The sequence below is a fragment of the Phenylobacterium sp. genome (assembly GCF_036677185.1).
In the GTDB taxonomy this organism is placed as follows: domain Bacteria; phylum Pseudomonadota; class Alphaproteobacteria; order Caulobacterales; family Caulobacteraceae; genus Phenylobacterium.
In genome coordinates, this window is record NZ_JAKFEN010000020.1 from 170,218 (window position 1) to 225,010 (window position 54,793).

56 protein-coding genes and 2 tRNA genes (2 of these 58 running past the window's edge) are annotated in these 54,793 nt (G+C 69.6%); 25 read left to right on the top strand and 33 right to left on the bottom strand.

Translation table 11 applies throughout. The annotated features are described in order from the left end of the window. On the top strand, positions 1 to 732 hold the final stretch of the coding sequence (locus V6M51_RS11335; RefSeq protein ID WP_332767229.1) for a nitrate reductase. It extends 1,941 nt beyond the left edge of the window; the window shows 732 of its 2,673 coding nt (coding positions 1,942-2,673); the start codon falls outside the window, past its left edge; it ends in the stop codon at positions 730 to 732. After that, positions 722 to 1,495 (top strand): uroporphyrinogen-III C-methyltransferase, encoded by a 774-nt coding sequence (gene cobA / locus V6M51_RS11340; protein ID WP_332767231.1) that lies wholly within the window; start codon positions 722 to 724, stop codon positions 1,493 to 1,495. Before V6M51_RS11335 ends, cobA begins: the two co-directional genes overlap by 11 nt. Here cobA and mobA read toward each other — a convergent pair. Both mobA and V6M51_RS11350 read right to left on the bottom strand, forming a co-directional pair. Then, positions 1,456 to 2,058, bottom strand: a complete 603-nt coding sequence (gene mobA, locus V6M51_RS11345; RefSeq protein ID WP_332767233.1) for a molybdenum cofactor guanylyltransferase — start codon at positions 2,056 to 2,058, stop codon at positions 1,456 to 1,458. The genes cobA and mobA overlap by 40 nt on opposite strands. Positions 2,059 to 2,217: 159 nt before the next feature. Then, positions 2,218 to 4,146: a winged helix-turn-helix domain-containing protein gene (locus V6M51_RS11350; protein WP_332767235.1), complete on the bottom strand. Its 1,929-nt coding sequence runs from the start codon at positions 4,144 to 4,146 to the stop codon at positions 2,218 to 2,220. A gap of 339 nt (positions 4,147 to 4,485) precedes the next feature. On the opposite strand from V6M51_RS11350, the gene V6M51_RS11355 reads away from it, so the two are divergent. Genes V6M51_RS11355 through V6M51_RS11370 form a run of 4 tightly spaced genes read left to right on the top strand, consistent with a single transcriptional unit; the run spans position 4,486 to position 9,004 of the window. Beyond that, complete coding sequence (locus V6M51_RS11355) at positions 4,486 to 4,665, top strand: hypothetical protein (protein ID WP_332767237.1); 180 nt, start codon at positions 4,486 to 4,488, stop codon at positions 4,663 to 4,665. Between the two features lie 30 nt (positions 4,666 to 4,695). Beyond that, on the top strand, positions 4,696 to 5,496 hold the full coding sequence (locus tag V6M51_RS11360) for an outer membrane lipoprotein-sorting protein (RefSeq protein ID WP_332767239.1): 801 nt from the start codon (positions 4,696 to 4,698) through the stop codon (positions 5,494 to 5,496). After that, complete coding sequence (locus V6M51_RS11365) at positions 5,493 to 6,689, top strand: DUF1302 family protein (RefSeq protein ID WP_332767241.1); 1,197 nt, start codon at positions 5,493 to 5,495, stop codon at positions 6,687 to 6,689. The genes V6M51_RS11360 and V6M51_RS11365 overlap by 4 nt, the downstream gene beginning before the upstream one ends. A gap of 17 nt (positions 6,690 to 6,706) precedes the next feature. Further along, positions 6,707 to 9,004, top strand: a complete 2,298-nt coding sequence (locus V6M51_RS11370; RefSeq protein WP_332767243.1) for an efflux RND transporter permease subunit — start codon at positions 6,707 to 6,709, stop codon at positions 9,002 to 9,004. A gap of 284 nt (positions 9,005 to 9,288) precedes the next feature. Here the strand turns inward: V6M51_RS11370 and V6M51_RS11375 are convergent. Beyond that, a tRNA-Pro gene (locus V6M51_RS11375) sits at positions 9,289 to 9,365 on the bottom strand. A gap of 143 nt (positions 9,366 to 9,508) precedes the next feature. Here V6M51_RS11375 and V6M51_RS11380 point away from each other — a divergent pair. Beyond that, positions 9,509 to 9,582, top strand: a tRNA-Gln gene (locus V6M51_RS11380). 33 nt (positions 9,583 to 9,615) lie between these two features. Here V6M51_RS11380 and V6M51_RS11385 read toward each other — a convergent pair. The 3 genes from V6M51_RS11385 to V6M51_RS11395 all read right to left on the bottom strand — a co-directional run bounded on the left by V6M51_RS11385 (position 9,616) and on the right by V6M51_RS11395 (position 12,454). Then, positions 9,616 to 9,753 carry a hypothetical protein gene (locus V6M51_RS11385; RefSeq protein ID WP_332767245.1) on the bottom strand — a complete coding sequence of 46 codons (138 nt, stop codon included), beginning with the start codon at positions 9,751 to 9,753 and terminating at the stop codon, positions 9,616 to 9,618. A gap of 74 nt (positions 9,754 to 9,827) precedes the next feature. Then, complete coding sequence (locus V6M51_RS11390) at positions 9,828 to 10,373, bottom strand: GNAT family N-acetyltransferase (protein ID WP_332767247.1); 546 nt, start codon at positions 10,371 to 10,373, stop codon at positions 9,828 to 9,830. Then, complete coding sequence (locus V6M51_RS11395; RefSeq protein ID WP_332767249.1) at positions 10,370 to 12,454, bottom strand: S9 family peptidase; 2,085 nt, start codon at positions 12,452 to 12,454, stop codon at positions 10,370 to 10,372. The genes V6M51_RS11390 and V6M51_RS11395 overlap by 4 nt, the downstream gene beginning before the upstream one ends. 325 nt (positions 12,455 to 12,779) lie before the next feature. On the opposite strand from V6M51_RS11395, the gene V6M51_RS11400 reads away from it, so the two are divergent. Continuing rightward, the gene (locus V6M51_RS11400) at positions 12,780 to 13,601 is read left to right on the top strand and encodes a trypsin-like serine peptidase (RefSeq protein ID WP_332767250.1); all 822 of its coding nucleotides are present in this window, start codon (positions 12,780 to 12,782) and stop codon (positions 13,599 to 13,601) included. Here the strand turns inward: V6M51_RS11400 and V6M51_RS11405 are convergent. From V6M51_RS11405 to V6M51_RS11420, 4 genes are read right to left on the bottom strand one after another with little or no spacing between them, the layout of a single operon-like run. Then, positions 13,598 to 14,188, bottom strand: a complete 591-nt coding sequence (locus V6M51_RS11405; protein WP_332767251.1) for a TMEM175 family protein — start codon at positions 14,186 to 14,188, stop codon at positions 13,598 to 13,600. The two genes, V6M51_RS11400 and V6M51_RS11405, sit on opposite strands and share 4 nt — an antisense overlap. A gap of 58 nt (positions 14,189 to 14,246) precedes the next feature. After that, positions 14,247 to 14,726: a hypothetical protein gene (locus tag V6M51_RS11410; protein WP_332767252.1), complete on the bottom strand. Its 480-nt coding sequence runs from the start codon at positions 14,724 to 14,726 to the stop codon at positions 14,247 to 14,249. A 58-nt stretch (positions 14,727 to 14,784) separates the two neighbouring features. Further along, on the bottom strand, positions 14,785 to 15,204 hold the full coding sequence (locus tag V6M51_RS11415; RefSeq protein ID WP_332767253.1) for a VOC family protein: 420 nt from the start codon (positions 15,202 to 15,204) through the stop codon (positions 14,785 to 14,787). A 7-nt stretch (positions 15,205 to 15,211) separates the two neighbouring features. Then, positions 15,212 to 15,661: a MaoC family dehydratase gene (locus tag V6M51_RS11420; protein WP_332767254.1), complete on the bottom strand. Its 450-nt coding sequence runs from the start codon at positions 15,659 to 15,661 to the stop codon at positions 15,212 to 15,214. Positions 15,662 to 15,762: 101 nt separating this feature from the next. On the opposite strand from V6M51_RS11420, the gene V6M51_RS11425 reads away from it, so the two are divergent. After that, positions 15,763 to 17,322, top strand: coding sequence for an aminoacyl--tRNA ligase-related protein (locus tag V6M51_RS11425; protein ID WP_332767256.1), 1,560 nt, complete (start codon positions 15,763 to 15,765; stop codon positions 17,320 to 17,322). Here the strand turns inward: V6M51_RS11425 and V6M51_RS11430 are convergent. From V6M51_RS11430 to V6M51_RS11475, 10 genes are all read right to left on the bottom strand, one after another. Further along, entirely contained in the window at positions 17,319 to 17,999 is a 681-nt protein-coding gene (locus tag V6M51_RS11430; RefSeq protein WP_332767258.1) for a class I SAM-dependent methyltransferase, read from the bottom strand. The genes V6M51_RS11425 and V6M51_RS11430 overlap by 4 nt on opposite strands. 200 nt (positions 18,000 to 18,199) lie before the next feature. Then, positions 18,200 to 18,817, bottom strand: coding sequence for a glutathione S-transferase family protein (locus V6M51_RS11435; RefSeq protein ID WP_332767260.1), 618 nt, complete (start codon positions 18,815 to 18,817; stop codon positions 18,200 to 18,202). Next, positions 18,814 to 19,227, bottom strand: a complete 414-nt coding sequence (locus V6M51_RS11440; protein WP_332767262.1) for a hypothetical protein — start codon at positions 19,225 to 19,227, stop codon at positions 18,814 to 18,816. Before V6M51_RS11440 ends, V6M51_RS11435 begins: the two co-directional genes overlap by 4 nt. After that, a complete protein-coding gene (locus V6M51_RS11445) occupies positions 19,224 to 19,940 on the bottom strand; it encodes a DNA alkylation repair protein (RefSeq protein WP_332767263.1) in 717 nt (238 codons plus the stop codon). Before V6M51_RS11445 ends, V6M51_RS11440 begins: the two co-directional genes overlap by 4 nt. Before the next feature lie 3 nt (positions 19,941 to 19,943). Further along, a complete protein-coding gene (locus V6M51_RS11450) occupies positions 19,944 to 20,432 on the bottom strand; it encodes an SRPBCC family protein (RefSeq protein WP_332767264.1) in 489 nt (162 codons plus the stop codon). Positions 20,433 to 20,500: 68 nt separating this feature from the next. Beyond that, entirely contained in the window at positions 20,501 to 20,866 is a 366-nt protein-coding gene (locus tag V6M51_RS11455; RefSeq protein ID WP_332767266.1) for an ArsR/SmtB family transcription factor, read from the bottom strand. Positions 20,867 to 20,937: 71 nt separating this feature from the next. Further along, positions 20,938 to 21,867, bottom strand: a complete 930-nt coding sequence (locus V6M51_RS11460; RefSeq protein ID WP_332767268.1) for a DUF5996 family protein — start codon at positions 21,865 to 21,867, stop codon at positions 20,938 to 20,940. A 24-nt stretch (positions 21,868 to 21,891) separates the two neighbouring features. After that, positions 21,892 to 22,449: an NADPH-dependent FMN reductase gene (locus V6M51_RS11465; protein ID WP_332767270.1), complete on the bottom strand. Its 558-nt coding sequence runs from the start codon at positions 22,447 to 22,449 to the stop codon at positions 21,892 to 21,894. Between the two features lie 43 nt (positions 22,450 to 22,492). Next, entirely contained in the window at positions 22,493 to 23,806 is a 1,314-nt protein-coding gene (locus V6M51_RS11470; protein WP_332767271.1) for an NAD(P)/FAD-dependent oxidoreductase, read from the bottom strand. Between the two features lie 62 nt (positions 23,807 to 23,868). Then, positions 23,869 to 25,407, bottom strand: coding sequence for an acyl-CoA synthetase (locus tag V6M51_RS11475; protein WP_332767272.1), 1,539 nt, complete (start codon positions 25,405 to 25,407; stop codon positions 23,869 to 23,871). 144 nt (positions 25,408 to 25,551) lie between these two features. Between V6M51_RS11475 and V6M51_RS11480 the strand changes: the two genes are divergently transcribed. The 4 genes from V6M51_RS11480 to mopJ all read left to right on the top strand — a co-directional run bounded on the left by V6M51_RS11480 (position 25,552) and on the right by mopJ (position 29,078). After that, positions 25,552 to 26,436: a crotonase/enoyl-CoA hydratase family protein gene (locus V6M51_RS11480; RefSeq protein WP_332767273.1), complete on the top strand. Its 885-nt coding sequence runs from the start codon at positions 25,552 to 25,554 to the stop codon at positions 26,434 to 26,436. A gap of 59 nt (positions 26,437 to 26,495) precedes the next feature. Then, a complete protein-coding gene (locus V6M51_RS11485) occupies positions 26,496 to 27,719 on the top strand; it encodes a DUF2336 domain-containing protein (RefSeq protein ID WP_332767275.1) in 1,224 nt (407 codons plus the stop codon). Between the two features lie 220 nt (positions 27,720 to 27,939). Next, positions 27,940 to 28,365, top strand: coding sequence for a MucR family transcriptional regulator (locus V6M51_RS11490; RefSeq protein ID WP_332767277.1), 426 nt, complete (start codon positions 27,940 to 27,942; stop codon positions 28,363 to 28,365). Positions 28,366 to 28,589: 224 nt separating this feature from the next. Further along, positions 28,590 to 29,078, top strand: coding sequence for a motility/cell cycle regulatory protein MopJ (gene mopJ, locus V6M51_RS11495; RefSeq protein WP_305677401.1), 489 nt, complete (start codon positions 28,590 to 28,592; stop codon positions 29,076 to 29,078). Positions 29,079 to 29,130: 52 nt separating this feature from the next. Here the strand turns inward: mopJ and V6M51_RS11500 are convergent, their stop codons facing one another. Beyond that, complete coding sequence (locus V6M51_RS11500; RefSeq protein ID WP_332767279.1) at positions 29,131 to 29,559, bottom strand: SufE family protein; 429 nt, start codon at positions 29,557 to 29,559, stop codon at positions 29,131 to 29,133. Positions 29,560 to 29,604: 45 nt separating this feature from the next. Next, positions 29,605 to 30,396, bottom strand: coding sequence for a sensor histidine kinase (locus V6M51_RS11505; RefSeq protein ID WP_332767281.1), 792 nt, complete (start codon positions 30,394 to 30,396; stop codon positions 29,605 to 29,607). A gap of 200 nt (positions 30,397 to 30,596) precedes the next feature. Between V6M51_RS11505 and V6M51_RS11510 the strand changes: the two genes are divergently transcribed. Then, positions 30,597 to 32,261, top strand: coding sequence for an MFS domain-containing histidine kinase (locus tag V6M51_RS11510; protein WP_332767282.1), 1,665 nt, complete (start codon positions 30,597 to 30,599; stop codon positions 32,259 to 32,261). On the opposite strand, the gene V6M51_RS11515 is transcribed toward V6M51_RS11510, so the two are convergent. Continuing rightward, complete coding sequence (locus V6M51_RS11515) at positions 32,258 to 33,130, bottom strand: hypothetical protein (protein WP_332767284.1); 873 nt, start codon at positions 33,128 to 33,130, stop codon at positions 32,258 to 32,260. The genes V6M51_RS11510 and V6M51_RS11515 overlap by 4 nt on opposite strands. A 128-nt stretch (positions 33,131 to 33,258) precedes the next feature. On the opposite strand from V6M51_RS11515, the gene V6M51_RS11520 reads away from it, so the two are divergent. From V6M51_RS11520 to V6M51_RS11535, 4 genes are all read left to right on the top strand, one after another. Further along, positions 33,259 to 33,591, top strand: a complete 333-nt coding sequence (locus tag V6M51_RS11520) for a DUF1491 family protein (protein WP_332767285.1) — start codon at positions 33,259 to 33,261, stop codon at positions 33,589 to 33,591. Positions 33,592 to 33,688: 97 nt separating this feature from the next. Next, a complete protein-coding gene (locus V6M51_RS11525) occupies positions 33,689 to 34,057 on the top strand; it encodes a hypothetical protein (RefSeq protein WP_332767287.1) in 369 nt (122 codons plus the stop codon). 44 nt (positions 34,058 to 34,101) lie between these two features. After that, positions 34,102 to 35,700, top strand: a complete 1,599-nt coding sequence (locus V6M51_RS11530) for a peptide chain release factor 3 (RefSeq protein ID WP_332767289.1) — start codon at positions 34,102 to 34,104, stop codon at positions 35,698 to 35,700. A 390-nt stretch (positions 35,701 to 36,090) separates the two neighbouring features. Then, entirely contained in the window at positions 36,091 to 37,464 is a 1,374-nt protein-coding gene (locus tag V6M51_RS11535) for a hypothetical protein (RefSeq protein ID WP_332767291.1), read from the top strand. Here V6M51_RS11535 and V6M51_RS11540 read toward each other — a convergent pair. The 7 genes from V6M51_RS11540 to V6M51_RS11570 all read right to left on the bottom strand — a co-directional run bounded on the left by V6M51_RS11540 (position 37,461) and on the right by V6M51_RS11570 (position 44,424). After that, complete coding sequence (locus tag V6M51_RS11540) at positions 37,461 to 38,558, bottom strand: DUF2336 domain-containing protein (protein WP_332767293.1); 1,098 nt, start codon at positions 38,556 to 38,558, stop codon at positions 37,461 to 37,463. The genes V6M51_RS11535 and V6M51_RS11540 overlap by 4 nt on opposite strands. 13 nt (positions 38,559 to 38,571) lie before the next feature. Further along, on the bottom strand, positions 38,572 to 39,264 hold the full coding sequence (locus V6M51_RS11545) for a hypothetical protein (RefSeq protein ID WP_332767295.1): 693 nt from the start codon (positions 39,262 to 39,264) through the stop codon (positions 38,572 to 38,574). 51 nt (positions 39,265 to 39,315) lie between these two features. Further along, positions 39,316 to 40,074, bottom strand: a complete 759-nt coding sequence (locus tag V6M51_RS11550) for an ABC transporter permease (protein ID WP_332767297.1) — start codon at positions 40,072 to 40,074, stop codon at positions 39,316 to 39,318. Further along, entirely contained in the window at positions 40,071 to 40,820 is a 750-nt protein-coding gene (locus V6M51_RS11555; protein WP_332767299.1) for an ABC transporter ATP-binding protein, read from the bottom strand. The genes V6M51_RS11550 and V6M51_RS11555 overlap by 4 nt, the downstream gene beginning before the upstream one ends. Positions 40,821 to 40,865: 45 nt before the next feature. Then, complete coding sequence (locus tag V6M51_RS11560; RefSeq protein WP_332767300.1) at positions 40,866 to 41,183, bottom strand: endonuclease domain-containing protein; 318 nt, start codon at positions 41,181 to 41,183, stop codon at positions 40,866 to 40,868. A 56-nt stretch (positions 41,184 to 41,239) separates the two neighbouring features. Further along, a complete protein-coding gene (locus tag V6M51_RS11565; protein ID WP_332767301.1) occupies positions 41,240 to 42,244 on the bottom strand; it encodes an ABC transporter substrate-binding protein in 1,005 nt (334 codons plus the stop codon). Positions 42,245 to 42,327: 83 nt separating this feature from the next. After that, positions 42,328 to 44,424: an ATP-binding protein gene (locus V6M51_RS11570; RefSeq protein WP_332767303.1), complete on the bottom strand. Its 2,097-nt coding sequence runs from the start codon at positions 44,422 to 44,424 to the stop codon at positions 42,328 to 42,330. A 608-nt stretch (positions 44,425 to 45,032) separates the two neighbouring features. Between V6M51_RS11570 and V6M51_RS11575 the strand changes: the two genes are divergently transcribed. After that, complete coding sequence (locus tag V6M51_RS11575) at positions 45,033 to 46,007, top strand: SPOR domain-containing protein (RefSeq protein ID WP_332767305.1); 975 nt, start codon at positions 45,033 to 45,035, stop codon at positions 46,005 to 46,007. A gap of 107 nt (positions 46,008 to 46,114) precedes the next feature. Here the strand turns inward: V6M51_RS11575 and V6M51_RS11580 are convergent, their stop codons facing one another. Beyond that, positions 46,115 to 47,914: an ABC-F family ATP-binding cassette domain-containing protein gene (locus V6M51_RS11580; protein WP_332767307.1), complete on the bottom strand. Its 1,800-nt coding sequence runs from the start codon at positions 47,912 to 47,914 to the stop codon at positions 46,115 to 46,117. Between the two features lie 43 nt (positions 47,915 to 47,957). Beyond that, positions 47,958 to 50,132 carry a multimodular transpeptidase-transglycosylase PbpC gene (gene pbpC / locus V6M51_RS11585; protein ID WP_332767309.1) on the bottom strand — a complete coding sequence of 725 codons (2,175 nt, stop codon included), beginning with the start codon at positions 50,130 to 50,132 and terminating at the stop codon, positions 47,958 to 47,960. Between the two features lie 47 nt (positions 50,133 to 50,179). Here pbpC and V6M51_RS11590 point away from each other — a divergent pair, with 47 nt between their 5' ends. Beyond that, positions 50,180 to 50,644: a YcgN family cysteine cluster protein gene (locus V6M51_RS11590; protein WP_332767311.1), complete on the top strand. Its 465-nt coding sequence runs from the start codon at positions 50,180 to 50,182 to the stop codon at positions 50,642 to 50,644. Here V6M51_RS11590 and V6M51_RS11595 read toward each other — a convergent pair. Then, entirely contained in the window at positions 50,641 to 51,069 is a 429-nt protein-coding gene (locus V6M51_RS11595) for a DUF805 domain-containing protein (RefSeq protein ID WP_332767312.1), read from the bottom strand. The genes V6M51_RS11590 and V6M51_RS11595 overlap by 4 nt on opposite strands. A 142-nt stretch (positions 51,070 to 51,211) precedes the next feature. Here V6M51_RS11595 and V6M51_RS11600 point away from each other — a divergent pair, with 142 nt between their 5' ends. From V6M51_RS11600 to V6M51_RS11620, 5 genes are all read left to right on the top strand, one after another. After that, positions 51,212 to 52,132: a J domain-containing protein gene (locus V6M51_RS11600; protein ID WP_332767314.1), complete on the top strand. Its 921-nt coding sequence runs from the start codon at positions 51,212 to 51,214 to the stop codon at positions 52,130 to 52,132. 87 nt (positions 52,133 to 52,219) lie between these two features. Beyond that, positions 52,220 to 52,555, top strand: coding sequence for a PepSY domain-containing protein (locus V6M51_RS11605; RefSeq protein ID WP_332767316.1), 336 nt, complete (start codon positions 52,220 to 52,222; stop codon positions 52,553 to 52,555). Between the two features lie 9 nt (positions 52,556 to 52,564). After that, positions 52,565 to 53,251 carry a response regulator transcription factor gene (locus V6M51_RS11610; RefSeq protein WP_305677424.1) on the top strand — a complete coding sequence of 229 codons (687 nt, stop codon included), beginning with the start codon at positions 52,565 to 52,567 and terminating at the stop codon, positions 53,249 to 53,251. After that, positions 53,248 to 54,636 (top strand): sensor histidine kinase, encoded by a 1,389-nt coding sequence (locus V6M51_RS11615; protein WP_332767318.1) that lies wholly within the window; start codon positions 53,248 to 53,250, stop codon positions 54,634 to 54,636. Before V6M51_RS11610 ends, V6M51_RS11615 begins: the two co-directional genes overlap by 4 nt. Before the next feature lie 87 nt (positions 54,637 to 54,723). Next, positions 54,724 to 54,793, top strand: partial view of a hypothetical protein gene (locus V6M51_RS11620; protein ID WP_332767320.1) — the start only. Its footprint extends 1,328 nt past the window's final position; only the first 70 of its 1,398 coding nucleotides appear in the window; the start codon lies at positions 54,724 to 54,726; the stop codon falls past the right edge of the window.

A 54,793-nucleotide genomic window follows, 5' to 3' on the forward strand; every position in this document is an offset into this window, starting at 1 on the left:
CTCAGTGATCGCCAGCGCCCCGGCGGCATCTTCCTGCCCATGCACTGGACCAACGCCTTCGCCCCGTCCGGCCGCTGCAATCCGCTGGTGGAGCCCTTCGTCGATCCCACCTCCGGTCAGCCGGAATTCAAGCACACGCCGGCCCGGGTCAGCGCCTATGGCGAGGCGTGGCGCGGCTTCCTGGTGACCCGGGAACCGCAATCGCCGCCGGCCGGCCTCGACCTGGTCTGGCGGCGCACGCCCTATGACGGCTGCCACGTCCACGAGTTCGCGGGCCTCGGCGGCCTCGAGGAGCGCGAAGCCGCCGCCGCCGTCCTGATGCCGGAGGGGGAGGGCGAGGCGCTGGCCATGGACGATCCGGCCCGCGGCACCGTGCGCCGGGCGGTGCTGCGCGACGGGCGGCCGGAACGGGTGCTGGTGGTCACCGAGATGGGCGGCTTGCCGGTGCGGGGGTGGATCGCCGACCGATTCCTGGACGAGGCGCTGTCGATGGCCGACCGGGCCGCCCTGCTGGCCGGCCGCGCGCCCGGTTCCCGCGACGAGGGCGCTATCGTCTGCGCCTGTTTCAAGGTCGGGACCCACAAGCTCACGGCCGCCGTCGCCCAGGGTGCCGAGACCATCGAGGCCTTGGGCGCGGCCACCGGGGCAGGGACCAACTGCGGGTCCTGCCGGCCCGAGCTCGCCCGCCTGCTGCGCAACACGTCCAAGGAGGAGGCCCGTCATGCCGCTTGAAATGGGCAAGGTCCGCCTGGTGGGCGCCGGCCCCGGCGCCGTCGACCTGATGACCGTCCGCGCCCTGCGCGCGGTGGAGTGCGCCCAGGCGCTGCTCTACGACGCCCTCATCCCCGACGAGATCCTGGCCCTGGCCCCGGCCGGCTGCGTGCGCATCCAGACCGGCAAGCGGGCCGGCAAGGCCAGCATGAGGCAGGAGACCATCAATCGCCTGATGCTGCGCCTGGCCCGTCGTGGGCTGGAGGTGGTGCGGCTGAAGGGCGGCGACCCCTCGGTGTTCGGCCGCTCGGGGGAGGAGCGCGCCTTCCTGGAAGCCCACGGCGTGGAGGTCGAGATCGTCCCGGGCGTCACCGCCGCCAGCGCCGCGGCCGCCCAGTTCGCCTTTCCGCTCAGCCATCGCGGCGAGGCGCGACGCGTCACCTTCGCCACCGCCCGCGTGCAGGACGGCAGCATCGTCGAGAGCGGCTGGAGCGGCCTGGCCGACACGGAGACCACCCTCATCCTCTACATGGCCCGCGACGCCGCGCGCGCCGTGGCGCAGCGCCTGATCGCCGAGGGCCGCGCGGCCGGCACGCCGGCCCTGGCCGTCGAGAACGCCGGACGACCCGAGGCGCGGATCATCTCGACGTCCCTGAGGATGTTGGGGGAAGAGGTTGAAAACGCCGCATTTTCGGGCCCCGTCTTGCTGGTGATCGGCGAGGTCGCCGGCCAGGCCCGCGCCGCCTATGCGCCCAGCCTCCGCGCGGCCTCGTCGAGATCCTGAGGCGTGTTGATGTTGAGGAAGGCCGCGGCGTCGGCATAGTCGACCAGGCCGCAGTCGTGATCTTCCAGGAAGCCATGGACCGGCGGATGGCGGCCGTCCGCCAGGGCGGCCTCGAGGTCGCCGATCAGCTCGACGCCCCAGGCGGCGCAGAGCGACTGCATGCCGTCCGGCGTCCGCGCCGCGGCGCAGGACCGGCCCTCGGCCGCCGCGACGAGGCGCGAAACGAGGTCGTCCGGCAGCAGGGGCGTGTCGCAGGGCAGGGTGATCAGCAGGCTCGCGCCCTGGGCCCGCGCCCATCTCAATCCGGCTAGGACGCCGCTCAGCGGACCCGTCGCCAGGCCGGGCGGATCACCCAGCACCGCCAGTCCGAGCCGCTCGGCCTCCGCCGCTCCGTCGCCGCCGGCCCGGACATTGACCGCCACGGCCCCGCAGTCGGCCGCCAGCCGCCCGCAGGCCCGCGCGAGCAGTGACCTGCCCGCCAGCATCGCCACCGCCTTCTCGCCGCCGAACCGCTGGGACAGCCCACCGGCGATCACCAGGCCAATCACCCGCTCCCTTTGCATGGCGACAAGGTCTCAAAGATCGCCCGCGGTGGAAAGCGGCTTCGGCGGCGCTGGCGATCGGAGCTGTAAGGAGGTGATCCGAGCCGCCGCCCTGTAGGTGGGGGTTCATTGATCGGTTCAGCGATCGGTTCAGCCGACTTCATCTGAACCTCAAAGTCCCTAGGCCGTCTTGCACGCGAAGGGCAAAGGCGTGACCGGCCTGCGCGCCACTCCCTCGTGGATCAGCAGCGCATTGAGGTTCGGATAGCGGCTCGGGTCAAAGTCCGGATAGATCAGGAACTGCATCAGCGTCGGCAGCCTCCCCTCCGTGTCCATGGGCAGCAGGATCCGATAGCCGCCCTCGGCGTCGCCCAACAGCATGGCGGCCTGCCAGCGGGTGGTTTCGCGGCCCACGGCGTCGACGCCCCGGCGCAGGATCCGGGCGTCTTCCACGCGACCCTCGGCGCAGGCCTGCCGGATCTCGGCCAGCATCTTGGTGTCGGCCGGCATGGCCGAGGCCTTCACCTGTTCCAGCAGCCGCCGCGCTTCAGCCAGGCGTCCCGCCCAGACGAAGGCCCGGTGCGCCTGGTACTGGGTCAGCGCATTGTCCGGCCGCGCCTCCAGTTGCCGCCGCGAACGCTGGACGGCGGCGTCGTACTGTAGGGCCATGACCGAGACCGTGATCGCCCGCGAGCGCGGATAGCCGTCCTCCATGGATAGGGTCTGCAGCCGCTCGGCCGCCCGCGCCATCCAGCGCCGCTCTCCGGCATAGGCCGACAGGTCGGCCATTTCCTCCCAGGCGTCGATGTCCCGCGGCCGGGCCTCCAGATAGCGGACCATCAGCCGGTGGGCGTCCTTGATCTGCAGTTGAGCGCTGGCCCGGGCGGCCCGGTACTTGAGGCTCTCGGCCTCGTTGGTGCTGGCCGCGATCGCGGCGTCGAGGCGCGCCACATAGTTCGCCCGTTCAACCTCGTCGCTCTGCTCCCGGCCGACGGCCACCACCCGGGTGGCGTTGCCGAACCAGCTGTTGGCCGCCCGCCAATGGGCCGCCGCGAAGTTGGGGTCCAGGGCCCGGGCGCGCTCGTACTCGACCGCTGCGGCGCGAGCGTAGCCTACATCGCCTTCGTCGGACTGCCGCTGATCCAGGGCCACCCCGCGCAGATAGGCCTCATAGGCCTCCACCGACCGGGTCCCGGCGTCGACCATGGCCCGCAGCCTCGCCGGTTCCAGAATGCTCTTCAGGGACGAGGCGATGTGGAAGGCGATGTCCTGCTGGATGGCGATGACGCCGCGGTCGTGGCGGTCATAGGTCTGCGACCAGAGCTGCGCCCCGTCCGCAGCGCGGATCAGTTGGGCGCTCACACGCACATGGTCGCCGTCGCGCCGCACCGAGCCGGTCAGCACGTGGGCGACGTCCAGCTCGCGCGCCACGGCGCGCACGTCCGCGTCGTTGTCGCGGAACCGCGCCGCCGCCTGCCGCGAGATCACCCGCAGGTCCGGCGCCCGGGCCAGGCTGAAGGAGATCTCCTCGGTCATGCCGTCGGCGAACCAGGTCTCGCTGCGCCCCGGAGTCAGGTCGGCGAAAGGCAGGACGACCACCGATTTCAACGCGGTCGCTTCGGCCGTCGCCGACGACTTGACCGCCACGTCCTGCCGCCAGGCGACGAGCACCGCGGCGCCGACCAGGCTCACTATCCCGAGGGCGAGCGCCACCAGCCATCCCGCCGGCCGTGTCCGGTCCCGTGGCGCAGCCTCGCCGGTGACCGCGGCGGTGACCAGTCCACCCATCCCCCGGCGCTCCACTGGCATCAGGAAGCGATAACCCCGGCCGTGGACGGTGCCGATCACCTCGGGGCTGCGGGCGTCGTCGCCCAGGGCGCGGCGCAGTTCCTTGATCGCGGTCGTCAGGACGGAATCGCTCACCGCCAGCCCCGGCCAGGCCCGTTGGAACAGTTCGTCCTTGGTCACCAGGACCTGCGGCCGTTCCATTAGGGCGCGCAGCAGGGCGAACGCCTTCCCGCCCAGATGCAGGGACGTCTCGGCGCGCCAAACGCGCTCATCTTCGAGGTCGAGCCGGTAAGGCCCGGCCACCAGGAACCGGTCAGTCATGCTCCGCCGCTAGCATCCAAAAGGTCCAACGCCTACGCCGCCGACGGGCGCCGGCGGCCCGCCTCAGAACTTCCTCAGAATACCGGGGGCGATTTCAGGCCGCCGGAACAGCGTTATCTCTTCGATATCGTAGCGCTTTCTCGTCCGCCACAGGGCCGCCGGCCGTCGCCGCCGCCTCGGCGAGATTTCAGAACCTTATCAGCGCCGCCGCAAGATTTTCAGGCCCCCCCGATGGGAGAAGCCCCGTCCCCGGCGCCGTCCGGGTCCGCGGGATCCATCGGATTCGCCGTCGGGCTCGGTCGCGCCGTCCCCACATTCTCAAACCGGCCAGGACCCCGCATGACGACCGATCCCCCTGACACCCTGCCCGACGCGGCGGCGCTCCTGAAGGCCGCGCCCACGGCCTGGGACGCCATCGCCGACACCCGGCGGCGCCTGGCGTTACGCGCCTGGCGCGACTGGCCCGCCGACCTGCCGTCCGAGATCGCTCCGCCGCCCGGCGGGTCCGACCCGGACTGACCCGACCCTTCCGTTCAAGGAGCCTTCCCGATGGGCCTCGCCCAGCCGCCGACCCGCCGCGCCGTCGCCGCCGGCCTCCTGGCCCTCGCCGCGCATCCGGCCCGGGCCCAGACGCCGCAAGCCGACATGCTGATGACCGCCTCCTACCAGACCGGCCGGTTCGCCCACGCGCGCTTCAACGCCAAGCTCGTCCTCTCGACCCGCGGGGGAGCCGATCGTGTCCGCCAGCTCCGCGGCGCCGGCAAGCTTCTCGAGAAGGGCGCCGCCAGCGCCCGGCTTATGCGCATCGAGGGACCCGCCGACATGCGCGGCGTCGCCACCCTCACCGTCGAGCGCCAGGCCGCCGCCGACGACCTCTGGGTCTATTTGCCCTCTCTGCGACGGGTGCGCCGATTGGTCTCCTCCAACCGCCGCGACCCTTGGATGGGCTCGGAGTTTTCCTTCGGCGACATCATCGGCCACGAGGTTGCCGACTGGCGCCACGCGATCCTCCGCCGCGAGCGGATCGGCGGCGGCGGCTGCACTCTCGTGGAGAGCTTACCCATCCGCCCGGGCCTGGCGTCCGAGACCGGCTATTCGCGTCGCCTTTCCTGGATCCGCGACGCCGACCTAGTCCCGGCTCGCGCCCAGTTCTTCGACCTGGCCGGCGGCCTCTTGAAGACCATGACCACCGCCGAGGTCCGCACCCTGGCGCCCGGCAAGGCCCAGGCCCTGCAGATCGCCATGCGTAACGAGCGCTCCGGCGCCGTCTCGCGGCTCGACTTCGCCGACTTCCGTATCGACGTGACGGTCGCCGACTCCGAGGTCGCCCCTGGAGCGCTGAAGTCGTGAGACCCGCCGTGCTCGCTCTCGGCGCATCCCTCGTCGCTTCGACCGCTCATGCCGACATCGAGACCTCCTGGCGCGTCGCCGGCTGGTCCGGCGACCGCACGTCCCAGGCGGAGGAGGGCCCGGTCGCCAACGCCGAGGCCTGGATCCGCGCTGGCGCCCCGTCCAGCGACGGCGCCGGGCTGCGTTTCGAGGCCTGGGTCGCCGCCGATCCGGTCGGCAAGGAGGCCGACGCCGACATCCGAGAGGCCTCGATCACCGTCACGCCCGGTCCCTTGCGCCTTACCGCCGGCCGGCAGGTCCACGCCTGGGGCCGCAGCGACCGGATCAACCCCACCGACGTGATCGGCGCCCGCGACCTGCGCCGCCTGACCGAGGACGACGCCGACAACCGCCTGGGCGCCGCCGGCGCCAGCATCCAACTCGACCTGGCCGGCGGCGTCGCCAGCCTGCACTGGCTGCCGGAGTTCCGCGCCAACCAGCTCCCCATCACCCTTCCGGCGCCCGAGATCCGCCACCGACCGGGCAATACCGAAGGTCAGTTCGCGTTGCGCTACGAACGCTACGGCCAGGCCCTCGACTGGTCGATCAGCTACGCGGACCTGGCCGACCGGACCCCATGGCTCGACCTGGGCCGGGCGGCCGGTCACCCCCAGATCATCCTTCGCCATCCGCGCCTGCGGATGCTGGGCGGCGACCTCGCCACCACCCTTGGGCCCTACGGCGTCCGCGCCGAGGCCGCGCTCTACGACTACGACCGCAGCGATCTCACCGGCCTGGCGCCCCGGCGGCCCAGGTTCGCCCTGGTGCTCGGCGCCGACCGCGACCTCCGGGGCCAGCTCAACCTCAATGTCCAGGCGGTGGTCCGCGCCAACGACACCCTGTTGGCGCCAACCGGCCCGAAGGCCGCCACCGCGCTCCGCAACGCCGCCATCCAGTACGCTTGGCGCGACACCGTCGCCGGCGCCACGGTACGCCTGCGCAAGCCCTTCGCCGCAGAGCGCGGCTCGGTGGAGGCCACGGTCGCCGCCTACGCCGGCGGCGGAACCTACGCCCAATTCCGCCTGGCCTACGCGCTGCGCGACGGCCTGCGCGCCAGCCTCTTCGCCGAACGCTTCGCCGGCCGGTCCGACAGCCTGTTCGGCCGCCTGGAAGACAATTCCCTCATCGCCGTGGGCCTGCGGGCTGGCTTCTGACCACACTGGAGATCTGAATGTTCCGTCTGTTGGGCAAGGCTATCGTCGGCCACCCCTACAAGTTCATCGCCGCCGCCGCCCTGGCCGCCGCCGTCGCCATTGCCGGCGCCGCGCAATCGCGGTTCGTCAGCGACTACGACTCCACCCTGCCAGAGCGCAGCCCTCTCACCAGCCAGATTCACAGGATCCAGGACCTGTTCGGCAGCCGCAGCACGCTCGCCCTCATCGTTTCCGGCGGCGCCCCGTCCGACCGGCTGAGCGCCGCCTGCGCCCTGACCACCGTCCTGGAACGCACGCAAGGCGTCGCCCCCGGCCGGGTCTACGGGGTGGGCTCCAACACCATGAAGTATGTCAGCGACGACGCTGGTGAACTGCAGGTGGTGGGGCTGGGCGAGCTCTGCGCCAGGGGCGATGGGCTCACCCCCGCGGTCCTTGAGGGCCTGGGTCCCCAGGCCCCCCTGGTCCAGGCTCCCGACGGCTCGCTGACCGTCTATGCCGACCTCGACGCCATCAGCGGAGCCTATGGCGACATCCTCAGGAAGATCGACGGCGACATCGCCCATATCGAGAGAGACGGCGTGACGATCGACTATTCCGGCCAGCCCGCGTTCCTGGCCCAGAATGACATGTTCTCCAAGCGGATTGCTCTGTTCTTCCCGGGGATCATGCTGCTGATCCTGCTGCTGCACTGGGAGGCCCTACGCTCGATCCAGGCCGTGGTGATCCCGATATTCACGGGCCTGACGGCTACCGCCATCGCGGTCGGGGTCTATGGCTGGCTGAGGCTGCCCCTGGACACCTACGCGGTGCTCGCGCCCATCCTGGTCCTCGCCGTCGGCGCCGGTCACTCAGTCCAGCTCCTCAAGCGCTACATGGAGGAGGTCCGCGCCCGCGTGCCGGAGGGGCGGGCCACCCGCGCCCAGAACGACGAGGCGCTCGTCGAGACCATCGCCGCCATGGGTCCGGTCCTCACCCTGGCCGTCATTGGCGCCACGGCCTGCCTCTTCGCGCTGCTGCTGCTCGATGTGGCGGCGCTCGCCCGCTTCGGCGTCCTGGCCGGCGTCGGCGTGCTGGGCGCGCTCGCCCTGGAGCTGACCCTGGTCCCGGCCGTCCGCGCCGTCCTGCCCCTGCCGATGGTCAAACCGGGCTTCGGCGAGCTCAGCACCCTCTGGAACCGCGGCCTGGCGGCCGTGGGCGATCTGGCGCTGAAGGCGCCCAGGCTCTCCATCGGCGTCGGCCTCGCCCTATTCGGGGCCTTGCTCGCGCTGGGCCTGGCCAATGTCCGCCCGTCCCACAGCATCTCGGTCTATACCGATCAGGAGCTGCCGGTGCAGAGGACCATCCGGACCTTCGTCGGGGCCGGTGTCGGCCCCTATGTCCTGGACGTGGTCATCGACGCCGGCGGCCCGCAACAGGCCTATGAGCCGAACGCCATGGAGGCCGCCCGCGCCCTGCAGGCGGTCCTCGCCGAGGATCCCGCCGTCCGCACGACGCTCTCCGCGCCCTCGGTCATCGGCTTCTTGAAATGCCGCTTCGCCAGCGCCGTCGATTGCGCCGCCGTCCGCATCGAGAGCGCCGAGGAGGCCAATCAGATATGGACGGTGCTCTTCGGCGGCGGCCGGGACGCTGGCCTCATCGACGACGGCGGCCGCTACCTCCGGGTCCGCGCCTTCGTGGAGACCGACGAGACCAACGTCGCCAACCGCCTGATCGACCTGGCTGAAAGCTCGGCGCGGTCCCGCGGCCTGGACATCACCGTCGGCGGCTCGGCCCTCGCCGCCAAGGCCCTGGCCGACGGCATCATCCGGGTCAGCCTGGAAAAGGCCGTGCTGCTTATCGTCGTGGTCGCCCTGATCGGCGGCCTGGCCTTCCGCAGCCTGAAGATGGCGGTGCTGTTCGCCATCCCCAGCGTGATCACCGTGCTGACCAATTTCGCCTATCTGGGCTGGAGCGGCGTCACCCTCAACGTCGCCACCGCCGCGGTCGCCACAATCGCCGTGGGGGTCGGCCTCGACTACTTGATCTATCTCGCCTTCCGCATCCGCGAGGCGCAGGCGCGAGGCCTACCGTTCGAGGCCGCCGTCCGCGAGGGCCACCGCTCGGCCGGCGGGGCGGCCCTCTGCGTGGCTATGGCCGTGGCGGCCGGCTACCTCGTCCTGCTGTTCTCCCCCGGCTATCTGCTGCACCATTGGATCGCGGCCCTGGTGCCGATCACCATGCTCTCCAGCCTGTTCGGCGCGCTGTTCGTCTTCCCCTTCCTCTTGCGCATCACGCAGGGCTGGGAGCGGAAGGGCGCAGCGCCGTCGGGCGGGTAGGCTCGTGAAAGCGTGGCGGGGCCTTTGCGTGCAATGGCTCGCGCCGCTCGCGCCGGGTCGGGGCGCGGGCGAATTCCCATCTATGCCCTGTTACTGGGAATTGGAGTGGGCCTTCGAAAGGCACGCATCTGGAATGGGCTGCGAGAGAAAGCCTAGAAGTCCCTCATGCGGGGCGTTCGTCGGGCCTTCGGAGAGCCAAGTGTCTCGGAAATAGAGACCCAGCCCGCCGACTTGTCGGACGAATTCGTGGGTCCCTGAAGCGTCTGGTCTGGCACCAGACGAGTTGGTCGGAGTGGCAGGATTCGAACCTGCGACCCCCGCGTCCCGAACGCGGTGCTCTACCAGACTGAGCCACACTCCGACTTGAGAGCGCGCCTTATAGAGGAGCCCCCGCAGCGCCGCAAGCGGCCGTGAAACAAGCTTTTGCGGAGGCGTTGCATCGCCGGTTCGGTTGGGCTATCTCCACGCCCTCGCTGCGGGCCCAGGCCCGCGCGCCGTTCCTGCTGGGGAATGGTGTAATGGTAACACTGCGGTTTTTGGTACCGTCATTCTAGGTTCGAGTCCTAGTTCCCCAGCCAATCTCTCCCCCGACCACGAAACGGCCGCCGGCCTCAGCCGGCCATGCCCTGTGTCAGCACGCGGACGAAGAGGCCGATCTGGATCAGGGCCAGCAGGGCCATGCCGGCCAGGATGACGGTGAGGCCGCTGCGCGCCCAGTGGACGGCGTTGCGGCGGAGGTTCAGGCGCACGGTGGACTCCTTTGGGACGGCGCAAGGGTCTTCCCGCCGTTCCGCGCAAGTCGCGGGCCATGGCTCCGCTTGTGTCAGGCGCCGCCGAGCGACAGTCCCGGGGCGTCCGGGCCGCTGGCGTCGCCGCCGTTCAGCGCCTTCTGCATCCAGACGATGTCCACCCACCTGCCATGCTTGAACCCGAAGCTCTTGCCCACGCCCGACGGCTCGAAGCCCAGGGCGCGGTGCAGGGCGATGGAGCCGGCATTGCCGCTGTCGCCGATCACCGCCACCACCTGGCGGATCCCGAAGGCCTCGCAGGCGCTCAGGACCTCGCTGAGCACCGCCTTGCCGACGCCGCGGCCCATGGCCTCGGGGGCGACATAGACGCTGTCCTCGACCGTGTAGCGATAGGCCGCCCGCGGCCGGAACGGCCCGGCATAGGCGAAGCCCAGCACCTGGCCGGCGTCCTCGGCCACCAGATAGGGCAGGCCGCGCTCGACGATGGCCGCTCGGCGTCCGGCCATGTCATCGGCCGTCGGCGGGACCTCCTCGAAGGTGCCGAAGCCGTGCAGCACGTGGTGGCCATAGATGGCGGCGAGCGCCGGGGCGTCGGTGGCGAGGGACGGCCTCACGATCATTTTTCCCAGCCCCGCTCCGCCGCCCAGATGGCGAAAGCGTAGTCCAGGGCGATCTCCTTCAGGAAGTCGAAACGGCCCGAGGCGCCGCCGTGGCCGGCCTCCATGTTGATCTTGAGCAGGATGGGGGCGCGGCCCGTCGTGTTCTCGCGCAGCTTGGCCACCCACTTCTGCGGCTCCCAATAGGTGACGCGGGGATCCGATAGGCCGCCGGTGGCCAGGATCGCCGGATAGGGCTTGGGCGCGACCTGATCATAGGGGCTGTAGGACGCGATGCGGTCATAGGCCTGGGCGTCCTCGACGGGATTGCCCCATTCGGGCCATTCCGGCGGGGTGAGCGGCAAGGTGGTGTCGCTCATGGTGTTCAGCACGTCGACGAAGGGCACCGCGGCGATGATCCCGCTCCACAGTTCGGGCCGCAGGTTGGCGATCGCGCCCATCAGCATGCCGCCCGCCGAGCCGCCATAGGCCGCCATCTCGCCGAGCGCGCCGTAGCCGTTGGCGGCCAGGTGCTCGGCGCAGGCGATGAAGTCGGTGAAGGTGTTGGTCTTCTTCTCCTTGCGCCCGTCCAGGAACCAGCCCCAGCCCTTGTCCGAGCCGCCGCGCACATGGGCCACGGCCCAGATCCATCCACGGTCCACCAGGCTGAGATTGCGGATCGAGAAGCTGGGCTCCATGGCGTGGCCGTAGGAGCCGTAGCCGTAAAGCAGCAGCCGCGCCGAGCCGTCCAGTGGGGTGTCCTTGAGCATCAGGACGGTGATCGGCACCTCGGCCCCGTCGCTGGCGGTGGCATAGAGGCGGCGCGCCACGTAGCGAGCGGGGTCGTGACCCGAGGGGATCTCCTGGGTCTTGCGCAGGGTCCGCTCGCGAGAGGTCATGTCGTAGTCGAACCACTGCCGGGGCGTGGTCGGCGACTGGTAGACGAAGCGGGTGAGGGTGGTCTCGTACTCGTAGCCGCCCTCCAGGGAGAGGGCATAGGCCTCCTCGTCGAAGGCCACCACATGCTCGGCGCCGTCGCGAGCCATGACCACGATCTCGTCCAGGGCGTTGACCCGCTGGGCGCGGACCAGGTGGCCGGCGAAGGCCGCGAAGCCGGTGATGTAGCGGCCGGGCTGGTGGGGGACGAACTCGGTCCAGCTCGACTTGGCCGGGATCTCCGCGCTCGAGGCCATCAGCTTGAAGTCCACGGCGCCGTCGGCGTTGGTGCGGATCACCCAGCGGTCAGTCCAGTGGTCGAGCTCGTACTTGACCCCCACGCGCCGGGGCTCGGCCACGAAGGGCGGCCGGGTCGGATCGCCGGCCGGGATCAGCCAGATCTCGGTGGTCTCCTGATTGCCCACATGGACGACCATGTGGCTGTCGTCGGAGGTCTTGCCGACGCCGAGGAACATGCCCTCGTCCTTCTCCTCATAGACTAGCACGTCCTCGCCGCCGCGGGCCGGGCGGCGGAAGACCTTGGAGGGCCGGGCGTTCTCGTCGCGCCAGATCCAGAACAGCCACTGGCTGTCCGGCGAGAAGGTGAAGTCGCCATAGGCGCTGTCGATCTGGAAGGGCAGGGTCTCGCCCGTCGCCAGGTCCTTGAGCCGGATCGTGTAGTACTCCGAGCCCTGCTCGTCGGCGGCCCAGGCGTAGAGCCGATGGTCGGGGCTGTGATGGGCCGCGCCGACCTGGAAGAAGGCCTTGTCCTTGGCCAGGGCGTCCTCGTCCAGCAGCACCACCTCGCCGTCGGACCGGCCGCGCGGGCGGCGGCCGTGGACGGGATGCTCGGCGCCGATCTCGTAGCGCACGTAATAGTCCCAGGCGCCGTCGGAGGCCGGGACCGACGAGTCGTCCTCCTTGATGCGGCCTTTCATCTCGGCGAACAGCTGGGCCTGCAGGGCCTCGGTGCCGGCCAGCATGGCCTTGGTGTAGGCGTTCTCGGCGTCGAGATGCTCGCGGATGTCGGCGCGCAGGATCTTAGGATCGCGCAGCACCTCCTTCCAGTTCTCGTCCTTCATCCAGGCGTAGTCGTCGGTGCGCGTGCGCCCGAGCTGCTGGAAGGTCTTGGGATCGCGACGGGCGACGGGAGGTTTGGGAGCGCTCATGGCTCGCTACATGCGACGCCAGGCGCGGGCCCTCAAGGGCCCATGCGCGCAGGGCGTGTCCCGGCCGCCACTTCTTAATGCGACCTGTTTCGCTCATGAGATCGTGAACGCAGGGAACCCGGGGTCGCCTGCAGAGGCCTCCGGAACCTTCCGTGTTGATTTTGCGGGCATTTTCACGGCGACGCCTGCTTGCGCCGGCGGCAGGGCGCGGCGATCGGGCGCAGTCTGACGGGGCTTCGTGGCCTAGGCGTTAACCATGTTCTTAAACAACTAATGGAGTGTCTGGGGCGTACGATTTGTGGCGTAAAGGGGGCGGGCAATGGTCATGGACCTTTCAGTGGAGCTGATCCACGCAACCGTTCAGCTCGAACAGCCGCTGGGCGACGGCACGCGCACCGTCGGCACCGGCTTTCTGATCACCTCCGCAGGTCCCGATGGGGCCCCGCGCACGGTGCTGGTCACCGCCAACCACGTCCTGGCGAAGATGCCGGGCGCCGAGGCGCGCATCGGCTATCGCATCGCCAACCCCGACGGCAGCTGGAGCTATTCGCCCCAGACCGTGCGCATCCGCGACGCCGGCGGCGGCAAGCTCTGGACGGCCCATCCCTCCCGCGACGTGGCCGCGATCTCGATCACCGCGCCAGAGCCCTTCGCCAAGGCGGCGATCCCGCTGTCGTGGCTGGCCGAGGACGACACCTTCAAGACCAACCAGGTCGGCGCCGGCGATGAGATGATGGCGCTGGGCTTCCCGCGCGGCCTGGCCGCCAACCAGGCGGGCTTCCCGATCCTGCGGGCCGGCCGCGTGGCCTCATTCCCGGTGGCCCCGGCCAAGGTCTTCCCGACCTTCCTGCTCGATTTCTCCGTCTTCCCGGGCAATTCGGGTGGGCCGGTGTTCATGTCCCAGGCCGCGCGCCGCCGCCTTGGCGCGTCCGAGGCCACGGAGGTCCAGTTCATCGCCGGCTTGCTGACCCAGCAGGTGGAGCTGAACAGCGAGCGCCTGGAGATCGGCATCGTCACCCACGCCAAGTTCATCCGCGAGACCATCGCCCTGATCGACAACCCCGCCGCCCCGGTCACCCAGGCGCGGACCGAGGTGTTCGCAGGCGCCAAGGCGGCCTCGGCGGAAGAGGCCGTGGCGCGGGACTAGGCCGGCGGCGGCCTATCACGAACGATGGTCTCGATCCGGCGGTCGGGGATCAGCCACACCAGCGCCACGCCGAGATAGAGCAGACCCGCGGCGGCCGTGTTCACGAAGGCCAGGGCCATGCCGGCCAGGTAGATGACCGGCGAGATCTTCCCCTTGAGGTCGCGGCCGAGTGCGCGCCGTAGGGGCGAGTCAGGCCCCTGCTGACGGATGATCGCCGTCTGCATGATGACCCAGGCGATCGCCGACAGGAGCAGCGAGCCGCCGTAGAACGCTGTCGGAAGCGGGGCGAAGTGGTTCTCGCCCATCCACGCCGTCGTGAACGGTATGGTCGAGAGCCAGAACAGCAGGTGCATGTTCGCCCACAGGACCGTGCCGTCCACGGTCTTCACCAGATGGAAGAAGTGGTGGTGATTGTTCCAGTAGATGGCGACGTAGATGAAGCTGAGCAGGTAGCTCAGGAACACGGGCCTGAGTTCCGCCAGCGCCTCGAAGTCCGCCCCATGCGGCGCCTTCATCTCCAGCACCATGATCGTGATAATGACGGCGAGGACGGCGTCGGTGAACGCCGTCAACCTGTCACGTTCCATCTGGTCCTCGCTGCGTCGTTGGGTATGCGGCGAGAATGGCGCCAGCCTTGCCGTGAAGCTAGGACGCTGAGCGAACGCGGCCCTTGAGGTGTGCGTGAGTCATGGCCGCGACACCGCCGGCGAGAAATCCCGCCCAGAGGACCATCGACACTTCCGCCAGGCCCGGAGCATAGGCGTGGTAGGACGCAACCGGCGGGTAGGCGTGGACGGCGACGAAGTTGTTCATCATCAAGTAGGCCCCGCTGGAGATGGCGAGCAGCGGCCCTCCCAGGGTCCAGGCGCGCAGGAAGGCGAGCGGACGCTCCATGCCAGCCGCCGGCGTCTTTCGCAGTCGTGCGAGGGCGCGGAGCCAGACGACGATGGCGGCGCCGGCGACACTCCAGAGGACCACCGACAGCAGCCTGACCTCCAGTCCCGCCTCGCTGAAAGTCATGGCGAGCTTGGCGCCGCAGCACATCGTCTTGCTCGTCGCCGCGGCGGCGTCATTGGCCGTCAGCCCGGCCAACGCCACGGTGATCCCGCCCTCGATCCACTTCATCGACCCCTCCATGATTACAGATGTAATCATGCTGTATGAAGAGACTACATCTGTAAACCTATGACGACGTCGAAGTCCGCGGCGAATAGACGAACTCCAGCTTGAGTCCGTCCGGATCGGCGAAGAACACCGCGTAATAGGGATCGCCGTAGCGGGGATAGTCGGCCGGCGGGTCGAGGACCTGGGCGCCGATCTCAAGGAGTAGGGCGTGCAGGGCGTCGACGTCGGCGCGGCTCTCGGCGGCCCAGGCCACGTGGTGCAGGCCCGGCGAATAGCGGTCGTGGGGGCGGGGCTCGTCCTGCGCCTTCATGATGCCGATGGAGCAGAATCCCTCGGGGCGGGCCAGGTCGAAGTCGAAGCCGCGCGGATGCTCGGCGGCCTGGACGTAGCCCAGGAACCCCAGGACGCTCGCGTAGAAGTCCCGCGAGGCCCAGGGATCCCGGATGGTCAGATCCAGATGGTGGATCGAACCGCGCAACTGGCGCCTAGGCGCCGTAGATGACCGAGATCGTCTCGGCGATGCAGGCGGGCTTGGCCTCGCCCTCGATCTCGATGGTGCATTCGTTCTTCAGCTGCATGCCGCCGGACTTGGGCTCGGCGCCGATCAGCTTCTGGCGCATGCGCACGCGCTTGCCGACCCGGACCATGTTGATGAAGCGCACCTTGTCGGAGCCGTAGTTGATGCCGCGGACGACGCCCTTCACCGGCAGCATGCCGGCGCCGAGCATCGGGATGAGGGAGAGGGTCAGGTAGCCGTGGGCGATGGGCCCGCCGATTTCCTTGGTGGCGCGCTCGACATCGACATGGATCCACTGGTGGTCGCCGGTGGCTTCGGCGAACTGGTTGACCCGCTCCTGGCTGATCTCGACCCAATCCGACACGCCGACTTCCTGGCCAACCAGGCCGGGCAGGTCCTTGAACTCCACCGGGTTCATCGTCTTCTCCCTCATTTTGAAACAGGTGTTCGAGGGATAAGCGTCCGCTCGGAACCGAGCAAGGCTTTGACGTGGCCGTTTCCGACTTTAAACAGCCCCTCATGCAACGCGCTCTCTCCGTCAGCCGGCTGACCGGCAACAAATCCACCTTCCCCGACTGGTACCAGGCCATCGTCCGCGAGGCGGACATGGCCGAGCTGTCGCCCGTGCGCGGCTCGATGATCATCAAGCCGTGGGGCTATGGCGTCTGGGAGCGGATCCAGCAGACCATGGACCGGCGCATCAAGGCGATGGGCGTCGACAACTGCTACTTCCCGCTGTTCATCCCCCTGGGCTTCTTCGCCAAGGAGGCCGAGCACGTGGAGGGCTTCGCCAAGGAGATGGCGGTGGTCACCCACCACCGGCTGAAGCTGATCGACGGCAAGCTGCAGCCCGACCCGGACGCCAAGCTCGACGAGCCGCTGATCGTGCGGCCCACCTCCGAGACCATCATCGGCGACGCATTCTCGCGCTGGATCAAGAGCCACCGCGACCTGCCCATGAAGATCAACCAGTGGGCCAATGTGGTCCGCTGGGAGATGCGCACGCGGCTGTTCCTGCGGACATCGGAATTCCTCTGGCAGGAGGGCCACACGGCCCACGCCAGCCGCGAGGACGCGCTGAAGTCCACGCTGGAAGCGCTGGAGATGTACCGCGAGTTCTCCGAGACCGTGCTGGCCGTGCCGGTGATCGCCGGCGAGAAGCCGGAGAATGAGCGTTTCCCCGGGGCCGACAACACCTTCTCCATCGAGGCCATGATGCAGGACGGCAAGGCCCTGCAGGCCGGGACCTCGCACTATCTGGGGACCAGCTTCGCCCGCGCCCAGAACATCCGCTACCAGGGCGACGCCGGGGAGCTGGAGTTCTGCCACACCTCCAGCTGGGGGACGTCCACCCGCCTGATCGGCGGGCTGATCATGACTCACGGCGACGACGACGGCCTGCGCCTGCCGCCGGCCGTGGCGCCGCGCCAGGTGGTGGTGGTGCCGATGCTGCGCGGCAAGCCGGAGGACACCGAGGTGCTGGCCTATGGCCAGGCCCTGGTGAAGGACCTGGAGCAGCAGTTCGCCCTGGGCGAGCCGATCCGCGCCCTGCTGGACGTCAAGGACCAGAAGTCGGCCGACAAGCGCTGGAACTGGGTGCGCCGGGGCGCGCCGATCATCGTCGAGCTGGGCCCCCGCGACGCCGCCGGCGGCCAGGTCACCTTCATGCGCCGCGACGACCTGCGCGACGGCGATCGGGTGAAGAACCAGGCCATGAGCCGCGACGACTTCGTCACCGCCGCGCCCGGCCTGCTGGCCTCCATTCAGCAGACCTTGTTCGATGAGGCCAAGGCCAGGCTGGACGCCAATATCGTCAGCGACCTGACCACCTTCGACCAGGTGGCCGAGCATTTCGGCCAGGTGGCTGATGAGGACGAGGAGGCGAGCCCCTTCCGCGGCTGGGTCCGCGCGTCCTGGTCGCGGCCGAGCGGCGACGACCTGGAGGCGGTGGTGCAGAAGCTGAAAGCCTTCAAGCTCACCCTGCGCAACGCGCCAATGGACCAGCCGGTAAGCTTCGGCCCCTGCATCTTCACCGGCGCTCCGGGCGTCGAGGAGATCCTGATCGGGCGGTCGTACTAGGCGGGCCGCTCGGCCAGGTAGGTCGCGTAGACCGGTTCCTCATAGCTCGCCTGGAGCATTGTGAAACCGGCTTCCGCGATCAGGCGCTCCAGGACCCACCCAAAGGTGGAGTGCTCGTCGCGCACGTGACAGGCCACGTCGTCGCGCGTGTAGCCGGTTTGCGCCGTCATGTAGTCGACCCAGGCCTCGACGGTCGCCGCGATCGCTGCCGGCGCGCAGTTGAAGACCACATCCTCGATGTAGAGCCGGCCGCCCGGCTTCAATGCGTCATAGATCCGCACGAGGGCCGCCGCCTTCCAGAAATCGGGCAGGTGATGCAGGGCGAACTTGCTGGTCACCAGGTCGAGACCGGAGGCCTCGAACGTCAGGAAGCCGGCGTGCTGTAGGCGAAGCGCCACGCCCGATTCGCAGGCCCTCTGCTCGACGGCCCGCAGCATGGTCTTCGAGACATCGACGGCCTGGACCCGCGCGCCCATGGCGGCCGCCTGGCAGGCCATGATCCCGGTGCCGCAGCCGATGTCGGCCATGGCTGTTGCAGGGCCGACGCCGAGGCGGTCCAGCAGCACCGCGTCCTTCGCGGCGGAACCGCCTTGCCGGGCGTCGTAGGTCTCGACCTCGCCTTCGTCCTCGAAGTCGAGGCCGACCTGGCGAAGGTCATCATAGAACCAGTCTTGCATGTATCTCTCCATCGGGGGGCGCGGATGGAGGTTTGGCCGGTCTCCATCCGCCAGGGGCGGGGACCGGCCGTTCACGACCTAGTTCAGGGCCGCGCGCGTCCGTGTACCCCCCGGGGAGGGGGCTACTTGGCGGCGGAGAATGGCGCGCGAACAGCTCACAAGGCGAAGCTTAGACCGATCTGTCGTCGCGCGCGAGGGCCCTAGCCGCCGGCCGCCCGCGCCTGGGCCCGCTGGTAGGCTGGTCGCTCGGCCAGGCGCTCGCGATAGGCGACCAGGCGATCGGGGATCGCGCCGTTCAGCGCCCCGCGCCAGATGCCGAGCGCCGTGCTGACGGCGATGTCGGCTAGGCTGAAGGCCTCGCCGGCCAGGTAGGGCTGGTCGCCCAGGGTGTCGGAAACATAGCCCAGGGCGTGGGCCATGCGCTCTTCCAGGCCGAGCACCGACCAGTTGCGCTTGTCGCCCTCGGGGGCGACGAAGTGGGCGGCCATCAGGGTGTTCATACTCCCCCCGAGCGTCGCCTCGGTCAGGACGGTCATCTGCAGCACCCGGGCAAGCGCCGCCGGATCGTCCCCGGCCGGGAGCAGCGGCGTGGGGCCGTAGCGCTGCGCCAGGTAGAGCATGATGGCGACGGATTCGTTGATCGCCACCCCGCCGTCGTCCTCCAGGAACGGAACGCCGCCGGCCGGATTGCGGGCCCGGTAGTCGTCGGGGAACGGGAAGGGGACGACCTTCACCTCATACGGCAGGCCCATCTCCTCGCACTGCCAGAAGATGCGCAGCCCCCGCGCGCCGCGGGCGAAGTTGTAGACCTTAATCATTTGGACCTCCGATAGAGGTAGCCGCCGAGCCAAGTGAGCGGCAGGCCGGTGACCGCCAAGGCGATGGGATACCAGCGTGGGCCAAGGCCCATGTTCCAGGTGGCGACCACCGCCGCCGTGCCGACCGCCGTGCCGATGACGCCCAGGATGAAGGCGTGACGCAGGGGCCGGCTGGGGGCGAGCCGGGCGCAGACATAGCCGCCCAGCACGGTGATGACGCAGCGATAGGCGAGGGCCAGGGCGTTCAGGGCGGGATCGTGCATGCCCTGCTCGGGTGGCGGGTACACCTTCAGCGCATGAAGCACCGCGTCCGTGGCGGTGGACAGCACGACGACGGTGACGAAGCCCGCGATCACCGCGAGCACGCTTCGCCCGATGCGGCGGGGAGGGGACGCGACGTCCAGAGTCATTGGAGTTCCTCGGTCTTGGCCCGCGGCGTCCGCCGGGGCTTGGGGGTGCGTGTGAGGTCCCGCAGGGCGTCCTTGCCGATCCAGCGCGAGGTGGGGTCGGGGGAGGCCGCTAGGCGGCGGGCGGTTTCCAGGGCGGCCGCCTTGAGCACGGGACTGCGCTTGCCGCCGATGGCGCGCAGGGCCCAGCTGACGCCCTTCTTGACGAAGTTGCGGTCGTCGCGCGCGGCGGCCTCGATGAGGGCCAGGCCCCGAAGGAAGGGTTCGTCTCCGTCGCCCTTGCCGTGCAGGGCCAGGCTGGCGAGCAGGGCGAAGGCGGCGCGCTTCTGGAACTCGTCGGTCCGTTGCGCCCACGGCGCCAGCCTGTCGAAGGCGTCCGGGGCCTGGTCGAACAGCTTGAAGCAGACGGTGTCGACGATGCCCCAGTTGTCGAAGTCGGCGCACCAGAGATCCATCTGTTCCGGCGTCACCTGGGCGGGGTCGTCGATCAGCGAGGCCAGCATCCGCGCCTCGTACCAGCCGGTCTCCCAGAGGGCTTGAGCCAGGTCGTGGCGCCGGCCGATGGCCTTGGCGATCTTCTGCATATTGGCCATGGAGACGCCGAAGGCCTTGGGCGCCTCGATGCCGAAGCGCGCCATGTTCTCGCGGTCGTGGTTGGTGGCCTTGTCGCGCAGCGCGGCCAGGGCCGCGACGACCTCATCCTCGAGCGTGGCCACGGTTCAGGCGGCCAACAGGGCGTCGAGCCGGGCGTAGCCCGCCTCCATGCCCGCGGCCATGTCGGTGGCCAGCATGGCGTCGCGCACCGCCTTGGACGGATAGCGGATGGTGGTGGTCAGGGTCGTCCGGCCGCCGTGCTCGGCAAGTTCGGACGTGACCAGGCTGGGCTCGCCGGCGGCGTCGAACATCTCGGTGTCGAACAGCTCCGTGGCGACCAGCCGATCCGGAGGGGCGATCTCCTGATAGACGCCGCCCATGCCCATCTCCTCGCCGTTCTCGCCATGCCAGACGTAGCGATAGGCGCCGCCCACGCGCAGGTCGATCTCGCAGACCGGCATGGTCCAGCCGGGGGGGCCAAGCATCCAGCGCCGCAGCAGTTCCGGCTTGGTCATGCAGTCGAAGACCAGCCGGCGCGGCGCGTCGAAGTCGCGGACCACGACGATCTCACGATCGGTCGGCGCGGTGATCTTCAGTGTCTTTTCAATCGTCACGGTGTTCGACCTCTGGTCTTCTTTTCGTCCGAAGGACGAACGGGCTCGGTGCGATCCGACAGTCGGCTTCAGCTATCTTTGCGGCGGCGTGCCACGGGCAGGCCCTCCTTCGCCTTCAGTTCGTCCAGCAGGTTGTCCAGCCGCTGGAAGTTGGCGTCCCAGACCTGCCGATAGCGCTCCAGCCAATCGTTCACCCCGGCCAGGGCCTCGGCCTCGATCCGGCAAGGCCGCCGCTGGGCGTCGCGACCGCGCGAGATCAGTCCGGCCCGCTCCAGCACCTTCAGGTGTTTGGAGATCGCCGGCTGGCTCATGGCGAACGGCTCGGCCAGCTCTGTCACCGAGGCCTCGCCGGTCACAAGCCGGGCGAGGATCGCCCGCCGGGTCGGGTCGGCCAAGGCCGCGAAGGTGGCGTCGAGCTGGTCGGACGGCGTCATTACATAACTCATTAGTTCTAAAACTATGTGGTTATGTATGGAGCCCAGGCCGTCGTCAAGTCCTCAAGCCGCTAGGACGCCCGCGGGCGGCCGGGGGCGCCGAGCGGGCACTCCAGGGCGTCGCGATCCCAGTCCGCGGTATCGGCCGCCGCGGCGTAGGTGGAGGCGAGGAAGGCCAGCAGCGTCGCGTCGGGGTCGCTCGCCGTCCGCACCGTCTCGTAGGGCAGGATGAACTCGCCGAGACCGGGGTCGAAGCGCGCGCCGGCCGGCCCCGCGGCGGCCGTCCGGAACCCCGCCGGTTCCGGATAGGCGTAGGAATAGAAGACCGCCTCCTCGCAGCCGGGTCCGCCGGGCCAGAAGCCGGCGCTGCTGACCTCGTGCGAATAGGCTTCGCGGGCCACGACGTCGGGCAGGTTCGGGACGCCGCCGGGATGGGGCGGCGCCGGGCGACCCGAGAACCGCGTCACCGCCAGGTCGAAGCTGCCCCAGAAGAAGTGCACCGGGCTGGCCTTGCCGAGGAAGCCGGTGCGGAAGGTCTTGAACACGCGATCGGCCTGCAGCAACGCGCGCCAGAAGCGCTGCGCCTGATCGGGGTCATAGGTCCGAGGCGTCCGGTTCTGCTCGAACGGCACGGCGTCGGGCAGCTCGTTGGGCGCGCCGTGGATGGTCACCGGGGTCCCTAGGGTCCGAAGGGCCTCCAGGACCCGGGCGTGGAAGTCGGCGACCGACATCGGCGCCAGGGGCAGGACGGCAACTGGGCCGTCGGTGCGGATCCTCAGCACCTGGTCGACAAGGTCGAACTCCAGGTCGAGGGGCCGGGCCGCATGGTGGATGAGCCCCGTCGTCAGGCCCCGCGGCGTCACATAGAGCGGCGTCTGCCAGGAATGGTTCAGCCAGGGCGTCAGGGCCAGGCGCACCTTGCCGACGATCTGGGTCCAGAGGTGCAGGGTCCGGTAGGTGTCCTTCCAGGCCGCATAGGGCAGGGCCGGCCAAGCCGTCATGGGAAGATCTCCTGCGCGGGGCGGTCAATCGGTCTTGAATCGGAGCGCCCAGGCGAGCAGGGCGACGAGATAACGCCGCAGGTGCTGCGTCGTCGCCTCGTCGGTGAGCGCGCCCTCGGCGTCGAACTTCTCGTGGGCCCGGAACACCAGGATCTCCGGCTGGGGCATGGCGTAGCAGTTGGTGAACTCGAAGGCCTGGCGAAGCTGGCTCTGGCCCCGCGCGCTGCCGGTCATGCCGGGCGAGGCGCCGATGATCCCCACCGGCTTGCCGTTCAAGGCGGAGTCCTGGGCCGGGCGGGAAGCCCAGTCGACGGCGTTCTTCATCACGCCCGGGACGCCGTGATTGTACTCCGGGGTGACCATCAGGACGGCGTCGGCGCGGCGCAGGGCCTGCTTGAAGGCGACGACGCCTTCCGGATCGCCGGTGGCTTCGACGTCGCCGTTGTAGAGCGGGATCGCCGCCAGGTCGAAGATCTCGAGGCTCATCCCATCGGGCGCCAGGGCCTGGGCGGCGCGCAGCAGGGCGCGGTTGTAGGAGCCCTGGCGGAGGCTGCCGGCGAAGCCCAGTACGCTTACGGTCATCGGTCTTGCCCTTACACGATCCTCGCCCAATAGGCGGCGTGGATCAGGCGCTTGTAAAGCTGGCTGGCCGGGATTCGCCCCGGCCGCGGCCCTGGGTGATCAGACGGGCGCTGCGCTGGTCGCGGGTGTGGATCCACAGCCAGCTGATCGCCACGCTGAGGCGGTTGCGCACGCCGATCAGGAAGTAGATGTGCGCCAGGCCCCAGATCCACCAGGCCAGGGCGCCGCGCAGCTTGATGCGCCCGAAATCGATCACCGCCAGCCGCTTGCCGATCGTCGCGAGGCTGCCGGCATGCTTGTAGCGGAAGGGGATAGGCGCGATGTCGCCGCGCAGGCGCGCCCGGATCGCGTGCGCCACGTGCTGGCCCTGCTGCTTGGCGGCCGGAGCGATGCCGGGGACCGGCCGACCATCGGGGCCGGCGATCGTCACCGTGTCGCCGACGGCGAAGATCTCCGGCCGGCCGGGAACCGTGAGGTCCGGCCCCACCATCAGCCGCCCGGCGCGGTCGGTGGGTGCGCCCAGCCATTCGGCGGCTGGCGAGGCCCGCACCCCAGCGGCCCATATGATGGTCTTGGCCTCCAGGCTTTGCCCCCCGAAGACCACGCCCTCGGCCGTGCATTCCGAGACCGGCTGGTCGAGCTCGACTTCCACCCCGAGACCTTGCAGCGCACGCAAGGCGTAGGTCGAGAGGTCCTCGTCATAGCCCGCCAGCACCCGTGACCCGGCCTCGATCAGGACCACGCGGGCCTTGCGGGTGTCGATGTTGCGGAAGTCGGGGGGCAGGGTGTCGCGGGCCAGTTCGGCGATGGTGCCCGCCAACTCTACACCGGTCGGGCCGGCGCCCACGATGACGAAGGTCAGCAGGGCCATGCGGCGGGCTGGGTCGGTCTCGCATTCCGCGCGCTCGAAGGCGAGCAGGATGCGGCGGCGGACGGTGGTGGCGTCCTCGAGGGTCTTCAGGCCCGGGGCGAATGGCTCCCACTCGTCATGGCCGAAATAGGCGTGGCGGCATCCGGTGGCCAGGACCAGGGTGTCGTAGGCCAGGGCCTGGCCGTCCTCGAGCAGGACGCGGTGGGCGTCGGCGTCGACCCCGACCACCGTGGCCAGCAGGGTGGTGACCTCCGGCCGCCGGCGCAGCAGGTGGCGGATCGGCCAGGCGATCTCCGAGGTCGCCAGCGAGGCCGTGGCGACCTGGTAGAGCAGCGGCTGGAAGAGGTGGTGGTTGCGCCGGTCCACCAGGGTGACGTCGACCGGCGCTCCAGCGAGTTGATGGACCGCCTGCAGTCCGCCGAAACCGCCGCCGACGATCACAACGCGATGGCGGCGTCCGGCCCGGATGTCGGTCGGCAGGGTCATGGCGCGAGCGCTCCCGGATGCGTCGGCCCAGCCGACGACGGGAGGCGTCGCCGGTCAAGGCGCTAGACGATCTTGGAGCCTTCCTTGCCCCAATAGGCGTCGCGGATCAGCCGCTTGTAGAGTTTGCCGGTGGGATGGCGCGGCAGCTCCTGCATGAAGTCGATCACGCGGGGCGACTTCACGTGGCTGAGATTGGCGCGGCAGAAGGCGGCGAGTTCGGCCTTGAGCTCGTCCCCGGCCATGGCCCAGTCCATGGGCTGGATCACCGCCACCACCTGTTCGCCCATCTCCTCGTGCGGCGCGCCGACCACGGCGGCGTCGGCGACCTTGGGGTGGGTGATCAGCAGGTTCTCGAGCTCCTGCGGATAGATATTCACCCCGCCCGAGATGATCATGAAGCTCTTGCGGTCGGTGAGGTACAGGAAGCCCTCCTCGTCCACCCAGCCCACGTCGCCCAGCGTCGTCCAGCCGTACTTGTTGGTGTTCTCGGCGATCTTCTCGGGCGCGTTGTGGTAGGTGAGCGGCGTCCCGCCGCCGAAATAGACCGTGCCCTCGGTGCGCGGCGGAACCTCCTCGCCGTCCTCGCCGACGATGTGCAGCTCGGCCGTCGTGGCCTTGCCAACCGAACCTTTGTGGGTCAGCCAGTCGTGCGGGCCGATGTAGCAGAAGCCGTTACCCTCGCTGCCGGCGTAGTACTCGTGGATCACCGGGCCCCACCAGGCGATCATCTGCTCCTTCACCGGGATGGGGCAGGGGGCCGCGGCGTGCACGGCCGAGCGGATGGAGGAGACGTCGTAGCGGGCCCTGACTTCCGGCGGCAGCTTCAGCATCCGCACGAAATGGGTCGGCACGAACTGGCCAACGTCGATCTGGTGCTTCTCGATCAGCCGCAGGGCGTCCTCGGGATCGAACTTCTCCATCTGCACCACGGTGCCGCCCAGGCGATGGATGCTCATGCACCAGCGCAGCGGCGCGGCGTGATAGAGCGGGGCCGGAGACAGGTAGATGCTGTCGTCGCGGAATCCGAACAGGCCCTGGGCCATCATCGCCAGGGGGCTGGGGGTGTCGATGGCCGCCCCGGTCAGCGGCGGCTTGATGCCCTTCGGCCGGCCGGTGGTGCCCGACGAATAGAGCATGTCGGCGCCGGCGCTCTCGTCGGCGACGGGGCTGGTCGGCATCGGCGCGCGGGCGGCCTCGAAGCTCGCATAGGGCGCGCGCGCCTCGCCGACCATGAACAGCTTCACCCCGGGCAGCAGGGCGGGCAGCTCGTCGACCACGGGACCGACCCCGGCGGAGGTGATCAGCACCTGCGCCTCGCAGTCCTTCACGATGTACTCGATCTCGCCCGAGGTGAGCTTCGATGAGATACAGGCGTAGTAGAGGCCGCAGCGCTGGGCCGCCCAGGTGATTTCGAAGAACCGCGGATGGTTCTCCATCAGGATGGCGATGACGTCGCCAGCCTTCAGGCCCATGGACCGGAACAGGTGCGCCCCCTGGTTGGACCGCTCGTCCAGCTCCATGTAGGTCACTGTCTCGCCGGACCCGGCCATGATGTAGGCGGCGCGGTCGGGATGGGTCTTGGCGTGCGTGGCTGGATGCATTCTGTTCTTCCTCGCGGCGGCCGGACGCGTGTCGCCGCGCCTCGGCCGTCCTCCCAAACTTATCGTTGTTCAGGCGCATATGCGGCGCTTGACGGACCGTCCGTCAAGCGGGGCGAAATGCGGAAAATCGCGAGGGAGAACCAGATGGCGGCCCAGACTTTCGAAACCCTGAAACTTGAGGTCGAGGACGGCGTCGCGGTTCTCACCCTCAACCGGCCCGAGAAGCTGAACGCCTTCAACACCCAGATGATGAAGGACATGATCGCGGCTTTCGACGTCACCGACGCCGACGATGCGGTCAAGGCGGTGATCGTCACCGGGGCCGGACGCGGGTTTTGCGCCGGAGCCGACCTGTCGGCCGGCGCCCAGACCTTCGACTACGAGGCGCGTGGCGGCGAGGACAAGGCCGCTCGCACCCGCGAGGGCGTGCAGCGCGACGGCGGCGGCCTGGTGACCCTGCGCATCTATGAGAGCCTGAAGCCGGTGATCGCCGCGGTGAACGGACCGGCGGTGGGCATCGGGGTGACCATGCAGCTGGCGATGGACATCCGCATGGCCTCGACCGAGGCGCGGTTCGGCCTGGTGTTCGCCCGCCGCGGGCTCAATCCGGAGGCGGCCTCCTCCTGGTTCCTGCCCAAGCTGGTGGGTGTCCAGACCGCGCTCGAGTGGTGCTATACGGGTCGCGTCTTCCCGGCTCAGGAAGCCTTCGACCGCGGCCTCGTCCGGTCCCTGCACGCGCCGGAGGACCTGCTGCCGGCGGCCAAGGCCCTGGCCCGCGAGATCGCCGACAATACCGCGCCGGTCTCGATCGCTATCACCCGCCAGCTGATCTGGCGCATGGCCGGCGCCTCGCATCCGATGGAGGCTCACCGCGCCGACAGCCGCGGCATCCAGGTCCGCGGCGCCATGGCCGACGCCCGCGAAGGGGTGATGTCGTTCCTGGAGAAGCGACCTCCGGCCTTCCCGAACAAGGTCTCGTCCGACCTGCCGGATATCTGGCCCGATTGGGATCCGCCGCAGTTCCGCTGATCACGGCCGGTTAAGCAGGCTATGGTCTGATCGCGTTCGATTCGTCATCGGCTCGATCCATGAACCAGGCCGCCTCCTCTTCCGAGCACGATCCTGCCTCCGACGCCGCGCAGGCCTTCCGCGCGCGCGGCGCCCTGCTGAAGCGGATGGCCGACGTCGTCTGTCTGCCCAGTTCGCGGGTGAACGCTTTCGAGCGCTCCATGACCGCCGACCTCTTGGTCGACATGCTGCGCGAGGCCGAGCCGGATGAGCGCAAGAAGGTGGCGCGCCGGCTGTCCACGCTCACCGAGATTCCGGCCAGCCTGGTGCGCCTGCTGTTGCGCGACCACGTGGACGTGGCCGAGGAGCTGCTGATCGAATGCCCCTCGCTGTCGGACGCCGATCTGCTGGACTGCATTCGCCTCACCGACCTGGAGCATCGACGGCTCGTCGCCCTGCGGCGCGGCGTGAACGAGGTGGTCTGCGACGTCCTGATCGAGTTCGGTGAGATCATCGTCATCGAATGCCTGCTGAAGAACGATCTGGCTCGGCTCTCCAACGCCGCGGTCGAGGCGATCGTGGCCCTGACCCGTGGAGATACCCGGCTGACCGCGGCCCTGCTGCGGCGCTCGGAGCTGCGGCCGGCTCACGCCTATGTGTTGTTCTGGTGGGCCGACGCCGAGACCCGCCGCACCATCCTCCAGCGGTTCGCGGTCAGTCGCGAAGTGCTGCAGGAAGCGACCGGGGACATCTTCGCGCTCGCCGCCGCCGAGGGATGGCAGGATCCCCTGTCGCGCAAGGCGCTGCAGTTCATCGAACGGCGCCAGCGCAACCGCGCGGCTATCGACAAGAGCCCCTTCGACAGCCTGGAGGCCGCCGTGGCCGCGGCGCAGGACGGTCTCACCCGCGAGATCGCCGAGGAGATCTCCTACCTCTCCGGGCTCAAGCCCATGACCGGCGCCAAGATCTTCACCGACCCCGGCGGCGAGCCCCTGGCGATCCTGTGCAAGGCCACCGGCCTGCCGCGCCAGGCCCTGCGCGCGCTCTGGCGCGGCTTGAAGCGCCCGGAGACTGAGGACAGCGGCGCATTGTCGCAGGCGCTTGAGCGGGTGATGACAACTTACGACATGATCGCAGTCGACCGGGCGCAAACTGTTCTGCGTTACTGGAACTGGTCGCTGACCTCGGCCCTGACACCGGCTCTGCTCAGGGCGATTCGTGACGGCGACGAAGACGGCGTCGACGAATACTCAGCACCTCAAAGGGCCGCCATGCTGGCGCTGTCAAAGGAATTTGGGCGCTAATCTTGGCGTTCGCGCAATGGGCGAGTGACGTCTTCACGGTTGTGCCTGCAACCGATTGGTGCGGCGCGTCAGTTCTCTAATGACGACGAACGTGTTCGTTCAATCGCTCAACTGAGTTCCAGCCTTGTGCTTGGGACAAGACCGATATATTGACGCCATGACTGATGTCGTGAATCAGTCATCCCCCAAATTGTGCAACGCACTCACGGAACCGAGAAAAATGGACGAGAAATCGGAAGTCATTGAGATGACGGCGGATATCGTATCCGCTTACGTCGGAAACAATTCGGTCGCAGCGGCGGATCTTCCCAATCTCATCCAAAGCGTCCACCGCGCTCTGGCGGGGATCTCCTCGGGTTCGGACGTTCAGGAAGCCGCGCCGAAGGAACCTGCGGTTCCTGTGCGCCGGTCGATTACGCCGGATCACCTTGTTTGCCTGGAAGATGGCCGCAAGTTCAAGTCGCTGAAGCGGCATCTGCGAACGAAATACAATATGAGCCCGGAGGAATACCGGGCGAAGTGGGGCCTGCCGAAGGATTATCCGATGGTCGCCCCGAATTACGCCAAGGCGCGTTCGGACCTGGCCAAGCAGATGGGCCTGGGCCAAGGCGGCCGTCAGGCTCCGCGCAAGCGGGCCAGCAAGTAAGCTTCGAAATAAATTCGAGCTCCAGGAAACGCCCGCCCACCGGCGGGCGTTTTCTTTTGCGCGTCCCGGCCTCGGGGGCGCCGCTGGGGAGGTTCCCGAGGACCGCTTCGCCACCTTTTGGCCTGATTTCTCGTCGCACCCCCCGTTTTCCACTTGCCGGTGAATCACCGGGCGGGCGATAAGTGATTCGTCGCGATTCCAAGGGGTTGTTAAGGAATCTGAATATGGCCGCACAGATAGGAGCTTCCGCGGCGGCCGCCCGCGCCCATGAAGAACTCTATGCCTATTGGTCGGGGCTGCGACATGGGCCGCAACTGCCTGGCCGCGGCGATATCCGCCCCGAGGACTTCAAGCGCCTGCTGCCCACGGTCAGCCTGATCGACGTGCGGCGCGATCCCCTGGACTTCCGCCTGCGCCTGGCGGGCACCGGCCTCTACAGCGTCTATGGCCGCGAGATCACCGGCCGTAGCCTGACCGAGGTCTATAATTCGACGGCCGCCGAATACTGGCGCACGGAACTGACCAAGCTGGTCCATGATCGCCGCCCGGCCGTAGGCGTGCACAACCTTGCCTGGCGCGGCGCGGCGCACCTGTCGATCCTGTGGCTGCGCCTGCCCCTGGCCACCAACGGCAAGGACGTCGACATGATCATGGGTTACGACGCCGTGGTCGGGGTCCAGGGCGACACCATTAGCGGGATCAGAGCCGCTTAAATCTGAAGCCCGACGGGCGCCGAAACCGGTGGCCACTCTCGGCTGTCGCGCCTTAGGCGGCAGCCGCCAGCGCCTCGGCGTCGCGGCGCACCCGCCCCACCATCGAAACCAGTCCGTTCGACCGCTGCGCCGACAGGTGGCCGCTGAGGCCCAGTTTGTCGAAGGCGGCCTTGGCGTCGAAGTCCAGGATGGCCTTGGGCGGCCGCCCCGAATAGAGCCGCAGCAGCACCGCGATCAGGCCGCGCACGATGTGAGCGTCGGAATCGCCACGGAAGTCGACCGTGCCGTCGGCCTGGGGCTCGGTGACCAGCCAGACCTGGCTGGCGCAGCCGCGCACCTTGTTGGCGTCGTTGCGCTCGGCGTCGGTGAGCGGGGCCAGTTCACGGCCCAGGTCGATCACGTAGCGATAGCGCTCTTCCCAGTCTCCCAGCAGGTCGAACTCCTGGGCGAGGTCGTCAAGGTCGTGGTCGATGTCGGTCATATCACCGGCGACTTAGGGATCGGCGACCCGCAACGCAACCGGTGTTCAGCCGGCGGGCAGCCGGACGGTGGCGGTCAGGCCCTCGCCGGGGGTCGATTGCAGCTTCAGTCGGCCGTCCATGGCAAGGCATAGCAGGTCGACGATCGGCAGGCCCAGGCCCGCGCCCTCGCTGCGGCGGGTGAGGGCGTTTTCGCCCTGCTCGAAGGGCCGCAGCAGGCGGGGAAGGTCGGCGGGATCGACACCCGGCCCGTTGTCGGAGACATGGATCTCGACGTCGCCCTCGTGCGGGACGGCGCTGATCCGCACCGTGGCGTCCTCGGGCCCGAAGGCCACAGCGTTCTGGATCAGGTTGGTCAGCACGGTGCGCAAGCCGCGCGCGTCGGCGGTGACCGAGGGCAGGGCCCCCTGGTCGTCGATCACGATCCGGGTTCGGCGGGCGGCGATCTCGTCGCGCAGGCCGTCCAGCACATCGTCCAGGGCATGGTCGAGGGTCTCGGACCGCGGGTCCATGTCCATGGCCCGGCCTTCCAGCCGCGCGATCTCCAGGATCTGGTTGACCAGCTTCAGCAGCCGGTTGCCGCTGGTGCGGATGATCCCGGCATATTCCTTGTACTGCGGGGCGCCCAGCGGGCCGTACAGCTCCGAGGCGATGATCTCGGAGAAGCCCAGGATCGAGTTCAGCGGGGTGCGCAACTCGTGGCTGACCATGCGCAGGAAGGATCGCTTGGTCTCGTCCAGGGCCGCCTCGCGCCGCGCGCGGGGGCTCAGGCGTGGCGATTCGGAGGCGAGCTCTTGCGGTTCCGCCGGGTCGCTGGGAAGGAAAGCCGCCTGGGCCATGGGAAACCGGACGCCTCGAGGGCAGGGGAGGCCAAGGCTAGGCTCACGCGCTTACGATTTCGTTTCTGTGGAAGATCATACATTTGCCTGGTCGCGCCTCGCGCGAGCGCCCTCGCGGGGACTCAAGCGCGAGGGTAATGTCCCGGCCGGTCTTCTTTTCGAGAGGGCCTGGTTCGTTTCGAGAGGCGTAGCGCAACACCGTGGTCGAGGGCCTACCCGCCAGCAGGACGCCGAAGCCGAGGCGCCGATCGACGCGGGACCGCGACGCCGTCTGGTGGTGCGCGGGCTGGCTGGCCGTGGCCGCCGCCGGGGCCGCGGGCCTGGGCCTGGCCGGGCTCGCACCCACCGAGCGGGCGCTCACCGCGCTCGCCGTCGGCGCGCTTCCGGCCATGGTCGGCCTCTTCCTGCAACGCTCGCACGGGGACGGGGCGCGGCGCGCCCTGGTCCTCGGCTGGGCCCTCTGCGTCGCCCTGGCGGCTGTGATGACCGGCGGCGTCGCGGGCCCCCTGGCCGTCTGGCTGCTGTCGCCGATGGCCGCGGCCCTGGCCGTGGGCCGGAGACGGGGTCTCGCCTTCGGGGCGGCCACGTCGCTGGGGGCGGTCGGTCTCGCGGCCATGGCGGCCCTCAGCCTGCAGATTCCCCCACCGCGCCCCGACCTGGCGTTCGGCCTGTCCCTGATCGGACTCATCTCGAGCGCGCTCGCCTTCGGCGCGGGCCTGGTGACCCTGCAGCGGCAGGGCGAGCTCGAAGCCCTGCGCCGCGACCGGCGCGAGGCGCGGCTGCGCCAGGCCCTGGACGAGCAGCCGCACCAATTGCTGGGCGTCCATCCCGAGGGCCGCCTGACGGCCGTCTGGGGCGCCTCGCCGCCCGGGCTGGCGACGCCGGCCGCGTCCGGACGCCTGCTCAGCGACCTGGCCGCGCCCGCCGACCGGCCGCGCTTGATCGAGGCCCTGAAACGCGCCCTGGCAGAGGGGGCCGCGGAGGTCGCCTTCGTCCCCGACGAAGCGCCCGATGGCTGGCTGACGCTCAGCCTGCGCCGCACCTGGGATGGCCGGGCGGTGGGCGCCCTGCGTGACGGGCGGCCTGAACGCGAGCGCATGGCCGGGCTGGAGCAGGCCAAGGCCGACGCCGAGGCGCAGAACGCCGGCAAGTCGCGCTTCCTGGCCAATATGAGCCACGAGCTGCGCACGCCGCTCAACGCCATCATGGGCTTTTCCGATATCATGAAGCAGCGGCTGTTCGGCCCGCTGTCGGACCGCTACGGCGAGTATGCCGAGCTGATCCACGATTCCGGCACCCACCTGCTGGAGCTGATCAACGATGTGCTGGACATGTCGAAGATCGAGGCCGAGCGGTTCGAGTTGTCGCGCGAGGAATTCGACGCCCGCGATGCGGTCTCCGGGGTCCTGCGGCTGATGCGCGGCCAGGCCGACCGCGCCGGGGTCCAGCTCCGCGGCCTGCTGCCCAAGGAGGACCTGGACGTGGTCGCCGACCGCCGGGCCCTGAAGCAGATCGTACTGAACCTGATCTCCAACGCCCTGAAGTTCACGCCCCGCGGCGGGGCCGTGACGGTGACGGTTCGCGAGGAAGACCACCATCTGGAGCTGATCGTCGCCGACACCGGGGTGGGGATCAGCCGCGAGGACCTGGTGCGGCTGGGGCGGCCCTACGAACAGGCGGGAGACGTCAGCCAACGCTCGGCGGGCACGGGCCTCGGCCTTTCCCTGGTGCGCGCCTTCGCCGAGTTGCACGGCGGCCGGATGCTCATCGAGAGCCGACTGGGCGAGGGGACCACGGTCATCGTCCGCATGCCGGTGCTGCACGGCGCGGAGCTTCCGGCCCGGACGCCGGAGCCGGTGGCCTAGCGGGCGGCGACCTGCAGGAAGGCGCGGCCGGCGGCGAAGTCGCCGACCTCGACATAGGCCCGTCGCACGCTCTCGCCCTGGCCGTCGGCGAACAGGAACTCAACGGCCACGGCCTCGCGGGGGTCGAGGGCGGCGAGCGCCGCGGCCGCCTTGGCCGGGAAGCGGAAGGCCCAGCCCGACTTGAGGTCCTTGGGCAGCAGGTCGCGCCCGGCGCTGCTGCGGGCCTCGGCGGCGTAGGCGGTCTGGGCGGTCGCGGGCGGCAGGCGCCGCGCCAGGGGCAGGCGGCCGATGGCTTCGCCGCGATGATCCAGATAGGGGCCGAGCGTCAGGCCGGCGTCGCGCATCAGCAGCCGCGCGGCATACGGCTCCTGGCCGTCGGGGAAGCTCGCCACCGCCATCAGGGCGTTGGCGCCGTCGCGGCCGGCCAGGCCGAACACCATGCGGTTCCAGCCAAAGCTCACCGGCTGCTGCAGCCGCCAGCGGGCGGCCTCGCCGCTGGCGCGGTCGGCCAGCCAGGGGGCGTGGTCGCCGGGGTAGCTCATCCGGCTGAGCTGCGCGTAGCCCTCAAAGGCCTGGCGCACCCGGGCGGCGGCCAGGTTGAGATCCTCGGAATCGCAGGGCGTCAGGGCCGCCTTCTGGCGGGCGCGGCTTTCCACGGCCTTGAGCGTCGCCTGGTCGGTCCCGGCGCGCAGCACGGCGCCACGCGCCTGGGCCTGACCGGCGGCCAGGGCCGCGCCTGTCGGGGCGTCGAACAGGCTGCAGCGGCTGTCGGCGGCGGTCATCACCGTGCGCTCGTAGAAGAGGTCGACAGCCCCCGCCGTCGCGACGCCCGGCGCCGCGACGATCGTCGCGGCCAGCGTCAGCCCCACCCATCCACACCCGGCGAGCTGCGCGGTTCTGCGCGGTCTCGTCATGGCTCCTGCTTTTCTCGTATAGGTTCGAGAACTTGGGCGAAGCCTACAGGCTCGCCCTTTCCGTTCCGTTATCGAGACCAAACATGCTGCTCTCCACCGACATCTGGGTCGCGGCCCTGATCCGCAGGACCGAGTTGGGCGGCGGTTTCGCGGTGGTGGCGCGTAAGGGCGACGCGCGGGCCGGCAGCGTGCTGGTCAAGGTGTTGAACCGCGCCCAGGGCACGACCCGCCTCTATGCCGAGGCCACCCGCGGCGACGGCGAGCGCGTCTGGATGCAGCCCTCGCTCTCCGATCAGGAGCCCGAACTCGACCGCTATATCGAGCGCGCCGCGCGCATCGACCCCGACATCTGGGTGGTGGAGATCGACGATCGCGACGGCCGCCATTTCCTGACCGAGCCTGTCGAGCAGGGTTAGCGGCCCATTCACCGCCTTCTTCAACCGCGCTGAAAGCCTCGGCGTGCCAATTGTCGCGTCCCCCAAGACGAGACGCGGCGCCTGCATGCTGTTTTTGATGAACGACGTGGTCCTCAATCTCAGCGGCGTCAGGTTGTCGCCACAGATGGCCGCCCGCCGTTTCCAGTCCCTATCGTTCGAAGCCGTCGGCAAGCTGGGTTGCGAGCTGTTCGCCGAGAATCCCCTGCTCCACGTCAACCGGCCTGAGCGGGCCTGCCGGCTGGCCACCCTGATCATCGCCCGGGCGCCTCGGGTCAACGCGGCCCTGTTCGTGTCGCCCCGCTACGGCTGCGAGCCCGACGAGGTGATGTTCCGCGTCGCCACCATCGGCGCCGACACCATGACCGGGTTGTTGAGCCGCCAGGCCGAGGGGTTGCTGGACACCGTCTCGACCGACCGTGAGGTCTGGCGGCGGCTCGCCGCCTGAGCCTTCAGTTTGCGCCTGGGCCCGGCACGCGCTATCGCCCGCCCATGAGCCATTCTCCCGCCGCCGAGGCCGCCCGCCGGCGCACCTTCGCCATCATCTCCCACCCGGACGCCGGCAAGACGACCCTGACCGAGAACCTGCTGCTGGCCGGGGGCGCGATCCGCGCGGCCGGCCAGGTGCGCGCCCGCGGCGAGAACCGCCGCACCCGGTCCGACTGGATGAAGATCGAACGCGAGCGGGGCATCTCGGTCTCCGCCTCTGTGATGACGTTCGATCACGACGGCCTGATGTTCAACCTGCTGGACACGCCTGGCCACGAGGACTTCTCCGAAGACACCTACCGCACGCTCACGGCCGCCGACGCCGCGGTCATGGTGCTGGACGCCGCCAAGGGCATCGAGCCGCAGACGCTCAAGCTGTTCGAGGTCTGCCGCCTGCGCGACATTCCCATCGTCACCTTCATCAACAAGATGGACCGCGAGGCTCAGGACCCCATCGAGCTGCTGGACGAGATCGCCTCGAAACTGGCCCTCGACCCCGCGCCGCTCTACTGGCCGGCCGGCTCGGGCGGGCGGTTCAAGGGCATGCTGGACCTGCGCCACGACAAGTTCTTCCCCTTCGCCAAGAAGGGGTCCGACAAGGATGAGGGTCATCCGCGGCCGATCGCGTTCCATGGCGCCGCCATGGGCAGCTATCTCGACCCCGACGAGCAGGCGGAGCTCGAAGAGAACGCCATGCTCATCCGCGAGGCCTCGAAGCCCTTCGATCCCCAGGCCTTCCTGGAAGGCCACATGACCCCGGTGTTCTTCGGCTCGGCCCTACGCCATTTCGGCATCGACCAGCTGCTGGAGGGCCTAGGCGCCTACGCCCCGCCGCCGAAGGCCGTGTCGGCGGCGAAGGCCGGCGAACCGACCCACGTGGTCCCGGGCGACCCGGAGGTGACCGGCTTCGTCTTCAAGGTCCAGGCCAATATGGACCCCAACCATCGCGACCGCATCGCCTTCCTGCGGCTGTGCTCGGGCAAGTTCCAGCGCGGCATGAAGCTGAAGGTGCAGAACACCGGTCGCCAGCTCTCGGTCAATGCGCCGATCATGTTCTTCGCCTCCGACCGCGAACTGGCCGAGGAGGCCTTCGCCGGCGACGTCATCGGTATTCCCAACCATGGGATCCTTCGGGTGGGCGACAGCCTGTCGGAGACCGGGACCCTGCGCTTCGCGGGCCTGCCCAACTTCGCCCCGGAAATCCTCCAGCGGGTGCGGGTCAAGGATCCGCTGAAGGCCAAGCATCTGACCAAGGCCCTGCAGGGCCTGGCGGAGGAGGGTGTGACCCAGCTCTTCCGGCCCAATATCGGAGCGGACTTCATCGTCGGCGCGGTGGGCCAGCTGCAGCTTGAGGTGATGGCCGACCGGCTGGCCAATGAGTACCAGCTGGAGGTGCTGTTCGAGGCCGCCCCCTATGCCGAGGCCCGCTGGCTGGTGGGCGAGAAGGCCGACCTCGAGGACTTCGCCGGCAAGCACAAGATGGCCATGGCCGTCGACATCGACGATCAGCCGGTGTTCCTGGCCAAGTCGTCGTGGGAGATGGGCTACGTCGCCGAGCGCTTCCCGAAGGTCGCCTTCGAGCGGGCGCGGGAGCGGGCTTAGCAGCGGCCATTGACCGCCCGACCCGCCTCTTCCTCTCCACCCGTCTTCGGGGGGAGAGGGTAGGGTGAGGGGGGCGCTTCCGCCGCACTGAGCGTGTCGAAAGGCCGGATTGCGTCGCTTCGCGCCGCATCCCCTCACCCCACCCTCTCCCCTTGAAAGGGGAGAGGAGGAGATCGTCGCGTCCGATGTCGATGAGGGTCGGGTCGACCGGCCACGCAAGTTCCGGGCCAGAATTGGTTAATGCGGCTACACAACAAATTTAGATTTCATTAACCATAACAAGCACATTAACCACTTGTTTACGAACTCGGCTCCGGCTTTGCTCCGTCAGGCCTGAACCCCGCGTGGACGTCCCGTGTTGAGACGTCGGGGGTTTGTCGGAGCCTGACCATGTTCGAGTTCGGTCGTGAGCTGAAGCGCCTGTTCGGCCAGGATGGTCTTCGGCCTCCCCATGACGGCCTCACGGGCGGCGACTCCTCGCTCCTGGAACTTCTCGATCTCCGGCTGATCACCCAGGAGGGCAAGGCCGCCGACATCGCCGCCGGCCGGGTCGGCGCCAAGGACAAGGCCCAGCGCCGGTTGGAGAGCGCCATCGTCTGGCGCGAGGTGGCCCGCCGATCCGGCGACGCCGCCGCCCTGCGCAAGGCCGCCGCCACCGCCGAGGCCGCCGCCGAGGCCTTCGGCCGCGACCGCCGCCCCGACGGCTGGGCCCGCGCCCGCTGCGAGCAGGCCTTCTGCGCCATGCTGGGCGCCGAGCTGTTCGGCGATGAAGGCTTGAACGCCGCCGCCGACGTCGCCTTCCGCGAGGCCCGCGCCGCCGCGCGCGGCGGCCTTGCCCTGCCGCTGGCCGACATCGGCATCGCCGCCATCGAGGCGCGCGAGCGTATGGTCGCGGGGGACGCTCAGGCCGCCCGCATCGCCGCCGCCAGGTTCACCGTCCCCATCGCGGGACTCGAGGCTCTCACCCGCCGCTGCCGCGCCGCGCGCCTGCTGGCCGTGGAAGCCCGCCTGGTTCAGGCCGACATGCTGATGGGCTGGGGCGCGCGCCTGCGCGACGAGGAACTGCTGGCCGCGGCCCGGGACATCGCCGAGCGGGCCACAGATGGCCTGGACCCGGCCTATGAACCTCTGAGCTGGGTCCGCGCCGCGGCCCTGCGCGGCCAGGCCCTGGCCCTGCTGGGCGAGATCAGCGGCGAGGTCGAGACCTTGGCCGAGGCGGTTGGCGCGCTCGCCGACGTGCTGAACGAACTCACCCGCGACCACAGTCCGCTGGACTGGGCCCGGGTCCAGACCGCGCTCGCCCAGGGCTTGCAGGCGTTGGGCGAGGCCGGCGCCTCGGAACGCGCCTACGAGCAGGCGGTCACCTGCTACGACCGCGCCGCCCATGTGCTTAAGAAGGCGCCGGGCCTGTCGCTGCGGGCCTTCGGCGCCTCGAACCGCGCTCTGTGCCTAGCCCGTTCGGCGGAGCTCTCGGGCGACCTGACCGTGCTGGACGCCGCGGAGTCGGCCTTCAAGATCGAACTCTCCAACCTGGCCGCCAAGCGCGACCCGGCGGCCTGGGCGCTGATCCAGGTCAATCTGGCCCGCATCTACGAGGCGCGGCTGGACATCACCGGCGTCGATCGCGGCGAACGCGCCGCCGCCGCCATGGCGCTCAACGGAGCCCTGGACGTGTTCGGAGAGATGGGCCTGCGCTCGTTGAGCATCGTGGCCGCCGACGGCCTGGCCCGACTGACCGGCGGATCGGCCGCCGCGGCCGGCTAGGCCGCGGCGACGTCTCGGGTCTGCCGGCGCAGGCGCCAGAAGCGGATGGTCCGCTGGGCGGCTTCGCGCGGCAGGTTCTCGTAGAGCTCGCCATACTCGCGGGCCCGGCCCATGGCGTTGGAGTCGCGGTCGAGGATCAGCACCGCGAAGGTCAGGTACAGCGAACGCTCGAAGCCGGCCGCCTTGCAGACGATGGAGAGCGCGTCCAACTCGCGGCGCTCGAGGATTCGCCGGGCGGTGTGGAAGTCGATCTCGGCCAGTTCCGACAGGGCCACCAGGAACTTGCTGGTCTCGCGCTGGCGCAGGAAACCGGCCAGCACCTGAGGCGTGATGGCGCCGCGCAGGCGCAGGATGCGCACCTGCTTCTCGGCCTCGGAATAGTCCTGCGGCAGGGCGCCGTCGCGTTCGGCCAGCTGCTTGCGGCCGACGGCCAGGGCCGCGTCCAGGTCGGCGGGATCGACCTCGGCGTTGCGCGCCAGGATCTCGCCGCGCAGCTTGGCCTCGACCACGAAATACATCTCGTTCAGCAGATCGACCGGCAGGCTCTTGCGGGTGACCACGGCCTCGTGCAGGGCCGGGTTTTCCACGGCGCGATCCACGACGATCTCATGGACCTCGCGCGAAAGCAGCGCGCCTTCATTGGCCAGCAGCACGCCGACGGTCTCGTCGTCGCCGCGTTCGACGATGGCTTCGGACAGGGCCTCCGACACCAATGGGCGCTGCGAGATCGCGCGCAGGTGGTCCTGGCCGCGGGTGCGGGCCACCGACAGCAGGTCGTCCTCGGTCAGGGCGTGGGAGCCCTCCAGCACCGGGCGGGCGACCTCGATGGAGGCGTCGCGGGCCAGGTCTCGGATCAGGCCCTGCGGCGCGATCTCGGCCTGCGCCATCCTGTGGGCGAGTTCGGCGCGCACGGCCTCTTCCATTTCGCCGGCCAGTTGGCTCATGACGTCGTCGAACAGCTCCATCTCCGGGCCGCCCTTGAGGTCCTCGCTGGCGAAGAACAGGTCGGTCACGCCGCGCAGCAGCTCGCGCCGCCGTTCGCTGGACGGCTCCTGGGCCATCTCGATCAGGTCGTGGAGTTTGGTGCGCTGCATGAAGGGGTCTTCTTCAGAAGACGCCCGGACCGTCGTCCGGACCGTCGTCATCGGGTTTGGGGGAGGCTTGGACGCCGGCGTCCGGCGGGCCGATCAGGACGTAGCGGTCGCCTCCCGGCTGTTGGGGGATCGCGTCGGGCGTGAGCCCGTACCCGCGGTGGACCGAATAGAGCCGGGTGGCGCCGCCTGCGCCGCGCGGGGTCGTGGCGACCGAGGCCGGCGGACCGCCCAGCAGGGCGGGAGAAGGCGCGACGGCGGCGAGCCGGATCGGAGGCCGGGCGACAGGCTCCGGCGTGGGTGCGGTCGCCGCGACCTGTGGGAGCGCCGGGGGCGGCGTGTCATAGAGCGTGCCGGGCAGGTTCGCCTTGGGGGCGCTCCACTGCAGCGGGATCGGGGTCTGCGGCTGGAACTGCTGGTAGGCGCGCGGCTCCGGCGCGCGCTGGAGCCGCGGCGCGGGCGGCAAGCCGCCGGCGCGGAATTGACCCGCCAGCGCCAGCGGCTCGGGCCGCGACGAGGCGCGGGGATCGGCGGCGACCGGCGGGGCGGGCTGTGTCTTACGCGACCAGGAGAGGGTGGGGCCATCATAGGAAGCGCCGATGGCGGCGACCGCGGCGGTGGACGAGCGGTCGCCATAGCGATCACCCGCCATCTGGGCGGCGGCCGGGGAGGCGCTTGCGAGCGCGACGATGAGGAGACCCAGGCGCATGGTCCGCCAGGGTTAACCCCAAGCCGCTTAACCCCCGACTAACAGCTAAGCCTAACGCCCTCGCCACCATGTCAGGCCGGCGCGCTCGGCGCGGTCGAGCAGGGCGTGCAGCGCGACCCCCATCAGGCCCAGCACCACCAGGGCCGCGATCATGCGGGCGGTCTGCAGCTTGTTGCCAGCGTCGAGGATCTGCCAGGCCAGGCCGCGCACCCCGCCGGACCCCGCGCTGAACTCGGCCACCACGGCGCCGATGATCGCCAGGCCCGCGCCCACCTTGTGGCCCTCCAGCAGGAACGGCACGGCCGACGGCAGCCGCAACCGCATCACACGGCTCCAGCGGCCGGCGCCATAGAGGTCGAACAGCCGCTCCAGGTCCGGGTCGGCGGCGTGCAGGCCGGTGATCGCCCCGGAGAAGATCGGGAAGAAGGCCACCAGGACCGCGAGCGCGATGATGGCCCGCTCCGGATGGTCGATGCCGGCCCAGATCAGCACCAGGGGCGCGATCGCCACCACCGGGGTCACCTGCAGCACCGAGGCCAGGGGCCGAACGGCGGCCTCCAGCAGGGGGCTGAGGCCCACCAGGACCGCCACCGCCATGGCCGCCAGGCTGGCGATGACCAGGGCGATGATCGCCGTCGACAGGGTGATCCAGGCCGCCGCCAGCAGGACCGGCAGGTGCTCGACCAAGGCGAGCGCGACGGCCGATGGGGCGGGCAGGAAATAGGCCGGAACCCCCAGGGCCCGGACCGCGGCCTCCCAGGCGCCCAGCAGGACGGTGATCAGGACGAAGGGCGCGAGGGTGCGGATCATGCGGCCAGGGCCGCGCCGCGGGTGAGCAGGCCGGTAACCTCTTCCACCGCCGTGCGGAAGCTCTCGGCGATGCGGAATCCGGGCGGACGGGGCAGGGGGCCCTCGACCTGGGCGATCCCGGCGATCCGGCCCGGCCCGCGCGTCAGCACCACCACCCGGTCGGCCATGTAGACGGCCTCCTCCACATTGTGGGTGACGAAGACGATGGCCGGCCGCGAAGCCGCCCAGAGGGCCAGGACATCGTCGGCCAGCGCCCGGCGGGTGATCTCGTCCAGGGCCGCGAAGGGCTCGTCCAGCAGCAGAAGACGGGGTTCGGTGACCAGGGCGCGGGCCAGGGAGGCGCGCATGGCCATGCCGCCGGAGAGGGTCGCGGGGCGCGCCAGCTCCGCGCCGGCCAGGCCCACCCGGCCCAGCGCCGCCACCGCCCGCTCGCGGGCCTGGGCCCGGGGCACGCCGGACAGCTCTAGCGGCAGCGCCACATTGGCCCGCGCGGTCAGCCAGGGCGCCAGGGTCGGCGCCTGGAACACCACCGCCGTCTCACCGCGCCCGGGCGCTCGCCGGACGCGGCCGCGCGTCGGCGCCTCGAGGCCCGCCAGCAGCCGCAGGGCCGTCGACTTGCCGCAGCCCGAGGGACCCACCAGGGCCAGGATCTCGCCGGCCTCGACGCGGAGGTCGACGGGTCCGAGCACCGGCCCCCGCGGACCGTACTCGACCTCGACGCTTTCGAGCACGGCCACCGCCGTCATCTTTTCCTCCCACGTGAAATGGGGGAGGAAAAGATGCGGCGACGCTCATGGTTTTTGTCCGGCAAGGCTGGCGGCGAGAATCCGAAGCCCGTCTGCGATCTCATCTACGTCTTCGAAAACCGAGGAAGCTGTGATGCGTTGGACCACCAAGCTCTGCGATACAAGCCACCGGTCGCGCCGCTCATCGTGAGCGCGCTGGGCGTCCTCGCCATGGAGGTGGCCGTCGATCTCAACCGCGAGCCTTGCTGTAGGGCAGAAGAAGTCGAGGATGTAGACACCCACTGGGTGCTGGCGACGAAATACTGGTTCGTCCGGCAAACGCCGCCTCAAACGGGACCACAGCATGACCTCTGGCTCGGTCATCGTCCTGCGGAGGACCTTCGCCCTCTTGAGCGCCAGTATCGACGACCGCACTGGCGCTACTTCGCCGCCGGGGCCACGAACTGCAGGGTGTAGGCGCGCTTGAAGTCCATATCCTTGGGATAGACTCCCTGCGATGACGCGACCTCGAAGAACTCGGCCCAGCGGGCGTCGGTCATGACGCCGATCCCGCCCGCCTGGGCGTCGCCGGACTCGACGATGCCGTAGGATTTCAGCTTCTCGCGGGCCTGGTCGAGGATGTCCTGGGTCATTTCCGGATTGTCTTCGCGGATCAGGGCGTCGGCGGCCTTGGGGTCGCCGTGCAGATAGTCCTTCCAGCCCTGGGCCGTGGCCTCGACGAAGGCCTTCACCGCCGCCGGATCCTTGGCGATCAGGCTGTCGGGGACCAGGATCATGGTGGCGTAGCCAGGATAGCCCTCGTCGGCGAGCAGGAAGACCTTCGGCTTGATCCCGGCGGTCTTCTCGATGGTGTAGGGCTCGCTGGTGACATAGCCCTGCTGGGCCACGCGCTTGTCGGCCAGGAACGGGGCGGCGTTGAAGGTATACTTGCGCACCTGGTCGTCGGTGAAGTCGTACTTGGCCTTCAGCCACACCCAGAAGGCCGAGACCGAGGCGTCGGACAGTAGGATCGGATGGCCCTTCAGGTCGGCGATCTTATCGATTCCCTGACCAGGGTGGGCGATCAGGACCTGAGGGTCCTTCTGCATCATCGCCGCCACCGCCTTCACCGGCACGCCCTCCTGGGCGAGGTTCATGACGATGAAGCTGTTGGAGCCCATCCCCGCCTCGACTGCGCCGGACGCCAGCAGCTGGGGCACGTTCACCCCCGGACCGCCCTGGACGATCTGCACGTCGAGCCCGCGCCTGGCGTACTCGCCCGAGGCCAGGGCCTGGTAGAAACCGCCGTGCTCGGCCTGGGCCCGCCAATCGGTGGCGAAGCGGATGGTGGTCCGGCCGGCCTGGATGGGGGGTTCCTGCTTGGCCGGCGAACAAGCGCAGACCAGGGCGGCGAGCGCGACGGCGGCGAGGCGCAAGAGCTTCATGGACATCCCCCAACTGGACCGGGCGCGAGCCTAGTCGGCGACGCGGATGCTTCCAAGGCCCGCGCGGCGCAGGAGGGGGATTTCTAGGCTGCCGCCTCGGCGTCGGCGTCGTCGCTCGGGGCCAGCCACTTGGCGATCATGGCGTGCAGGACCTGGATCTGGACGGGCTTGCCGACCGCGTCGTTCATCCCGGCATTGAGGCAGGCGGCTTCCATCTCGGGCATGACGTCGGCGCTCATGGCGATGATCGGCAACGTGGCGTTCGCCCCGCCCAGGGCGCGAATCTGGCGGGTGGCCTCCAGGCCGTCCATGCGCGGCATGTGCACGTCCATCAGGATCAGGTCGCAGCCGCCCGAGCGCGCGGCCTCGACAGCCTCCTCGCCATTCTCGGCCATCACCACCTCGCAGCCCAGCAGGCCCAGCACCGTGGCGCCAAGTTCCCGGTTCATCGGGTGATCGTCGACCAGCATGATGCGGGCTCGCAGCGCCTCGGCGGCCGGTGCGGCGGTCTCCGCAGCCACGGCGGCCTCGGCCTGGGTGGCGGGGATCTCGAACCAGAAGATCGAGCCGGCGCCCGATCCGCCGTCGACGCCGATCTGGCCGCCCATCAGCTCAGTGAGGCCCTTGCAGATGGCCAAGCCCAGGCCCGTGCCGCCATGGGCGCGGCTGACGGAGGAGTCCACCTGGCTGAAACGCTTGAACAGCCGACCGATCTTGTCGGAGGGCACCCCGACGCCGGAGTCGGTGACCGTGAAGCGCAGGGCGCGACCGCCCTCGCCCTCGCGGACCTGGACGTCCAGGCGCACCCGGCCGGTCTCAGTGAACTTGATGGCGTTGGACAGCAGGTTCAGCAGGACTTGGCGCACCCGCAAGTCGTCGATCATCAGCGGTCGCTCAACCGGACCGATGAAGCCGAGCTGCAGGTCCAGGCCCTTGCGGCGGGCGGCCTCGGCGACGATGGCGAGCGAGTCCTGAGCGAGGGCACGTGGGGTGACTGGGCGGCGCGCGAGTTCGACCTCGCCCGCCTCCATCTTCGAAAAGTCCAGGACGTCGTTGACCACGGTCAGCAGCGAGGCGCCGGCCCGGTCGATCAGGCTTAGCTGGCGGCGGGCGGCCTCGGGCAGATCGCCGCGGCGCAGCAGCACCTCCGTGAAGCCGACGATGGAATTCATCGGCGTGCGGATCTCGTGGCTCATGGTGGCCAGGAACTCGGCCTTGGCCTGGCCGGCGGCGACGGCGCGGGCCTGGGCGGCGCGGGCCACCCGGGTGCGGCCGGCCCACAGGCGCTTGAGGCGCTTCTGGTCGGCGATGGCGAGCGCCATGGACAGGCTGGAGAAGAACGAAATGGCGATCAGGAACTGCAGGCTGCGGGTCTTCTCCATCATCGTCCAGGTCGCGCCCGTGGCCGGGCGGAAGTCGTTCAGCATGAGGCCCGCCCCGATCGCCGCCAGGACGAGCGCCGAGACCGCCGCCCCGCGCGGGCCCAGCCGCACGGCGATCAGGGTGAGGATGGGAAACACCATCAACGGCATGGGGAAGCGGATTGGCAGGAAGCAAAGGACGCTGGCCGCCGCGATCAGGCCGTAGAGACCGACCTGCTCCAGGACCGAGCGCCGGAAGTCCTCGCTGAGATCGCGCCGGGAAACCATCAGGATGACCGGCAGCACGATCGCCACGCCCAGGGCGTGGGCGTAGAACCAGGGGCCCAGGACCTCGTTGAAGCTGCGCCCGAACAAGGTGAGCGTATCCGCAGCGAGAACGGCGCTGGCGGCGGTGGCCGGCGCCACAGCGAGGGCGATCAGCCGTGCGACGCGCTTCAGGCTGGTCAGTCGCATGGTCTGGCCGCAGGTCTTATGGGCGAGCCAGGCGGTGGCCAGGGACTCGCCCAGGCAGAGCAGCGAGAAGGTCAGGCCGATCAGGGGCGGGTTGATCCGCAGATTGAACAGGAATTGGAAGGCGAAACAGACCGCGGCGACACCGAATCCCCAGCGGCGCGGCAGGAGCAGCAAGCCAGCGGCCACGATGCCGCTGCCGAGCCAGATTGTCGCCACGCCGCCCGAGGCGCGGGTCAGGCTCAGGCCGAACACCACGCTCGCCGCGAACCCCATGATCAGGGCCACGCTCAGCGTCAGGTGGCGTGATCGGCCGGCGCTCGGGCGCTTGGTGTTCTCCCGGGTCATGCCGCGATTTTCGCGCGGTGTGGCGACCAAAGACTTAAGGGCGTAGGCCAAACGTCAGTATGTCGCAGGCGCGCATAGCAAGAGGGCGACGCCACGGTCGCCCGGTGCGTCGCCCTCTAATCCAGATCCGTTGGGGGATCTGCGCCTTCAAGGTCGGTCGGCGACTTCGATCACGGGCTTCCCCGCAGGTTTCCGTCGCAACCGTTGTCCCTGGAGGGCCGGTCTCCGGGTCGCCCCAGTTTCCGTCCTCCGAGAACCTTCCGCTCGTCTGGCGGTCCGGTTTCCCGGTCCGCCCGCGCCGCGGTCCCTCTCGGCCCCTTGACGTTCCCACCACACCCGCTATGACGCAAGCGCCCGACCTCGCCGTGGTGTGGGCGACGCCGCTGGAATCGGTGGAAGACCTGTGGACAGGTCGGGGATTTCGGCGAAATTCATCAGTTATTTCAAACTCTAAAATAATCCACAGGATTGCTGCGCCGGTCGTTTGGCGCGCATCGTCGCTGCTTTTGGAGCCGGCGGCCTGGAGCGCGGCGGCGATCTGTGCGACGACCACGTGACACGGTTAAGATCGCGCGTTGGAAGGTCCGCGGCGGTTCGCGGGGGCAGGGATGAGTATTCAGGGTCTGGGCGCCGGCCTGGCGGTCGCCCTCGTTCTGTCGGGCGCCTCGGCGGCCCAGGATTTCGATGGGTCCCTGAGCGCGGCTGAGCGCCGGGCGGTGGCCGCCAGCGGCCTGCCGCGCGCCCAGGTCGTTTCGATCAAGCGCGACCTGGTCGTGGCGGTCCTGAATCGCGGAACGACCAAGGGCGGGATCCTGTTCGAGGGCGTCCAGCTGCGCGGCGAGGCGGTGAGCGCCGAGGCCGGACGCAATCTGGGTTACCGTTCCATGCGCTCGACGGTGAACGTGGACTGCGCGCGCCGCCGCGACATGGTCCTGCGGATGACCATCTATCCGGAGCCGAACGGCAAGGGCGAACCGATCCTGCGCCAGGTTCCGGGCGGCTGGATCCAGCCCTCGCCCAGCGCCTTCATGTCCGATGTGATCGCCTCGATCTGCAGCGACGCGCCCAGCGTGGCCGTGGCCTCGCCCGAGCCGCGCAATCCGCCGGAGCGGGCGCCCGCGCCCAAGCCTACCCCCGTAGCGGCGCCCGCGCCGCCGTCGGTCCGCGCGCCTGAGCCGCCGTCGCCGATTGCCGCCGCGGAGGACTCGGAGACCATCGCCACCGCCGTGACCGCCCGCCGGCGCCTGCTCATGCCGCCAAGCGAGCCACCCCCTGCGCCGCCGCCGCAGCAGCAACCGGTTGTGGCGGCGAGACCCGTTCCGCCCCCTCCGGTCGTTCCGCCCCCAGCGGCCGCCGGCAATTTTAAGGTCCAGATCGTGGCGGTCGGCACGGCGGGTCAGGCCGAAAACGCCTTGGCCGCGCTCGGCGCCCTGCCCGAGCCCCTACGCAGGATGGTGGAGACCGCCACGGTCGAGGGCCGCGTCTTTTACCGCGCCCTGGTCACCGGCTTCACCAGCCGCGCCGATGCGAAACTGTTCTGCGAGGTGGTCGTCGAGGCGGGCGGGGTCTGCTTCGTCCGCTAGCAGCGCGGTCGTTTCGAAACCTCAGGGGGATCGGCTCTGAATGTCCTTCTCCCGCAAGGGGAGAAGGAATATTGGCGGCCGTCTTTCCTATCAGCTGGAGGAGGGATCTACCGCCCGGCTTCCAGCGCTTCGCGGCGCTCTTCCAGTTCGAGCCAGGCCTCTTCCGACGCCGCCAGCTCGGCGCGGGCGGCTTCCAGGGCCTTGTTGATGGCCTGGAACTTGGCCGGATCGCGGGTGTAGAGCGCCGGATCGTGCAGGTCGGTCTCCAGCTTGGCGATCTTGCCGGGCAGGGCGGAGATCGCGGCCTCCAGCTCCTGCAGCCGGCGCTGGTCCTTGTAGGATAGCTTGGTCGGCTTGGCCGCTTCGCTCCTGGCCGGCGCGGGCCTGGCGGCGGCGGGCGCGGCCTTGGCCGCGATGGCCTGGAAGAAGCCGGGGTTCTGGGACAGGAAGTCCTGCCAGCCGCCGGGCGTTTCGACCACCTTGCCGCGGCCGTCGAGGGCGATGGTCGAGGTGGCCAGCCGGTCGATGAAGTCGCGATCGTGGCTGACCAGGATCAGGGTCCCCTCATAGTCGGCCAACAGGTCCTCAAGCAGGTCAAGGGTGTCCATGTCGAGGTCGTTGGTGGGTTCGTCGAGGACGATCAGGTTCGCCGGCGTAGCCAGCGCTCGCGCCAGCAGCAGGCGGTTGCGCTCGCCTCCCGACAGGCTGCGCACCGGCTGGCGAAGCTGGTTGTCGGTGAACAGGAATTCGCGGGCGTAGGCGGCCACGTGCTTGGGCTGGCCGCGCACCATCACCTGGTCGCCGCCGAGCGGAGTCAGGACGTCGCGGAGCAGCATCTCCGGCTTCAGGTCGGCGCGGGCCTGGTCGATATAGGCCACGTCCAGATTGACCCCGAGATTGACGCTCCCCGCGTCGGGCGGGATCTCGCCCAGCAGCAGCTTGACCAGGGTGGTCTTGCCCGCCCCGTTGGGACCGACGATGGCCACCCGGTCGCCGCGCAGGATGCGGGTGGAGAAACCCTTCAGCAGGGTGCGGTCGCCATAGGTCTTCTCGATGCCCTTCACCTCGGCCACACGCTGGCCCGAGGTTCCGGAGGAGGCGATGTTCATGGAGAGCGCCCCACGCGCCTCCTTCAGCCGCTCGGCCTTGGTCTGGCGCAGGTCCATCAGGGCGCGGCGGCGGCCCTCGTTGCGGGCCCGGCGTCCGGTGACGCCGCGCTGCAGCCAGTACTCCTCGCGCTCCAGCTGCTTGTCGAGGCGGCGGCCCTCCTCGGCCTCGGCGGCCAGGATGCGCTCGACCCAGTCGTCGAAGTGCTTGAAGCCCTTGTCCAGGCGGCGGACCCTGCGGTGCTCCAGCCAGAACGAGCGGTTGGTGGTGCGTTCCAGGAAGGCCCGGTCGTGGCTGACGATCAGCAGGGCGGCCTTCGACTTGGCGAGCTCGGCCTCCAGGGTCTCGATGGCCAGAATGTCCAGGTGGTTGGTCGGTTCGTCCAGCAGCAGGATGTCGGGCTGCTCGGCGACCGCGCGGGCCAGGGCCGCGCGCCGGATCTCGCCGCCCGACAGGCCGGAGGTGGGCTTGGCGGGGTCGACGCCGAACAGCTCCAGCGCCGCCTCGGCCTGGTGCGGGGCCGCGCCGCCGGCGGTGGCGTGGTCCAGCAGGGTCGCGCCGACGATCTCGGGCTCCTGGGGCACATAGGCCACGCGGGTTCCAGGCTGGATGGCGCGCTCGCCATCGTCGGCCTGGATCTGGCCCGCGAGAATCCGCAGCAAGGTCGACTTGCCCGCCCCGTTGCGGCCCACGAGGCAGGCGCGCGAGCGCGGCTCGACGGCCAGGTCGACGCCGTCGAACAGCATCTTGGGACCGTCGGCGAGGCGGACGTCCTTGAGCGCGAGGATGGGGGGCTTCATGCGGGGAGGGACATAGCCGCGACCGGGCCGCTTACCAAGCCCGTCAGTTCGGGAGGCGCTCGTCGCGATAGGGCTCGGGATCGCGAGGATAGGGCTCGGGCTCGGCCGGCGGCTCGGCGGTCGCCGGTTCCGGCTCGGCCACCTGGGAGAACTCGTCGGCGAGGTCGTCATAGAAGCCGTTGCGCGGATCGTCCCGGTACTCCACCGGCCCGCCGGGCAGGACTTCTCCCTCGCCGCCCTCGGGATCGGGCAACAGCCAGTCGAACTCGCGCGCCGGAAGGCTCTCGTGGGCGACCAGCATGTAGCGCCGCCAGATCTCGGCGGCGACCTCGCCCCCCGTCACCCGGTTCATCGGCCGGTCGTCGTCATGGCCGACCCAGACTCCGGCGGTCATGTCGGGGGTGAAGCCGATGAACCAGGCGTCGCGCCAGTTCTGGCTGGTCCCGGTCTTGCCGGCCGCCGGCCGGCCGATGGCCGCGCCCGTGCCTGTGCCAGAGGTGATCACCTTCATCATCATCCGCACCATCATGCTGGCGCGCGGCAGGTCATAGACCGGGACCGGCGAAGCGGTCTGGTGGCTGAACACCGGCTGTCCGCTCACGGTCTGGATCTCGTCGATGACATAGGGGGTGATGCGGTTCCCGGCCTGCTGGAACACCTGGTAACCGGAGACCATCTGGATCAGCGGGACCTCGTAGGCGCCCAGGGTCACCGACAGGTTGGGATTGGCCGGGATGGCGGTCAGGCCGAAGCGCTTGGCCAGTTCCCCGATCGCGGCCGTGCCGGCCTCGTAGCCCAGCTTCACCGCCACGGTGTTGATGGAGAGCGCCAGGGCGGTGCTCACGCTGACCGGGCCGCGATAGCCGCCGCCATAGTTGCCCGGGCTCCAGTCGCCGTACCGCACCGGGCCGTCGATACGGGTGTCGGACGGCAATATGCCATGCTCCAGGGCCGCGGCGTAGATGAAGGGCTTGAAGGACGATCCCGGCTGGCGCCTGGCCTGGACGGCGCGGTTGAAGACGCTGCGGCCATAGTCGACCCCTCCGACCATGGTGCGGATCGCGCCGCGCTCGTCGATGGCCAGCAGGGCGCCCTGGCTGGGACCGCCGCGTCCCTGTCCGGCCACCACGGCGCGCAGCGCCGAGGCGCCGGCGGCCTGCAGGCGCGGATCGATGGTCAGGCGCACCATGAGGTCGGGCGAGTTGGGGCCGACCATGGCCAGGACCTCGTTGGTCGCGTAGTCGAGGACGTAGCCGTCGTCGCCGCCGTCGGCCATGGCTCGCGAACCGATCCTGGGCCGCTCGGCCAGGGCGGCCTTGAGCTGGGCGTCGGTGATCCAGTTCTCCTCGCGCATCCGCCGCAGCACCAGGCGCTGGCGGACCTGGGCGCGCTCCATGTTCCGGTGCAGGGCCATGCGCGAGGGCGCCTTGGGCAGGGCCGCCAGCAGGGCGGCCTCGCCCAGGGTGAGCTGGCTGGCCGGCTTGTCGAAATAGGTCCGCGCCGCTCCGTCCAGGCCGAAGGTGTTGGCCCCGAAATAGATGCGGTTGAGGTAGAGCTCGAGCACCTCGTCCTTGGTCAGCATGGCCTCCAGGCGATAGGCGAGCGCCGCCTCCTGGATCTTCCGCCGCAGCGTCTGGTCCGGGGTGAGGAACATGTTCTTGGTGATCTGCTGGGCCAGGGTCGAGCCGCCCTCGACCACCGCGCCGGCCTTGTAGTTGGCGTAGGCGGCGCGGGCGATGGCCCAGACGTCGATGGCGCCGTGCTTGTAGAAGCGCCGGTCCTCCGCCGCCAGGAAGGCGCGCGGGACATGGGCGGGCAGATCGGCCACCCGGACCCGGTCGCCGTACTTCGGACCGCGCGAGGCGATCAGGGTCCCGGTTCGGTCGAAGAACTTGATCCCCGGCGCCCGGTTGACCGCGTACAGCCGCTCGCGGCCGGGCAGCGGCGGCAGATCGGTCAGGAAGACCTGTTGCAGATAATAGGCGCCGCCTGCAGCGGCCAGGGCGAGGGCCGCCATCAGGGCGATCAGCAGCTTGACCAGCCAGCCCATTCGGCGGCGCGGCGGCTTGCCGCCGGGCGGCGGAGCACTCTTGCCTTTCTTGGCCGGGCGCGGCAGGTCGGCGCGGAACGGCGTCTCGGCGTCCGGCTCGGGCGCGGGCTTGCCTCCAGGCCGCAGGCCTTCCGGTCGCCTGTTCGGGTGGTCGTTCTCGTCGGTCACGGATATTCTGGGCCGGTCGGGCTCGTTGGATGCAGGACGCCCATAGCATGGCTTCGAGACCTTTCTGGGAAACGAAAGCCCTCACGCACATGACGGTGCGCGAGTGGGAGAGCCTGTGCGACGGCTGCGGCCTGTGCTGCCTGGTGCGGTTCGAGGACGAAGATTCGGGCGAGGTGGTCCCCACCCGAGTCCACTGCAAACTGTTCGACCCCGACAAATGCACCTGCACCGACTACGTCAACCGCAAGCGCCACGTGCCCGACTGTATCAAGCTGACCCCGCACAATATCGACGCCCTGGCCTGGATGCCGCTGAGCTGCGCCTATCGGCGGATCAATGAGGGGCGGGGGCTGGCCGACTGGCATCCGCTGGTCTCGGGCGATCCCGAGAGCGTCCACGCCGCCGGGGTCTCGGTGCGCGGCCAGACCATCAACGAGGACACCCTGCCGGAACCGGAGGACGCCATGGACTACGCGGCCTGGGACCTCATGGAGGAGCGCGGCAGGGACTAGTACTCGGCCTGATATTCGGGCGGCTCCCCGAAGCGGTTCTCGCGGCTGGAGCCCGGCTTGGAGCCGACGAAGGCCAGCAGGCCCAGGGTGAAGCCCATGGCGCAGGCCATGGGCACGGAGAATCCGACCAGCCGCAGGGCCGAGGGCGTTCCCTCGGTGTCGCCGATGAAGCTGAATACGATCCCGCCGATCACCAGGGCCGCGCCGACCGCCAGGGCCCAGAAGCCCGATCGATTGACGTCGTGCAGGCGCTTGACCAGCAAGGCACCCTGCACATAGCCCCAGATCGCCCAGCCGAGATAATTCAGCACCCACCCGCCGGTCAGGTACTGATAGACGAGCAGCAACAGGAATAACCCGGCGGAGCACAGCAGGAAGACCGCCCGTCCGATCCGCCCCGTGAACGAAAACAGCACCGCGCCCATGACGCCCCCGCTAAAGCGCCAGCCTAGACTCGGCGCGTCTCCCTGGATGTGATATTTTTGCCACAATAGAGCTTGCGCCCCGCTGCAAACCGCCTAATTGAAGGCCCTACACCTTCCCCCCTTTCCACGAGGTTCCTTTCCCTTGGCGCGCGATCCCTATCAGGAGCTGGGCGTGTCTCGCGGCGCGAGCGCCGACGAGATTCGCAAGGCGTTCCGAAAACTCGCCAAGCAGCATCACCCTGACGCCAATCCCGGAAGCAAGGCCGCCGAGGACCGCTTCAAGCAGGTGAGCGCCGCCTTCGACATCCTGGGCGATCCCGAGAAGCGCAAGAAATTCGACGCCGGCGAGATCGACGCCGACGGGCGCGAGACCATGCGCGGCTTCGGTGGCGGCGGCAGTCCTTGGGGCGGCCAGCAGGGCGGTCAGTGGAACACCAGCCGCGGCGGCCCGGAGGGCATGGAGAGCGGCGACCTGGGCGACCTGTTCAGCGAGATCCTGGGCCGGCGTGGCCAGGGCGGCGGCTTTGGCGGTTTCTCCCAGCGTGGCGCCGACGTCCGGGCCAAGCTGGAGATCGACCTGGAGGAAACGATCCACGGCGCCAAGAAGCGCATCGGCTTCTCCGACGGCCGCACCATCGACGTCACAATTCCCAAGGGCGCCGAGGAGGGTCAGACCCTGCGCCTGAAGGGCCAGGGCTCGCCGGGCCGCGCCGGGCCGGGCGATGCCTTCATTGAGCTTTCGGTCAAACCGCACCCGATCTTCCGGCGCGAGGGCTCCGCCCTGATCATGGACCTGCCCATCAGCATTCCCGACGCCGTGCTGGGCGGGAAGGTCGAGGCGCCCACCCCCGACGGCGTGGTCTCGCTCACCATTCCCAAGGGCGCCAACAGCGGCCAGTCCCTGCGGCTGAAGGGCCGTGGGCTCTCGGACGCCCGCGGCAAGCGCGGCGACCTGCTGGGCCGCATCGTGCTGATGCTGCCCGACAAGCCCGACCCCGAGCTGGAAGCCTTCGCCGAACGCTGGCGCAAGGATCGCCCCTATACGACGCGCCGCAAGGGATAGGGCCCCGCGGCGTGACAGACCGCCGCAACCCCTGCATAAACCCGCTATTCAGGCCCGGTTCAGTGATCGGGCGTTAGATCTAGCGCCATGAAGCGTCTGTTCGTCATCGCCGCCCTGCTGGCCGCCGTCCCTTTCGGGGCCAACGCGCAGCGTGGGCCGGACTTCGACCGGCCGTCGTACGGCGGCGGTCGCGGGGACCAGGACACCGCGCGCGAAGCCGTGCGCGGCGGCCGCCAGGTGCCGCTGTCCCAGGTGATCGCCATGATCGCCGCCCGCACGCCGGGCCGTCAGCTCAACACCACCCAGGGCGAATTCGGAGGCCGCTCGGCCTATTTCGTCCAGTGGCAGACCAATGACGGCCGGGTCATCATCTTCATCGTCGACGCCCAGAGCGGCGCGATACTCTCCCGCCAAGGCGGCTAAGGGGTTCCCATGCGCATCCTGCTGGTCGAGGACGATCCGGACCTTTCGCGGCAACTCAAGGCGGCGCTCGGCGACGCCGGCTATGCGGTCGACCACGCCCCCGACGGGGAGGAGGCCCAATTCCTGGGCGAGACCGAGCCCTATGACGCGGTGATCCTGGACCTGGGCCTGCCCAAGGTGGACGGCGTCTCGGTGCTGGAGCGCTGGCGGCGCGGAAACGTGGCCACCCCGGTGCTGATCCTCACCGCCCGCGGCGCCTGGAGCGAGAAGGTCGCCGGCTTCGACGCCGGGGCTGACGACTATCTGACCAAGCCCTTCCACACCGAGGAACTGCTGGCCCGGCTGCGCGCCCTGCTGCGGCGGTCGGCGGGCCATGCGGCGCCCAGCCTCTCCATCGGCGGCCTGCGGCTGGATCCGCGCGCCGCGCGGGCCACGGTGAACGGCGAGCCCCTGCGGCTGACCTCGCTGGAATATCGCCTGCTGCACTATCTGATGATGCATGAGGGCCGGGTGATCAGCCGCACGGAGCTGGTCGAGCACCTGTACGACCAGGACTTCGACCGCGACTCCAACACCATAGAGGTGTTCATCGGCCGGGTGCGCAAGAAGATCGGCGCCGACCGGATCGAGACCGTACGGGGCCTCGGCTACCGCCTGACCGCGCCCGCCGAGGAGTTGGGCGGCGCCGCGACGTGACCCTCGAGGCCCTGAGCCGTCCCTCCCTCGTCCGGCGGCTGGTGATCCTGGCGGCCGGATGGACGCTCGCGGTGCTGCTGGTCTCGGCCATCGTGCTGGCCCTGCTGTTCCAGCAGGCGGCGATCCGGCGGTTCGACCAGGGGCTGGCCGAGCTCATCGACAACCTCACGGCCGGCGCATCGATCGACGACCGAGGCCAGGTCATCGCCCCGGCCCTCACCGACCTGAGGGCGCTGCGCGCCTATTCGGGCAAGTACTGGCAGATCGCCGAGCCGACCCCGCAGGGCGGTATCCACGTGCTGGTGCGCTCGCGCTCCCTGTGGGACTCCGAACTCGAGGCGCCGGCCGACATCGCCGCGCAGCTCCGCAGCCGGCCGGGCCAGCCGGTTTCCTACGACACCCGCGACGAGCTCGGTAAGCCCCTGCGGGCCATGGCCACCCAGGTGAAACTGCCCAATCGCGCCGCCCCGGTGATCTTCATGGCCGCCGAGGACCGAGGCCCCGTGGACCGCGATGTGCGCGGTTTCATCACCGCCACCGCGGTGGTCTTCGTGCTGCTGGGCGTCGGCATGGTGGCCGCGGTGGTGATCCAGGTCCGCGTGGGCCTGAACCCGCTGTTCGCCCTGCGCCGCGAGGTGGCCTCGGTGCGGCGGGGCAAGGCCGAGCGGGTCGTGCGGGTCTATCCCACCGAACTCGCGCCCCTGGCCGACGAACTCAACGCCCTGATGGCCCACAATCAGGAGGTCGTGGAACGCCAGCGCACCCATGTGGGCAACCTGGCTCACGCGCTGAAGACGCCGCTGTCGGTGATGCTGACCGAGGCGCGCCAGACCAAGGGCTCGCTGGCCGGCGTCGTCGAGGAGCAGGCAGAGGCCATGCGCCAGCAGGTCGACCACCACCTGCGCCGCGCGCGCGCGGCCGCCCGCACCCAGGGCTCCGGCGAGCGGACGCCGGTCGCCGAGGTGCTGGACGAATTGTCGCGAACCCTGGAGCGTATCTTCCTCGACAAGGGGGTGGTCATCGACTGGGACGCCCCCGACGACCTCTACTTCCTGGGCGAGCGCCAGGATCTGCTGGAGCTGGCCGGCAACGCCATGGAGAACGCCGGCAAGTGGTGCAAGGCCAAGGTCCGCATCCGCACGTCGCCGATTTCCCCGGAACGCTTCAGGCTTTCCATCGAGGACGACGGCCCTGGCCTGACCCCGGAGGAGCGCGAGGAGGTGGTGCGGCGCGGTGCGCGCCTGGACGAAAGCGCGCCCGGATCGGGGCTGGGCCTCTCCATTATCGACGAACTGGCCCGGGCCTATGGCGGTTCGCTTACCTTGGGCCCGTCGCGACTGGGGGGGCTTCTGGTCGAGTTGGACCTGCCCCGTGCTGAAGCTTGAAATAGCTTGGTTTTCGGAAAGCCTTAACCGGCGGCAAGCATAAGTGGGCTAAGCGCGGAATGTGACCGCGCCTGGAGTTCCCCCCCGATGGCCGGGCTGCCCGACGCCAAGATCGACATCGTCCGCAACCTCGTCGAGCACGCGCCCGACAAGGTGG

Coding starts and splice junctions, on each gene's coding strand:
- V6M51_RS11605 (WP_332767316.1), top strand. CDS start 52,220: ATGAAGCGTCTGTTCGTCATCGCCGCCCTGCTGGCCGCCGTCCCTTTC.
- V6M51_RS11485 (WP_332767275.1), top strand. CDS start 26,496: ATGAACCAGGCCGCCTCCTCTTCCGAGCACGATCCTGCCTCCGACGCC.
- V6M51_RS11530 (WP_332767289.1), top strand. CDS start 34,102: ATGAGCCATTCTCCCGCCGCCGAGGCCGCCCGCCGGCGCACCTTCGCC.
- V6M51_RS11525 (WP_332767287.1), top strand. CDS start 33,689: ATGAACGACGTGGTCCTCAATCTCAGCGGCGTCAGGTTGTCGCCACAG.
- V6M51_RS11410 (WP_332767252.1), bottom strand. CDS start 14,726: ATGAAGTGGATCGAGGGCGGGATCACCGTGGCGTTGGCCGGGCTGACG.
- V6M51_RS11570 (WP_332767303.1), bottom strand. CDS start 44,424: ATGACCCGGGAGAACACCAAGCGCCCGAGCGCCGGCCGATCACGCCAC.
- V6M51_RS11465 (WP_332767270.1), bottom strand. CDS start 22,449: ATGACCGTAAGCGTACTGGGCTTCGCCGGCAGCCTCCGCCAGGGCTCC.
- V6M51_RS11520 (WP_332767285.1), top strand. CDS start 33,259: ATGCTGCTCTCCACCGACATCTGGGTCGCGGCCCTGATCCGCAGGACC.
- V6M51_RS11575 (WP_332767305.1), top strand. CDS start 45,033: ATGAGTATTCAGGGTCTGGGCGCCGGCCTGGCGGTCGCCCTCGTTCTG.
- mobA (WP_332767233.1), bottom strand. CDS start 2,058: ATGCAAAGGGAGCGGGTGATTGGCCTGGTGATCGCCGGTGGGCTGTCC.
- V6M51_RS11595 (WP_332767312.1), bottom strand. CDS start 51,069: ATGGGCGCGGTGCTGTTTTCGTTCACGGGGCGGATCGGACGGGCGGTC.
- V6M51_RS11535 (WP_332767291.1), top strand. CDS start 36,091: ATGTTCGAGTTCGGTCGTGAGCTGAAGCGCCTGTTCGGCCAGGATGGT.
- V6M51_RS11460 (WP_332767268.1), bottom strand. CDS start 21,867: ATGACGGCTTGGCCGGCCCTGCCCTATGCGGCCTGGAAGGACACCTAC.
- V6M51_RS11390 (WP_332767247.1), bottom strand. CDS start 10,373: ATGATCGTGAGGCCGTCCCTCGCCACCGACGCCCCGGCGCTCGCCGCC.
- V6M51_RS11580 (WP_332767307.1), bottom strand. CDS start 47,914: ATGAAGCCCCCCATCCTCGCGCTCAAGGACGTCCGCCTCGCCGACGGT.
- V6M51_RS11400 (WP_332767250.1), top strand. CDS start 12,780: ATGGACCTTTCAGTGGAGCTGATCCACGCAACCGTTCAGCTCGAACAG.
- V6M51_RS11455 (WP_332767266.1), bottom strand. CDS start 20,866: ATGACGCCGTCCGACCAGCTCGACGCCACCTTCGCGGCCTTGGCCGAC.
- V6M51_RS11490 (WP_332767277.1), top strand. CDS start 27,940: ATGGACGAGAAATCGGAAGTCATTGAGATGACGGCGGATATCGTATCC.
- V6M51_RS11395 (WP_332767249.1), bottom strand. CDS start 12,454: ATGAGCGCTCCCAAACCTCCCGTCGCCCGTCGCGATCCCAAGACCTTC.
- V6M51_RS11355 (WP_332767237.1), top strand. CDS start 4,486: ATGACGACCGATCCCCCTGACACCCTGCCCGACGCGGCGGCGCTCCTG.
- mopJ (WP_305677401.1), top strand. CDS start 28,590: ATGGCCGCACAGATAGGAGCTTCCGCGGCGGCCGCCCGCGCCCATGAA.
- V6M51_RS11480 (WP_332767273.1), top strand. CDS start 25,552: ATGGCGGCCCAGACTTTCGAAACCCTGAAACTTGAGGTCGAGGACGGC.
- V6M51_RS11405 (WP_332767251.1), bottom strand. CDS start 14,188: ATGGAACGTGACAGGTTGACGGCGTTCACCGACGCCGTCCTCGCCGTC.
- V6M51_RS11440 (WP_332767262.1), bottom strand. CDS start 19,227: ATGACTCTGGACGTCGCGTCCCCTCCCCGCCGCATCGGGCGAAGCGTG.
- V6M51_RS11540 (WP_332767293.1), bottom strand. CDS start 38,558: ATGCAGCGCACCAAACTCCACGACCTGATCGAGATGGCCCAGGAGCCG.
- V6M51_RS11545 (WP_332767295.1), bottom strand. CDS start 39,264: ATGCGCCTGGGTCTCCTCATCGTCGCGCTCGCAAGCGCCTCCCCGGCC.
- cobA (WP_332767231.1), top strand. CDS start 722: ATGCCGCTTGAAATGGGCAAGGTCCGCCTGGTGGGCGCCGGCCCCGGC.
- V6M51_RS11350 (WP_332767235.1), bottom strand. CDS start 4,146: ATGACTGACCGGTTCCTGGTGGCCGGGCCTTACCGGCTCGACCTCGAA.
- V6M51_RS11425 (WP_332767256.1), top strand. CDS start 15,763: ATGCAACGCGCTCTCTCCGTCAGCCGGCTGACCGGCAACAAATCCACC.
- V6M51_RS11610 (WP_305677424.1), top strand. CDS start 52,565: ATGCGCATCCTGCTGGTCGAGGACGATCCGGACCTTTCGCGGCAACTC.
- V6M51_RS11430 (WP_332767258.1), bottom strand. CDS start 17,999: ATGCAAGACTGGTTCTATGATGACCTTCGCCAGGTCGGCCTCGACTTC.
- V6M51_RS11590 (WP_332767311.1), top strand. CDS start 50,180: ATGGCTTCGAGACCTTTCTGGGAAACGAAAGCCCTCACGCACATGACG.
- V6M51_RS11505 (WP_332767281.1), bottom strand. CDS start 30,396: ATGGCCCAGGCGGCTTTCCTTCCCAGCGACCCGGCGGAACCGCAAGAG.
- V6M51_RS11560 (WP_332767300.1), bottom strand. CDS start 41,183: ATGACCGAGCCAGAGGTCATGCTGTGGTCCCGTTTGAGGCGGCGTTTG.
- V6M51_RS11435 (WP_332767260.1), bottom strand. CDS start 18,817: ATGATTAAGGTCTACAACTTCGCCCGCGGCGCGCGGGGGCTGCGCATC.
- V6M51_RS11420 (WP_332767254.1), bottom strand. CDS start 15,661: ATGAACCCGGTGGAGTTCAAGGACCTGCCCGGCCTGGTTGGCCAGGAA.
- V6M51_RS11475 (WP_332767272.1), bottom strand. CDS start 25,407: ATGCATCCAGCCACGCACGCCAAGACCCATCCCGACCGCGCCGCCTAC.
- V6M51_RS11360 (WP_332767239.1), top strand. CDS start 4,696: ATGGGCCTCGCCCAGCCGCCGACCCGCCGCGCCGTCGCCGCCGGCCTC.
- V6M51_RS11550 (WP_332767297.1), bottom strand. CDS start 40,074: ATGATCCGCACCCTCGCGCCCTTCGTCCTGATCACCGTCCTGCTGGGC.
- V6M51_RS11555 (WP_332767299.1), bottom strand. CDS start 40,820: ATGACGGCGGTGGCCGTGCTCGAAAGCGTCGAGGTCGAGTACGGTCCG.
- V6M51_RS11500 (WP_332767279.1), bottom strand. CDS start 29,559: ATGACCGACATCGACCACGACCTTGACGACCTCGCCCAGGAGTTCGAC.
- V6M51_RS11470 (WP_332767271.1), bottom strand. CDS start 23,806: ATGACCCTGCCGACCGACATCCGGGCCGGACGCCGCCATCGCGTTGTG.
- V6M51_RS11370 (WP_332767243.1), top strand. CDS start 6,707: ATGTTCCGTCTGTTGGGCAAGGCTATCGTCGGCCACCCCTACAAGTTC.
- V6M51_RS11565 (WP_332767301.1), bottom strand. CDS start 42,244: ATGAAGCTCTTGCGCCTCGCCGCCGTCGCGCTCGCCGCCCTGGTCTGC.